51 protein-coding genes, 1 tRNA gene and 3 rRNA genes (2 of these 55 cut by a window edge) are annotated in these 57671 nt (G+C 64.3%); 36 read left to right on the top strand and 19 right to left on the bottom strand.

What is annotated here, in order from left to right; all coding sequences use genetic code 11:
* The 3 genes in view from ADBZ9O_RS16530 to ADBZ9O_RS16540 are tightly spaced (each overlapping or abutting the next) and all read left to right on the top strand, a layout consistent with a single transcriptional unit that may run on beyond the window.
* Positions 1 to 195, top strand: the end of a protein-coding gene (locus ADBZ9O_RS16530) for a hypothetical protein (RefSeq protein WP_526523660.1). The gene continues 423 nt to the left of window position 1, outside the view; 195 of the gene's 618 nt are visible here — the last part of the coding sequence; its start codon lies off the left edge, out of view; the stop codon is at positions 193 to 195.
* Positions 192 to 779, top strand: a complete 588-nt coding sequence (locus ADBZ9O_RS16535) for a hypothetical protein (protein WP_526523662.1) — start codon at positions 192 to 194, stop codon at positions 777 to 779. Before ADBZ9O_RS16530 ends, ADBZ9O_RS16535 begins: the two co-directional genes overlap by 4 nt.
* On the top strand, positions 776 to 1270 hold the full coding sequence (locus ADBZ9O_RS16540; RefSeq protein ID WP_526523664.1) for a hypothetical protein: 495 nt from the start codon (positions 776 to 778) through the stop codon (positions 1268 to 1270). The genes ADBZ9O_RS16535 and ADBZ9O_RS16540 overlap by 4 nt, the downstream gene beginning before the upstream one ends.
* Here ADBZ9O_RS16540 and ADBZ9O_RS16545 read toward each other — a convergent pair.
* Both ADBZ9O_RS16545 and ADBZ9O_RS16550 read right to left on the bottom strand, forming a co-directional pair.
* Positions 1248 to 2579 carry a hypothetical protein gene (locus ADBZ9O_RS16545; protein ID WP_526523666.1) on the bottom strand — a complete coding sequence of 444 codons (1332 nt, stop codon included), beginning with the start codon at positions 2577 to 2579 and terminating at the stop codon, positions 1248 to 1250. The genes ADBZ9O_RS16540 and ADBZ9O_RS16545 overlap by 23 nt on opposite strands.
* A gap of 16 nt (positions 2580 to 2595) precedes the next feature.
* Positions 2596 to 4365, bottom strand: a complete 1770-nt coding sequence (locus ADBZ9O_RS16550) for an ABC-F family ATP-binding cassette domain-containing protein (protein ID WP_526523668.1) — start codon at positions 4363 to 4365, stop codon at positions 2596 to 2598.
* A gap of 106 nt (positions 4366 to 4471) precedes the next feature.
* Between ADBZ9O_RS16550 and ADBZ9O_RS16555 the strand changes: the two genes are divergently transcribed.
* The 3 genes from ADBZ9O_RS16555 (at position 4472) to ADBZ9O_RS16565 (ending at position 8244) form a co-directional block, all read left to right on the top strand.
* Positions 4472 to 7441, top strand: coding sequence for an AMP-binding protein (locus ADBZ9O_RS16555; protein ID WP_526523670.1), 2970 nt, complete (start codon positions 4472 to 4474; stop codon positions 7439 to 7441).
* Between the two features lie 61 nt (positions 7442 to 7502).
* Positions 7503 to 8036 (top strand): hypothetical protein, encoded by a 534-nt coding sequence (locus tag ADBZ9O_RS16560; RefSeq protein ID WP_526523672.1) that lies wholly within the window; start codon positions 7503 to 7505, stop codon positions 8034 to 8036.
* Positions 8037 to 8046: 10 nt separating this feature from the next.
* Positions 8047 to 8244 carry a Trm112 family protein gene (locus ADBZ9O_RS16565; RefSeq protein ID WP_526523674.1) on the top strand — a complete coding sequence of 66 codons (198 nt, stop codon included), beginning with the start codon at positions 8047 to 8049 and terminating at the stop codon, positions 8242 to 8244.
* Here the strand turns inward: ADBZ9O_RS16565 and ADBZ9O_RS16570 are convergent.
* From ADBZ9O_RS16570 to ADBZ9O_RS16580, 3 genes are read right to left on the bottom strand one after another with little or no spacing between them, the layout of a single operon-like run.
* Positions 8241 to 8858 (bottom strand): TetR/AcrR family transcriptional regulator, encoded by a 618-nt coding sequence (locus ADBZ9O_RS16570; RefSeq protein ID WP_526523675.1) that lies wholly within the window; start codon positions 8856 to 8858, stop codon positions 8241 to 8243. The genes ADBZ9O_RS16565 and ADBZ9O_RS16570 overlap by 4 nt on opposite strands.
* Before the next feature lie 4 nt (positions 8859 to 8862).
* Positions 8863 to 9693: an ABC transporter permease gene (locus tag ADBZ9O_RS16575; protein WP_526523677.1), complete on the bottom strand. Its 831-nt coding sequence runs from the start codon at positions 9691 to 9693 to the stop codon at positions 8863 to 8865.
* Entirely contained in the window at positions 9627 to 10391 is a 765-nt protein-coding gene (locus ADBZ9O_RS16580; RefSeq protein ID WP_526533222.1) for an ABC transporter ATP-binding protein, read from the bottom strand. Before ADBZ9O_RS16580 ends, ADBZ9O_RS16575 begins: the two co-directional genes overlap by 67 nt.
* 67 nt (positions 10392 to 10458) lie before the next feature.
* On the opposite strand from ADBZ9O_RS16580, the gene ADBZ9O_RS16585 reads away from it, so the two are divergent.
* The 16 genes from ADBZ9O_RS16585 to xerD all read left to right on the top strand — a co-directional run bounded on the left by ADBZ9O_RS16585 (position 10459) and on the right by xerD (position 29566).
* Entirely contained in the window at positions 10459 to 11085 is a 627-nt protein-coding gene (locus ADBZ9O_RS16585; protein ID WP_526523679.1) for a DNA-3-methyladenine glycosylase, read from the top strand.
* A gap of 27 nt (positions 11086 to 11112) precedes the next feature.
* Positions 11113 to 12396: a tyrosine--tRNA ligase gene (gene tyrS / locus ADBZ9O_RS16590; protein ID WP_526523680.1), complete on the top strand. Its 1284-nt coding sequence runs from the start codon at positions 11113 to 11115 to the stop codon at positions 12394 to 12396.
* Between the two features lie 422 nt (positions 12397 to 12818).
* Positions 12819 to 14336: ribosomal RNA gene (locus ADBZ9O_RS16595) — 16S ribosomal RNA — on the top strand.
* A gap of 417 nt (positions 14337 to 14753) precedes the next feature.
* A 23S ribosomal RNA gene (locus ADBZ9O_RS16600) occupies positions 14754 to 17875 on the top strand.
* Positions 17876 to 18067: 192 nt separating this feature from the next.
* Positions 18068 to 18180: ribosomal RNA gene (rrf, locus tag ADBZ9O_RS16605) — 5S ribosomal RNA — on the top strand.
* Together the 16S, 23S and 5S rRNA genes form the textbook arrangement of a ribosomal RNA operon.
* A gap of 144 nt (positions 18181 to 18324) precedes the next feature.
* On the top strand, positions 18325 to 19176 hold the full coding sequence (locus ADBZ9O_RS16610) for a tetratricopeptide repeat protein (protein WP_526523682.1): 852 nt from the start codon (positions 18325 to 18327) through the stop codon (positions 19174 to 19176).
* 1 nt (position 19177) lies between these two features.
* Positions 19178 to 20194 carry an HAD-IIA family hydrolase gene (locus ADBZ9O_RS16615; protein ID WP_526523684.1) on the top strand — a complete coding sequence of 339 codons (1017 nt, stop codon included), beginning with the start codon at positions 19178 to 19180 and terminating at the stop codon, positions 20192 to 20194.
* 21 nt (positions 20195 to 20215) lie between these two features.
* The gene (locus ADBZ9O_RS16620) at positions 20216 to 20392 is read left to right on the top strand and encodes a hypothetical protein (protein ID WP_526523686.1); all 177 of its coding nucleotides are present in this window, start codon (positions 20216 to 20218) and stop codon (positions 20390 to 20392) included.
* Positions 20393 to 20399: 7 nt separating this feature from the next.
* Entirely contained in the window at positions 20400 to 21209 is an 810-nt protein-coding gene (locus ADBZ9O_RS16625; protein WP_526523688.1) for a TlyA family RNA methyltransferase, read from the top strand.
* Positions 21206 to 22132: an NAD kinase gene (locus ADBZ9O_RS16630; RefSeq protein WP_526523690.1), complete on the top strand. Its 927-nt coding sequence runs from the start codon at positions 21206 to 21208 to the stop codon at positions 22130 to 22132. Before ADBZ9O_RS16625 ends, ADBZ9O_RS16630 begins: the two co-directional genes overlap by 4 nt.
* A 2-nt stretch (positions 22133 to 22134) precedes the next feature.
* The gene (gene recN / locus ADBZ9O_RS16635; protein ID WP_526523692.1) at positions 22135 to 23898 is read left to right on the top strand and encodes a DNA repair protein RecN; all 1764 of its coding nucleotides are present in this window, start codon (positions 22135 to 22137) and stop codon (positions 23896 to 23898) included.
* Positions 23899 to 23998: 100 nt separating this feature from the next.
* Complete coding sequence (gene steA / locus ADBZ9O_RS16640; protein ID WP_526523694.1) at positions 23999 to 25183, top strand: putative cytokinetic ring protein SteA; 1185 nt, start codon at positions 23999 to 24001, stop codon at positions 25181 to 25183.
* Positions 25183 to 26124 (top strand): copper transporter, encoded by a 942-nt coding sequence (locus ADBZ9O_RS16645; protein WP_526523696.1) that lies wholly within the window; start codon positions 25183 to 25185, stop codon positions 26122 to 26124. The genes steA and ADBZ9O_RS16645 overlap by 1 nt, the downstream gene beginning before the upstream one ends.
* Before the next feature lie 124 nt (positions 26125 to 26248).
* Positions 26249 to 28006, top strand: a complete 1758-nt coding sequence (gene pyrG, locus ADBZ9O_RS16650) for a CTP synthase (RefSeq protein WP_526523698.1) — start codon at positions 26249 to 26251, stop codon at positions 28004 to 28006.
* On the top strand, positions 27999 to 28622 hold the full coding sequence (locus ADBZ9O_RS16655) for an NUDIX domain-containing protein (protein WP_526523700.1): 624 nt from the start codon (positions 27999 to 28001) through the stop codon (positions 28620 to 28622). The genes pyrG and ADBZ9O_RS16655 overlap by 8 nt, the downstream gene beginning before the upstream one ends.
* Complete coding sequence (xerD, locus tag ADBZ9O_RS16660) at positions 28619 to 29566, top strand: site-specific tyrosine recombinase XerD (protein WP_526523702.1); 948 nt, start codon at positions 28619 to 28621, stop codon at positions 29564 to 29566. Before ADBZ9O_RS16655 ends, xerD begins: the two co-directional genes overlap by 4 nt.
* Here the strand turns inward: xerD and ADBZ9O_RS16665 are convergent.
* The 7 genes from ADBZ9O_RS16665 to ADBZ9O_RS16695 form a co-directional block, all read right to left on the bottom strand.
* Positions 29563 to 30321 (bottom strand): O-methyltransferase, encoded by a 759-nt coding sequence (locus ADBZ9O_RS16665; protein ID WP_526523704.1) that lies wholly within the window; start codon positions 30319 to 30321, stop codon positions 29563 to 29565. The genes xerD and ADBZ9O_RS16665 overlap by 4 nt on opposite strands.
* Positions 30322 to 30329: 8 nt before the next feature.
* Positions 30330 to 31682, bottom strand: a complete 1353-nt coding sequence (locus ADBZ9O_RS16670) for a cytochrome P450 (RefSeq protein ID WP_526523706.1) — start codon at positions 31680 to 31682, stop codon at positions 30330 to 30332.
* Positions 31679 to 32719 carry a pyridoxal phosphate-dependent aminotransferase gene (locus ADBZ9O_RS16675; protein WP_526523708.1) on the bottom strand — a complete coding sequence of 347 codons (1041 nt, stop codon included), beginning with the start codon at positions 32717 to 32719 and terminating at the stop codon, positions 31679 to 31681. Before ADBZ9O_RS16675 ends, ADBZ9O_RS16670 begins: the two co-directional genes overlap by 4 nt.
* Entirely contained in the window at positions 32719 to 33744 is a 1026-nt protein-coding gene (locus ADBZ9O_RS16680) for a 3-oxoacyl-ACP synthase III family protein (protein WP_526523710.1), read from the bottom strand. The genes ADBZ9O_RS16675 and ADBZ9O_RS16680 overlap by 1 nt, the downstream gene beginning before the upstream one ends.
* A 2-nt stretch (positions 33745 to 33746) precedes the next feature.
* Entirely contained in the window at positions 33747 to 34412 is a 666-nt protein-coding gene (locus tag ADBZ9O_RS16685; RefSeq protein WP_526523712.1) for an SRPBCC family protein, read from the bottom strand.
* Positions 34393 to 36090, bottom strand: coding sequence for a thiamine pyrophosphate-binding protein (locus ADBZ9O_RS16690; protein WP_526523714.1), 1698 nt, complete (start codon positions 36088 to 36090; stop codon positions 34393 to 34395). The genes ADBZ9O_RS16685 and ADBZ9O_RS16690 overlap by 20 nt, the downstream gene beginning before the upstream one ends.
* A 444-nt stretch (positions 36091 to 36534) precedes the next feature.
* Entirely contained in the window at positions 36535 to 36990 is a 456-nt protein-coding gene (locus tag ADBZ9O_RS16695; protein WP_526533224.1) for a MarR family winged helix-turn-helix transcriptional regulator, read from the bottom strand.
* Positions 36991 to 37197: 207 nt separating this feature from the next.
* On the opposite strand from ADBZ9O_RS16695, the gene ADBZ9O_RS16700 reads away from it, so the two are divergent.
* From ADBZ9O_RS16700 to ADBZ9O_RS16740, 9 genes are all read left to right on the top strand, one after another.
* Positions 37198 to 38061, top strand: coding sequence for a ParA family protein (locus ADBZ9O_RS16700; protein ID WP_526523716.1), 864 nt, complete (start codon positions 37198 to 37200; stop codon positions 38059 to 38061).
* Entirely contained in the window at positions 38058 to 38867 is an 810-nt protein-coding gene (locus ADBZ9O_RS16705) for a segregation/condensation protein A (protein WP_526523718.1), read from the top strand. The genes ADBZ9O_RS16700 and ADBZ9O_RS16705 overlap by 4 nt, the downstream gene beginning before the upstream one ends.
* A complete protein-coding gene (scpB, locus tag ADBZ9O_RS16710; protein WP_526523720.1) occupies positions 38864 to 39568 on the top strand; it encodes an SMC-Scp complex subunit ScpB in 705 nt (234 codons plus the stop codon). Before ADBZ9O_RS16705 ends, scpB begins: the two co-directional genes overlap by 4 nt.
* A 1-nt stretch (position 39569) precedes the next feature.
* Complete coding sequence (locus ADBZ9O_RS16715; protein WP_526523722.1) at positions 39570 to 40319, top strand: pseudouridine synthase; 750 nt, start codon at positions 39570 to 39572, stop codon at positions 40317 to 40319.
* Between the two features lie 5 nt (positions 40320 to 40324).
* Positions 40325 to 41050, top strand: a complete 726-nt coding sequence (cmk, locus tag ADBZ9O_RS16720) for a (d)CMP kinase (protein ID WP_526523724.1) — start codon at positions 40325 to 40327, stop codon at positions 41048 to 41050.
* Positions 41047 to 42453 carry a ribosome biogenesis GTPase Der gene (gene der, locus ADBZ9O_RS16725; protein WP_526523726.1) on the top strand — a complete coding sequence of 469 codons (1407 nt, stop codon included), beginning with the start codon at positions 41047 to 41049 and terminating at the stop codon, positions 42451 to 42453. The genes cmk and der overlap by 4 nt, the downstream gene beginning before the upstream one ends.
* Before the next feature lie 48 nt (positions 42454 to 42501).
* Positions 42502 to 43269, top strand: coding sequence for a sulfite exporter TauE/SafE family protein (locus ADBZ9O_RS16730; protein WP_526533226.1), 768 nt, complete (start codon positions 42502 to 42504; stop codon positions 43267 to 43269).
* A gap of 213 nt (positions 43270 to 43482) precedes the next feature.
* Positions 43483 to 44415, top strand: coding sequence for a sulfite exporter TauE/SafE family protein (locus ADBZ9O_RS16735; RefSeq protein ID WP_526523728.1), 933 nt, complete (start codon positions 43483 to 43485; stop codon positions 44413 to 44415).
* 242 nt (positions 44416 to 44657) lie between these two features.
* Positions 44658 to 45965 (top strand): NtaA/DmoA family FMN-dependent monooxygenase, encoded by a 1308-nt coding sequence (locus tag ADBZ9O_RS16740; protein ID WP_526523729.1) that lies wholly within the window; start codon positions 44658 to 44660, stop codon positions 45963 to 45965.
* Positions 45966 to 45980: 15 nt separating this feature from the next.
* On the opposite strand, the gene ADBZ9O_RS16745 is transcribed toward ADBZ9O_RS16740, so the two are convergent.
* Positions 45981 to 47474: a cryptochrome/photolyase family protein gene (locus ADBZ9O_RS16745; protein WP_526523731.1), complete on the bottom strand. Its 1494-nt coding sequence runs from the start codon at positions 47472 to 47474 to the stop codon at positions 45981 to 45983.
* Positions 47475 to 47647: 173 nt separating this feature from the next.
* Here ADBZ9O_RS16745 and ADBZ9O_RS16750 point away from each other — a divergent pair.
* Positions 47648 to 47721, top strand: a tRNA-Pro gene (locus ADBZ9O_RS16750).
* Between the two features lie 82 nt (positions 47722 to 47803).
* Here ADBZ9O_RS16750 and ADBZ9O_RS16755 read toward each other — a convergent pair.
* Entirely contained in the window at positions 47804 to 49291 is a 1488-nt protein-coding gene (locus ADBZ9O_RS16755; protein ID WP_526523733.1) for an FAD-binding oxidoreductase, read from the bottom strand.
* A gap of 124 nt (positions 49292 to 49415) precedes the next feature.
* On the opposite strand from ADBZ9O_RS16755, the gene ADBZ9O_RS16760 reads away from it, so the two are divergent.
* Positions 49416 to 50939 carry an MFS transporter gene (locus tag ADBZ9O_RS16760; protein ID WP_526523735.1) on the top strand — a complete coding sequence of 508 codons (1524 nt, stop codon included), beginning with the start codon at positions 49416 to 49418 and terminating at the stop codon, positions 50937 to 50939.
* A 187-nt stretch (positions 50940 to 51126) separates the two neighbouring features.
* Here the strand turns inward: ADBZ9O_RS16760 and ADBZ9O_RS16765 are convergent, their stop codons facing one another.
* The 5 genes from ADBZ9O_RS16765 to ADBZ9O_RS16785 all read right to left on the bottom strand — a co-directional run bounded on the left by ADBZ9O_RS16765 (position 51127) and on the right by ADBZ9O_RS16785 (position 56260).
* Positions 51127 to 51558: a hypothetical protein gene (locus ADBZ9O_RS16765; RefSeq protein WP_526523737.1), complete on the bottom strand. Its 432-nt coding sequence runs from the start codon at positions 51556 to 51558 to the stop codon at positions 51127 to 51129.
* Between the two features lie 28 nt (positions 51559 to 51586).
* Entirely contained in the window at positions 51587 to 52933 is a 1347-nt protein-coding gene (locus tag ADBZ9O_RS16770; RefSeq protein WP_526523739.1) for a DUF2254 family protein, read from the bottom strand.
* 76 nt (positions 52934 to 53009) lie between these two features.
* The gene (locus tag ADBZ9O_RS16775) at positions 53010 to 53489 is read right to left on the bottom strand and encodes a nitroreductase family deazaflavin-dependent oxidoreductase (protein WP_526523741.1); all 480 of its coding nucleotides are present in this window, start codon (positions 53487 to 53489) and stop codon (positions 53010 to 53012) included.
* Positions 53490 to 53492: 3 nt separating this feature from the next.
* Entirely contained in the window at positions 53493 to 54467 is a 975-nt protein-coding gene (locus ADBZ9O_RS16780) for a cytochrome c oxidase assembly protein (protein WP_526533228.1), read from the bottom strand.
* A gap of 2 nt (positions 54468 to 54469) precedes the next feature.
* The gene (locus ADBZ9O_RS16785) at positions 54470 to 56260 is read right to left on the bottom strand and encodes a chloride channel protein (protein WP_526523743.1); all 1791 of its coding nucleotides are present in this window, start codon (positions 56258 to 56260) and stop codon (positions 54470 to 54472) included.
* Between the two features lie 63 nt (positions 56261 to 56323).
* Between ADBZ9O_RS16785 and ADBZ9O_RS16790 the strand changes: the two genes are divergently transcribed.
* The 3 genes from ADBZ9O_RS16790 to ADBZ9O_RS16800 form a co-directional block, all read left to right on the top strand.
* A complete protein-coding gene (locus ADBZ9O_RS16790; RefSeq protein ID WP_526523745.1) occupies positions 56324 to 56815 on the top strand; it encodes a MarR family winged helix-turn-helix transcriptional regulator in 492 nt (163 codons plus the stop codon).
* 50 nt (positions 56816 to 56865) lie between these two features.
* Complete coding sequence (locus ADBZ9O_RS16795) at positions 56866 to 57543, top strand: haloacid dehalogenase type II (RefSeq protein WP_526523747.1); 678 nt, start codon at positions 56866 to 56868, stop codon at positions 57541 to 57543.
* Positions 57544 to 57635: 92 nt separating this feature from the next.
* Positions 57636 to 57671, top strand: partial view of a hypothetical protein gene (locus ADBZ9O_RS16800; RefSeq protein WP_526523749.1) — the 5' portion only. Its footprint extends 300 nt past the window's final position; the window shows 36 of its 336 coding nt (coding positions 1–36); its start codon is at positions 57636 to 57638; its stop codon lies beyond the right edge, outside the window.

Consider the following 57671-nt stretch of genomic DNA (forward strand, 5'->3'; position numbering starts at 1 on the left):
CTTGGCCCCGGGTTGTCCGATCAGGTGGCGTTCTTCTGGGAGGTACCCGAAGGTGCTGTCAAAGATGGTGATTCGGTGACGCTGCGGATCTGGGAGAAGACATTCACCGAACTGCTCGTCACCTACGGCAAGGCCTGGATCGACAGCGAATCCAAATACGGGCAGATCACGGTGCCGGTCAAGGTCACGCCATGACACTGACCACGCCTAGGCGGCTGGGCCAGTTCGTCGCCCCGCTGACCGCGGTGATCGCCATCGTGGCGTCCGCCTTGGTCTGGCACAACCTGCCCGTCAACACCGATATCTACGCCCCCTTCCCGGTCCGCGGGGAGTCCGGATCGCCGGTACAGGGACGGGCCATCGCCACCACGGTCACCGGTCTGCGGATCGCGCCGCGCGTGACACCGGATCCCGGTCGACCGGTCAACGCCATCGGGGTGTGGGTGATCGTGGATGCGACCGTCGCGGCCACCGAGACCTCCGGCCTGCCACGTGCGGAGTTGTTGATCGGTCCCAACAGTTATCTTCCGACCGATCGCCTGCTACCCGGCACCACCTTGGGTGCTCTGCTCGACCCCGGTATCGCCGAGCAGGGTGCCTGGGTGTTCGACGTGCCGAGCAGCCTGTTGGACACCGTGGACTCGGTGGTGCTGCGGACCTGGCTCGGATTGGATCCGCGGCTGGATTCGCAGCTCGTGGTGAACATTCCGCTGCACGACTCCGGTGTCAGCAGGCTTGACGCGGTGAAGCTGGCTCGCCCCGTCGGTGTGGCGTCATGACCTTGTGGAAGCGCAACGTGATCGGCGCAGTGGTGGCTGTGGTCGCGCTCGTCGTCTTCACGTGGATCGAGGTGCGGCCGAACTGGTTGGCCTACCGGCAGACGGAGATACCTCCGCTGGTGGTGGCGGCCGACCAGAGCGGGACTGTCGGTGGCCAGACCTGGCGGGTGGCCTCGGTCCGGCATCTGGGTAGCAATCCGGCACCAAGCGGGGAACCGCTGCCGAAGAACACGGTGCTGCAGGTGGTGTCGATCGAGCGGTCCGGCACCGCTCCCGACGGTCTCTGCGTCGGCTTCATCACCGACGGGCAGCACCGCTGGCGGGCTCAGAGCATCGGCGCCTTCGCCGTCACCCCGCCGGACGGGGCGACGGGTAACTGCACTAAATCCGGCCCAGTGCAGTTCTCCTTTCTGCTGCCGCACGACGTGGTGCCCACTGCGGTGGACGTCACCGATTTCAACACCAAGATCATGGTGCGGTTGACGCTGTAGCCGGCGCGGGAGCGGTGTTCTCCTCTGTCAAGGCATGCTGAAGGCAGTAGGCAAACGTGCTGGCGATCAAGCAGATTCGCAGAGGCTCGATAATCAGATGTGAGATCAGGCTCAGCGGCGTGGTGTAGGCCGACCAGAATTCCGACGGCTGCGGGCCGAGCACCCAGGCCATGCCACGAAACAGGTAGCCGTCTCCGAACTGCGGCCGGTAGAAACTGCCCGACATGTCCAGCCAGGCCAGCACCAGATAGGCCAGCACGTAAAGCGATAGCGTCACCACCCCGCCATGCAGCACCAATCGCGCGGAATCGACGATCGGCCGGAACTTGCCGACGCGCTCCAGGGCATGGTCACGGGTCTTCTCCCGCCAGGACTCCGGCACCGCACGCAGGCGCTTCTGCAACCGCCTACCCGCTGGCGTCACCCGGGTGTACAGCTTTTGCACCCGGTCACCACCCACCCGTCGGGCCGCACGGTGCCAATCCGCCGTAGCCAGCGACACCCCGTAGACGATGCCTGCGATGGCCAGCCACAGCAGCGGTACCGTCGCGCCGCCGAACGCGGTCCGCAGCGCCCACATCAGCGCAGCCCACGCCTGTTCCAGCGGGGCAAAATGGGAAAACAAGTCAGCACGGGTAGTGCTGAACCACACCACAATTCGACGTTCAGCGATCCAGCCGGCAGGGTCGAGCAGTAGCGTCAGGCCCCGGTTGGCCGAGAAGCTCAGCACCAGGAACACCCATAATGCGTCGACGTACACCCTGATTGGCAGCAGCCACCCCGGTAGCCGATCCTTGAGCCAGCTCAACGCGTAGCGGCTGGCCAGCGCGACGGCGATCAGTACCCAGGTGCTCGTTCCGACCGGGAGGGTGTCGGGATGCAACTGGGTCGGTGCGCCGCCGGCAGCCACCGATGTCATGGACTCGCCGATCCGATAGTTCAGCGCGGCCACCTCGAATGCCAGCCAGTCCTCGGCAAACATTTTCCAGCCCAGGTAGATCGCGAAGAACGGCACAATGACGTTCGCAAAGAGGTCCAGCCGTTGCGCGGACTTCCTGGGATAGCGCGCCAACACCGGAATCGATTGGCGCAGTACCAGGAACATCGCCACATAGGAGCCGAGCCGCGCCAGCCCGGCCAGCGGCATGATCAGCGATGCCCACCAGTCGTTATCGTGGCCGGCCCAGGCCGCCAGTTCGATAGCGCCGGTGCGGCCGAGGAGCCCCAGGAGATAGCAGGCGGCTAGCTGTGGCCAGCACTGCACCCATAGGACAAGGGGCCGTCCCGCAGCGCCCAGCACATTGCGCACCGCCTCATCTTAGGAGTCACTCGGTCGCGTCTGACAGTTCCAGCCAGCGATCTTCGAGTTCGGCGTTTTCCGCTTCCAACGCACGCAGTCGGCTCGTCAGGTCGGCCAGGCCGGCGTAATCGCTGGTGTCATGGGCGGCCATCGTGGCGTGCAGTGCGGAGATCTGCTTGCCGATTTTGGCGATCTTGCGTTCGGCCGCCGCGATCTCCTTTTTGGCCGTGTACAGATCCGCACCCGTCGACCCACCACCCGATGAGGACGGGTTCGACGCCGTACCCGCAGGCGCTGCCTTCGCCAACCGCAGATACTCGTCGACACCGCCGGGCAGATGACGCAAGCGACCGTCGAGGATGGCGTACTGCTGATCGGTCACGCGCTCCAGCAGGTAGCGGTCGTGCGAGACGACGATCAGCGTGCCCGGCCAGGAGTCCAGCAGATCCTCGGTGGCCGCCAACATATCGGTATCGACATCGTTGGTGGGCTCGTCGAGGATCAGCACGTTCGGCTCGGACAAGATGGTGAGCAGCAACTGCAGCCTGCGCCGTTGGCCGCCGGAGAGTTCCTGCACCCGCGCCGACAGGTGCTCGCGGCGGAATCCGAGCCGTTCCAGCAGCGCGGTCGGTGTGATGTCCTTGCCGTCGACCTGGAAGTCGGTCTGCAGCTGGCCCAGTACCTCGCGGACCATCTCGGTCTCGTGGGCGGCCAGGATGCCGGCCTGCTGGTCGAGCATCGCCAACTTCACCGTCTTGCCGCGTTTGACCCGACCGCTGTTGGGGGTGACGGTGCCCGCAATCAGGCCCAGCAGCGTCGACTTGCCCGCACCGTTGGCGCCGAGGATGCCGGTGCGTTCGCCGGGGGCGATGCGCCATTCGACATCGCGCAGCACCTGCCGGTCGTCGAATGAGACCGACACATCGAGCAGGTCCACGACCTCCTTGCCGAGGCGCGCAGTCGCCAGCTTGGCCAGCTCGATCGGGTTGCGCAGCGGCGGCACATCCTCGATCAGCTCATTGGCCGCCTCGATGCGGAACTTCGGCTTCGACGTCCGCGCCGGCGCTCCGCGCCGCAGCCAGGCCAGCTCCTTCTTCATCAGGTTCTGGCGTTTGGCCTCGATGGTCGCGGCTTGGCGGTCCCGCTCGACCCGCTGCAGGATGTACGCCGCGTAGCCGCCGTCGAAGGGCTCGACGATCCCGTCGTGCACCTCCCACGTGTTCAGCGCGACCTCGTCGAGGAACCACCGGTCGTGCGTCACCACCAGCAGCCCGCCGCCGGTGCGGGCCCAACGGGTTTTGAGGTGCCCTGCCAGCCAGGTGATGCCCTCGACGTCGAGGTGGTTGGTGGGTTCGTCGAGGGCGATGACGTCCCAGTCGCCCATCAGCAGCTGCGCCAACTGGACGCGGCGGCGCTGGCCACCGGACAGGGTCGACACCAGGGCGTCCCAGCCGATATCCGCTACCAGACCACCGACGACGTCACGAACTTTGGGGTCACCGGCCCACTCGTGATCGGCCAGGTCACCGACCAGAACGTGTCCGACCGTGCTGGTGCCGTCGAGGATGTCGGACTGGTCGAGGAAGCCGACCCGGACGCCGGAGCGACGGGTAACGCGGCCCGAATTGGGGGAGAGTTGGCCGGTCAACATGCTCAGCAGGCTTGATTTGCCGTCGCCGTTGCGCCCGACGATGCCGATCCGGTCGCCTTCGTTGACCCCGACCGTCAAGGAGTCGAAGACCACCTGTGTCGGGAACTCCAGGTGCAGGGCTTCGGCCCCAAGCAGGTGTGCCACTGCACAAACCTTAGCGGTGCCAAAGCTCAGGGCCGAACTGTGGGGATATGCCATGATGTGCAAGCTGTCGGGCTGGTGAGCAGGACGTTCCCTAGGGGATCAACAGGTGGATGTGAATCTTTCGGCGGTGACGAGGCCGGTTGAGCGGTTGCTCGCCACGGCGCAGAACGGACTCGAGGTGCTTCGCCTCGGCGGCCTGGAGACCGGGTCGTTACCGTCACCGTTCCAGATCGTCGAGAGCGTCCCGATGTACAAGCTCCGGCGGTATTTCCCGCCGGACGTCCGACCCGGCAAGCGACCACCTGGACCGCCGGTGCTGCTGGTGCATCCGATGATGATGTCGGCCAACATGTTCGACGTCACGCGTGACGACGGCGCCGTCGGAATACTGCACGCCGCCGGGCTCGATGCGTGGGTCATCGATTTCGGCGAGCCGGACAAGATCGAGGGCGGTATGCGCCGCACGCTGGCCGATCATGTCGTCGCGCTCAGTGAGGCCATCGACACCGTCAAAGCGACCACCGGCCACGACGTGCACCTCGCCGGGTACTCCCAGGGCGGGATGTTCGCCTATCAGACCGCGGCCTACCGTCGCTCCAAGGACCTGGCCAGCATCATCACCTTCGGTGCGCCGGTCGACACCTTGGCCGCGCTACCGATGGGCATTCCGCCCAATCTCGGTGTGGTCGCCGCCGATTTCATGGCAGACCACGTGTTCAACCGCCTCGATATTCCAGGGTGGTTGGCGCGCACCGGTTTTCAAATGCTAGATCCGCTGAAGACAGCCAAGGCCCGCGTCGATTTCGTGCGGCAGTTGCATGACCGCGAGGCGTTGCTCCCGCGGGAACAGCAGCGCAGATTCCTCGACTCCGAAGGATGGATCGCCTGGTCGGGACCCGCGGTATCCGAACTGCTCAAACAGTTCATCGCGCACAACCGGATGATGTCCGGTGGTTTCGCGATCAACGGCCAACTGGTGACGCTGACCGATATCACCTGCCCTGTCCTGGCTTTCGTCGGCGAGGTCGACGATATCGGCCAGCCTGCCTCGGTTCGCGGGATCCGCAGGGCCGCACCCGATGCCGACATCTACCAAACCATGATCAGGACAGGGCATTTCGGGCTCGTCGTCGGCTCAAAGGCGGCGACCGCGACGTGGCCGACGGTTGCCGATTGGGTGCTGTGGCAGTCCGGGCATGGTTCACGGCCGGCCAATGTGGCACCGATGGACACACAGCCCGACGAAGACATCGAGGGCGGCGTCGCGCTCGCATCGCGAATGGTGCACAGCGTCGGAGAGGTCTCCGAGGTGGCGATCGCCCTGGCCAGGGGAGCGGCCGGAGCGGTGGTGGCCGCCAACAAGTCGATGCGCACACTCGCTGTCGAGACCGCACGAACCCTGCCGCGGTTGACCCGGCTCGGCCAGATTAACGATCACACCAGGATTTCGCTGGGCCGCATCATGGCCGAGCAGGCCCGCGGCGCGCCGACCGGCGAGTTCCTGTTGTTTGACGGTCGGGTGCACACCTATGAGGCCGTCGACCGTCGGGTCAACAACGTGGTGCGCGGCCTGATCGCCGTCGGGATACGCCAAGGCGACCGCGTCGGGGTGCTGATGGAGACCCGGCCCAGTGCGTTGGTGGCCATCGCTGCGTTGTCACGCCTCGGTGCGGTCGCTGTCCTGATGCCGACCGACGGCGACCTCGCGGCCGCGGCCCGACTGGGCGGAGTCGCCGAAGTCCTGACCGATCCAGTCAACCTCGAGGCTGCCCGCAAGCTGTCGCTGCAGGTCCTCGTCCTCGGCGGTGGCGAATCCCGCGATCTGCAACTCACCGATGACGACGGCGCTGTCATCGACATGGAGAAGATCGACCCGGACGCGGTCGAACTACCCGGTTGGTATCGGCCCAACCCCGGTTTCGCGCGCGATCTGGCCTTCATCGCGTTCAGCTCCGTCAGCGGCCAACTGGTCGCCAAACAGATCACCAATTACCGCTGGGCGTTATCGGCGTTCGGTACCGCCTCGACCGCGGCGCTGGGTCGCAGTGACACCGTTTACTGCCTGACCCCGTTGCACCATCAGTCGGGACTGCTGGTGGCGTTGGGCGGTGCGGTCGTCGGCGGGGCCAGGATCGCGTTGTCGCGTGGGTTGCGTCCGGACCGGTTCGTATCGGAGATCCGGCAGTACGGCGTCACCGTCGTCACTTACACCTGGGCGATGTTGCGCGACGTCATCGACGATCCGTCGTTTGCGCTGCATGGGAATCATCCGGTGCGGCTGTTCATCGGGTCCGGTATGCCGACGGGGCTGTGGCGACAGGTCACCGAGGCGTTCGCCCCGGCCAATATCGTCGAATTCTTCGCCACGACCGATGGTCAGGCGATCCTGGCCAATGTGTCTGGGGCGAAGGTCGGCAGCAAGGGCCGACCGTTGCCCGGCGGCGGTCAGGTCGAACTCGCCGCCTACGACGCCGACTCGGACCTGATTTTGGAGGACGACCGCGGCTTCGTCCGGGTGGCGGGTGCCGACGAGGTCGGGGTGCTGTTGGCCCGGCCGCGCGGTCCGATCGATCCGACCGCATCGGTCAAGCGAGGCGTCTTTGCTCCCGCGGATACCTGGGTGTCCACCGAGTACCTGTTCCGCCGCGACGTCGACGGCGACTACTGGCTGGTCGGCAACCGCGGGGCGCTCATTGCCACGGCCCGTGGGCTGATCTATCCCGAGCCGATCACCGACGCGGTCAGCAAGATCAGTTCGGTGGATCTGGCGGTGACCTACGGCGTCGCTGTTGGCGGTAAGGAAGTGGCCGTCACCGCGTTGACGCTGCTGCCCGGCGCCACCATCACTGCGGCCGACCTCGCCGACGCGGTGACCGCGCTGCCGGTCGGCGCCCCGCCGGACATCATTCACGTCGTCAACGACCTGCCGCTCTCGGCGACCTACCGGCCGTCGGCCGGAGCGCTGGCCAAGGCTGGTCTACCCAAGCCGAGCCGGCTGGCGTGGTACCTGGACCAGGACACCGGGCAGTTCAAGCGGTTGACCGCGGCCGTGCGGTCGCAGTTGGCCGGCGCGTAACAGATGCTGCCCGGCATCCGATGCGCTGTTAGGCTCGCCGGAGATGTTCGAAGGGAATCGCATGACTTACCTCGCGACACACAGTGCCACGGGAAATCGGCTCGGCCGCATCCTGGGAGGCGCCGTCCTCAGCAGTGGTGTGGCAATCGCGTTCACGTTGGGGATCGCTTCCGGCACCGCGCAGGCTGACACCACCACCGAGGCGGCTGCACCCGCCGACGCCGCACCACCGCAGAGCGCCGATCAGCTGCTGTCCGCCATTGCGGCCGAGTACGACACCGGAGCGGGTGGCGGCCAGGTCTCCAATCTGGTGCATGCCGTGTTGCAGTTGCGCGCTCAGGGCGTCAAACCATCCGAGGCCAACAGGGCCCAGCTGCAGGATTCGCTCAAGTACCGGCCCAACCAGGTTCCGCTGGTCAACGCACTGAAGTCGACGCTGGCCTACCAGCAGAAGACATTGGCGCTGATGACCCCGCCGTCTTCCGGTGGCGGTTACACGGTCGGTATCAACCAGTACGACCCGTCAAACCCCGGCGTTCTCGGTGGATTCGGGGTGTCGGGCCCGAACGGCGGAATCGGCATCGGCGGCGGATAGTCTCATCGCCGTGCTCGACCAGAAACTTCTCAGCATCATCGTCTGCCCGGCCGACCGGGGGCCTCTGGTGTATGCCGAAAACCAGCTGTACAACCCGCGTCTTCGTCGCGCCTACCGCATCGACGACGGCATCCCGGTGTTGTTGATCGACGAGGCGACGGAGGTCGGCGAGGACGAGCACGCCCGGCTGATGGCCGCGGGCGGCTAACTCTCGAAACCCGGTAGCTCCCCGGTGAGATACCGCTGCAGATTGGGCGCGATGGTGTCGACGATCTGCGCAACCGGCAGCGACGCGAACGGTTCCAGTTCGAAAACGTGCCTGGCCATCGCGACACCGAGAATCTGCGTGGCGACGAATTCGGCGCGGATGACGCCGGACCCGGTGGGGTTGTCCACCCTGGCGGCCAGTTCGGTGACCACGACATCGCGCAGGAACGACCGGAAAATATTGATCTGGTCGCCGGCCAACGCCGACCGCAGTGTCGCGATCAGGCCGGCGCCGATATCGGAATCCCATAGCGGCAGGATCAGCGAAGGCAGCGTGCGCCCCAGCTCGTCGACCGGCGCGGTACGCAGCGGGCCGAGTATCTCGGCGGGATCGAACGGAACGTCGATCGCCGCGGCGAACAGCCGTTCCTTGGTACCGAAATAGTGATGGACCAGGGCAGAGTCGACGCCGGCTTCGGCCGCGATGGCTCGGATCGACGTCTTACCGATGCCGTTGCGGGCGAATAATTCGCGGGCGCTGACCAGGATTCGCAGCCGGGTATCCGAGCTGCCCGATGGGCGTCCCGGTCGGCGTCGTCGATCATCGACAGTCAAGGCGCTACGGGGTCCGTCGCCGCAGGGTGGCGGCGGCCAGGCACAACGCCACCACCGCGAAACCGATGACGATCGCGATATCCCGTACCGCCGTCGATGTCAGATCGGGGTGTTTGCCCACTTCTTGTAGTGCCTCCAAGGCATAACTGGCGGGCAAGGCATTGCTTATCCACTGCAGCCAGTCCGGCAACATGTCGCGCGGCGCGATGATGCCGCACAGCAGTAGTTGGGGGACAACCACCACCGGCATGAATTGCACCGCTTGGAACTCAGTCCGGGCGAACGCGCTGCACAGCAGTCCGAGGCCGACGCCGAGAATCGCGTTGATGATCGCGATCAGGAAGACCCACAACGGGCTGCCCGCGGTAGCAAAGCCGAGCACCCAGAAGGAGAGGATGCACGCGATCGTCGCCTGCGCGGCCGCTGCCACCGAAAACGCGGTGCCGTAGGCGGCGAGCAGATCCAGGCGCCGCAGCGGCGTCGTCAGAATGCGTTCCAACGTTCCGGATACGCGTTCGCGCTGCATCGATATCGACGTGATCAGAAACATCACGATCAAGGGCAGCAGCCCGAGCAGGATCAGGCACGCGTTCTGAAACGGCGCGACGGCGCCCGGTCGCGTCGGGACGTCCTGGAACATGAAATACATCAAGGTGATGACCGCGCTCGGGACCACCAGGATCATCGCGACGCTGCGATGATCCGACGCCAGCTGCCGCAGGATCCGAGTAGTCGTCGCGACGTACGGGCCAAGGATCGACAGGGGCGTCAGCCTGTCGCGGCTGCGGTGTTGTGCCGAATGACCGACAGAAACGCGTCCTCCAGCGAGCTGCATCGGGTGTCCTCTCGTAGTCGATCCGGGGTGGTGTGGGCCAGCAGGTGCCCGTCGCGCATCAGCAAAAGGTCAGCGCAGTGATCGGCTTCATCCATCACGTGACTGGACACCAGCAGCGTCGTGCCCGACCGGGCCAGGGCGTTGAACCGGTCCCACAGGTCGACCCGGAGCAGGGGGTCGAGTCCGACCGTCGGTTCGTCGAGCACCAGGAGGTCGGGTTCGCCGACCAGCGCGCAGGCCAGTGAGACGCGGCTGCGCTGGCCGCCGGAGAGATTGCCGCAGTAGTCGGTGCTGTGTTCGGTAAGACCGACGGCCTTGATCACCTCTAAGCTCTGCGATCGCGGTGCGCCGTAGAGGGCGGCGAAGTAGCGCACGTTGTCGATCACTCGCAGATCGTCATAGACCGTCGGGTTCTGCGTGACATAGCCCACCCGATGCCGCAGGGCGGGGGAGCCGGCCGGGTGTCCGAGCACATCGATCGACCCGGCCGCCACGATCTGCGTGCCGACGACACAGCGCATCAGCGTGGTTTTTCCACAGCCCGACGGGCCCAGCACGCCCGTGATCGTCCCGCGGGCGATCCTGACCGACAAGTCGTGGATGACTTCAGACTTTCCGCGCACCACGCGCAGCCCCGAGACGATGACAGCAGCGCCATCGTCGCTGCTCAATAATTCATCGTGCGATGAACTCATCATGTGATGAATATGCGCCGCAGCGCTCGGCATGTCAACAGTGTCGATACAACTCGGCACAATGGGCCCGGTGACCGCACGGCAATTGGCGACGGATCCGCTCTCCGCCGCCAAGCTCCTTCTCGGGGCGACGCTGACCGGGCGCGCAGTGAGCGCAACCGTCGTCGAAGTCGAGGCCTACGGCGGCATACCCGAGGGTCCGTGGCCGGATGCCGCATCGCACTCCTACCGCGGGGAAGGCGGGCGCAACACCCTGATGTTCGGCCCGGCCGGGCGGCTCTACACCTATCGCAGCCACGGCATTCATGTCTGCGCGAACGTGGTCTGCGGGCCGGATGGCACGGCGGCGGCGGTTCTGCTGCGGGCTGCGGTGGTCATCGAGGGCCTGGATGCCGCCCGTGCCCGCAGGGGTCCTGCGGTTGGCGACGTCGCGCTGGCCCGCGGTCCGGGGAACCTGTGTTCAGCGCTCGATATCGCCATGTCCGATAACGGTCTTGACCTCTTCGATCCGGCCAGCCCGGTGCGACTGACATTGCCCGATTCGCCGGCGGCCGATCCGCAGCCGATCCTCAGCGGCCCGCGGGTCGGCGTCAGCAAGGCCGCCGATCGGCCGTGGCGGTTCTGGGTCCCAGACCGACCAGAGGTTTCGGCCTTTCGGCGCAGTCCCCGGGCGCCAGTTCCCGGGGCAAGCGACTAGCGCTCGGCGATACGGGAAGATCAACGCATGGGTACGACGATTTTCGATGAACTCACTTGGCGCGGACTGATCGCGCAGTCCACTGATCTCGACGCGCTGGCGGCGGAGGCGGCGAAGGGTCCGCTGACGGTCTACGCGGGATTCGACCCGACCGCGCCCAGCTTGCACGCCGGGAACCTGGTGCCGCTTCTCACACTGCGCCGCTTCCAGCGTGCCGGTCACCGACCCATCGTGCTGGCCGGCGGCGCCACCGGGATGATCGGTGATCCGCGCGATACCGGTGAGCGCACGCTCAACACCGATGACACCGTGGCGGATTGGGCTGATCGGATCCGGGGCCAGCTCGAGCGTTTTGTTGACTTCGACACATCGCCGACGGGTGCGGTGATCGTCAACAACCTGGATTGGACCTCGCAGCTCTCCGCGATCGACTTCCTGCGGGACGTCGGGAAACACTTCTCCGTCAACGTGATGCTCGACCGCGACACCATCAAACGCCGACTCGACGGCGACGGGATCTCCTACACCGAATTCAGCTACATGCTGCTACAGGCCAACGACTACGTGGAGTTGCAGCGGCGTTATGGCTGCTCATTGCAGATCGGTGGTTCCGATCAGTGGGGCAACATCATCGCCGGCGTGCGGCTGGTCCGGCAGAAGTTGGGTGCGACAGTGCACGCCCTGACCGTGCCGTTGGTCACCGACTCTGACGGGGCGAAGTTCGGTAAGTCCACCGGCGGTGGGAGCGTCTGGCTCGATCCGGCGATGACCAGCCCGTATGCCTGGTACCAGTACTTCTTCAACACCGCTGACGCCGACGTCATCCGCTACCTGCGGTGGTTCACCTTCCTGAGCGCTGACGAGTTGGCCGAGCTGCAAGAGGCTACAGCGACCCGCCCCCATGAGCGGGCAGCGCAACGCCGACTTGCGCAGGAATTCACCACCTTGGTGCACGGAGCGGCGGCGACCGCCTCGGTGGAGCTCGCCAGCCAGGCGTTATTCGGCAGGGGAGAACTCTCCGGCCTGGACGAGCCGACGCTGGCCGCTGCCCTACGGGAGGTGAGCGGTTCGAACGCAGTGGCCGAGCTCAAGCCGGGCGAGCCGGACGGGATCGCCGATCTGCTGGTGGCCTCGGGGTTGGTCGCCAGCAAGGGGGCTGCCCGTCGTGCCATCGCCGAAGGAGGGGTCTCGGTCAACAACGTCCGGGTCACCGGCGACGACTGGGTGCCGTCCCAGACGGACTTTCTGTTCGGCACCTGGCTTGTGTTGCGACGGGGGAAACGCAACGTGGCCGGCGTCCAACGAATCTGAGCAGGTCAGGTTGATCTTGATCAGCCCAAAACCGCCATCTAGCAGGCGATTTGACTCTGAGTTTTCCGGCACGTAACTTAGTCCAGGTCAGAGCGACCCGGCCAAGCCGGAGAGCGCAAGACCTCCCCGGGAATTACCCTGGTAACCAGGGTGTCTCGAAACGTCCGCACTACGATTCAGCGGCTTAAATGCCGCAGAATTTGTGCGCGGTCGGTAGGGGATGCAGTACGGCGTGTTGTTTGAGAACTCAATAGTGTGTTTGGTGGTTTTTGTTTGTTGTTTTTTTGGCCATCCTTGTGGGGGGACTCCCCGTCTTCCTGTCTTGCTTGGGTGGTTGTTTTTTTGATGCCAGTTTTTGGTGTCTTTTTGTTAGGTTCAGATTTTTCTGATTCGAATTCACCTGTCTTTGGATGGGTTGTTTTTGTTTGGAGAGTTTGATTCTGGCTCAGGACGAACGCTGGCGGCGTGCTTAACACATGCAAGTCGAACGGTAAGGCCTTTCGGGGTACACGAGTGGCGAACGGGTGAGTAACACGTGGGTGATCTGCCCTGCACTTTGGGATAAGCCTGGGAAACTGGGTCTAATACCGAATATGATCATGGCCTTCATGGGTTGTGGTGGAAAGCTTTTGCGGTGTGGGATGGGCCCGCGGCCTATCAGCTTGTTGGTGGGGTAATGGCCTACCAAGGCGACGACGGGTAGCCGGCCTGAGAGGGTGACCGGCCACACTGGGACTGAGATACGGCCCAGACTCCTACGGGAGGCAGCAGTGGGGAATATTGCACAATGGGCGCAAGCCTGATGCAGCGACGCCGCGTGAGGGATGACGGCCTTCGGGTTGTAAACCTCTTTCAGTAGGGACGAAGCGCAAGTGACGGTACCTATAGAAGAAGGACCGGCCAACTACGTGCCAGCAGCCGCGGTAATACGTAGGGTCCGAGCGTTGTCCGGAATTACTGGGCGTAAAGAGCTCGTAGGTGGTTTGTCGCGTTGTTCGTGAAAACTCACAGCTCAACTGTGGGCGTGCGGGCGATACGGGCAGACTAGAGTACTGCAGGGGAGACTGGAATTCCTGGTGTAGCGGTGGAATGCGCAGATATCAGGAGGAACACCGGTGGCGAAGGCGGGTCTCTGGGCAGTAACTGACGCTGAGGAGCGAAAGCGTGGGGAGCGAACAGGATTAGATACCCTGGTAGTCCACGCCGTAAACGGTGGGTACTAGGTGTGGGTTTCCTTCCTTGGGATCCGTGCCGTAGCTAACGCATTAAGTACCCCGCCTGGGGAGTACGGCCGCAAGGCTAAAACTCAAAGAAATTGACGGGGGCCCGCACAAGCGGCGGAGCATGTGGATTAATTCGATGCAACGCGAAGAACCTTACCTGGGTTTGACATGCACAGGACGTGCCTAGAGATAGGTATTCCCTTGTGGTCTGTGTGCAGGTGGTGCATGGCTGTCGTCAGCTCGTGTCGTGAGATGTTGGGTTAAGTCCCGCAACGAGCGCAACCCTTGTCTCATGTTGCCAGCACGTAATGGTGGGGACTCGTGAGAGACTGCCGGGGTCAACTCGGAGGAAGGTGGGGATGACGTCAAGTCATCATGCCCCTTATGTCCAGGGCTTCACACATGCTACAATGGCCGGTACAAAGGGCTGCGATGCCGTGAGGTGGAGCGAATCCTTTAAAGCCGGTCTCAGTTCGGATCGGGGTCTGCAACTCGACCCCGTGAAGTCGGAGTCGCTAGTAATCGCAGATCAGCAACGCTGCGGTGAATACGTTCCCGGGCCTTGTACACACCGCCCGTCACGTCATGAAAGTCGGTAACACCCGAAGCCGGTGGCCTAACCCGTAAGGGAGGGAGCCGTCGAAGGTGGGATCGGCGATTGGGACGAAGTCGTAACAAGGTAGCCGTACCGGAAGGTGCGGCTGGATCACCTCCTTTCTAAGGAGCACCACGAGATCTGGGCCGGCCCGCATATCGCGGTTTACCGAGATTCAGACGATTCGTTGGATGGGCCTGGCCTGTAGTGGGTTTCAGGTTCTGGTGCGCAACAAACATTGTCGGTTTCTTGTCCTTCGGGGTGGGGGCCACCATCAGACACACTATTGGGCTTTGAGGCAACAGGCCCGCTCGTTCTTCGTCCCTTCGGGGAAACCGGAACGGTGCGTGCCATCCCCGATCTAGGGGGTGGTGGTGAGTTTGTTTCCGCTCCACTTGGTGGTGGGGTGTGGTGTTTGATTTGTGGATAGTGGTTGCGAGCATCTAGCGCACAGCAGGTTCGTGTCTTCCTTTGGGGGATGCGGGTGTTGGTGTGTGTAATCTGATGTGCAATTTTTACTCATTTTTTGGTTTTTTGTGTTGTAAGTGTTTAAGAGCGCATGGTGGATGCCTTGGCATTGAGAGCCGATGAAGGACGTAGGAGGCTGCGATAAGCCTCGGGGAGCTGTCAACCGAGCGTTGATCCGAGGATGTCCGAATGGGGAAACCCAGCACGAGTGATGTCGTGTTACCCGTACCTGAATACATAGGGTGCGGGGGGGAACGCGGGGAAGTGAAACATCTCAGTACCCGTAGGAAGAGAAAACAATTGTGATTCCGTGAGTAGTGGCGAGCGAAAGCGGAGGATGGCTAAACCGGACGCATGTGATACCCGGCAGGGGTTGTGTGTGCGGTGTTGTGGGGTTCGTCTTCTCAGATCTGCCGGTCTGGGCAACAGTGATAAAAGTTTGTGTTAGCCGAAGTGGCCTGGGATGGTCTGTCGTAGAGGGTGAGAGCCCCGTAGGCGAAAACATGTAACTCTGTTGTGACGGTGTCCCCGAGTAGCAGCGGGCCCGTGGAATCTGCTGTGAATCTGCCGGGACCACCCGGTAAGCCTGAATACTTCTCAATGACCGATAGCGGATTAGTACCGTGAGGGAATGGTGAAAAGTACCCCGGGAGGGGAGTGAAATAGTACCTGAAACCGTGCGCTTACAATCCGTCAGAGCCTTCGTGTTAAAGCGTGGGGTGATGGCGTGCCTTTTGAAGAATGAGCCTGCGAGTCAGGGACATGTCGCGAGGTTAACCCGTGTGGGGTAGCCGTAGCGAAAGCGAGTCTGAATAGGGCGTATCCCCGTAAGGGGTGTAGTGGCGTGTTCTGGACCCGAAGCGGAGTGATCTACCCATGGCCAGGGTGAAGCAGCAGTAAGATGTTGTGGAGGCCCGAACCCACTTAGGTTGAAGACTGAGGGGATGAGTTGTGGGTAGGGGTGAAAGGCCAATCAAACTCCGTGATAGCTGGTTCTCCCCGAAATGCATTTAGGTGCAGCGTTGCATGTTTCTTACTGGAGGTAGAGCTACTGGATGGCCAATGGGCCCTAAAAGGTTACTGACGTCAGCCAAACTCCGAATGCCGGTAAGTGAAAGTGTGGCAGTGAGACGGCGGGGGATAAGCTCCGTGCGTCGAGAGGGAAACAGCCCAGATCGCCGGCTAAGGCCCCTAAGCGTGTGCTAAGTGGAAAAGGATGTGTAGTCGCGAAGACAACCAGGAGGTTGGCTTAGAAGCAGCCACCCTTGAAAGAGTGCGTAATAGCTCACTGGTCAAGTGATTATGCGCCGATAATGTAGCGGGGCTCAAGCACACCGCCGAAGCCGCGGCAATCAAACTTTGTTTGGTTGGGTAGGGGAGCGTCCTGCATCCAGTGAAGCCGCGGAGTGATCCAGTGGTGGAGGGTGTGGGAGTGAGAATGCAGGCATGAGTAGCGATAAGGCAAGTGAGAACCTTGCCCGCCGAAAGACCAAGGGTTCCTGGGGCAGGCCAGTCCGCCCAGGGTGAGTCGGGACCTAAGGCGAGGCCGACAGGCGTAGTCGATGGACAACGGGTTGATATTCCCGTACCCGTGTGTGAGCGTCCCTGATGAATCAGAGGTACTAAGCGCCCAAAACTATGATCACCGGAGGCCTTCGGGTTGATGGGGTTGTAGGGCTGCGCGTGACCTTCTTTGGTAGTAGTCAAGCGACGGGGTGACGCAGGAAGGTAGCCGTACCAGTCAGTGGTAATACTGGGGTAAGCCTGTAGGGAGAGACCTAGGTAAATCCGGGTTTCACATATCCTGAGAGGTGATGCATAACCGAATGAGGTGAATTCGGTGATCCTATGCTGCCAAGAAAAACCTCTAGCGAGCACACACACGGCCCGTACCCCAAACCAACACAGGTGGTCAGGTAGAGAATACCAAGGCGTACGAGTGAACTATGGTTAAGGAACTCGGCAAAATACCTCCGTAACTTCGGGAGAAGGAGGACCCCCATATCGTCATGGCACTTGCTGCCGGCAGCGGGAGGGGGTGGCACAAACCAGTGAGAAGCGACTGTTTACTAAAAACACAGGTCCGTGCGAAGTCGCAAGACGATGTATACGGACTGACGCCTGCCCGGTGCTGGAAGGTTAAGAGGACCGGTTAACCCTTCGGGGTGAAGCTGAGAATTTAAGCCCCAGTAAACGGCGGTGGTAACTATAACCATCCTAAGGTAGCGAAATTCCTTGTCGGGTAAGTTCCGACCTGCACGAATGGCGTAACGACTTCTCAACTGTCTCAACCATAGACTCGGCGAAATTGCACTACGAGTAAAGATGCTCGTTACGCGCGGCAGGACGAAAAGACCCCGGGACCTTCACTACAACTTGGTATTGATGTTCGATTCGGTTTGTGTAGGATAGGTGGGAGACTGTGAAGCGGTCACGCTAGTGATTGTGGAGTCGTTGTTGAAATACCACTCTGATCGTATTGGACCTCTAACTTCGAACCGTATATCCGGTTCAGGGACAGTGCCTGGTGGGTAGTTTAACTGGGGCGGTTGCCTCCTAAAATGTAACGGAGGCGCCCAAAGGTTCCCTCAACCTGGACGGCAATCAGGTGTTGAGTGCAAGTGCACAAGGGAGCTTGACTGTGAGACGTACATGTCGAGCAGGGACGAAAGTCGGGACTAGTGATCCGGCACCCCCGAGTGGAAGGGGTGTCGCTCAACGGATAAAAGGTACCCCGGGGATAACAGGCTGATCTTCCCCAAGAGTCCATATCGACGGGATGGTTTGGCACCTCGATGTCGGCTCGTCGCATCCTGGGGCTGGAGCAGGTCCCAAGGGTTGGGCTGTTCGCCCATTAAAGCGGCACGCGAGCTGGGTTTAGAACGTCGTGAGACAGTTCGGTCTCTATCCGCCGCGCGCGTCAGAAGCTTGAGGAAATCTGTCCCTAGTACGAGAGGACCGGGACGGACGAACCTCTGGTCCACCAGTTGTCCCACCAGGGGCACGGCTGGATAGCTACGTTCGGACAGGATAACCGCTGAAAGCATCTAAGCGGGAAACCCCTTCCAAGACCAGGCTTCTCACCCATTCAGTGGGATAAGGCCCCCCGCAGACCACGGGATTGATAGACCAGACCTAGAAACCTCGTAAGAGGCGCAGGGAACTGGCACTAACCGGCCGAAAACTTACAACAACCACCATGGTGGTAAAAGCAAAACACCATTATCGTTGTGTAAAACATTGCATCGCCTCGCAACCACACATCCACAAACCATAACCACACCCCACCACCAAAACATTTTTGGTTACCGGCGGTCGTGCCAGGGAACCAACCCCCACCCGGGGTTGTCGAACCCACACCACGACCCGGCTAATTAAATAAAGTTACGGCGGCCATAGCGACAGGGAAACGCCCGGTCCCATCCCGAACCCGGAAGCTAAGCCTGTCAGCGCCGATGATACTACCCAAAAGGGTGGAAAAGTAGGACACCGCCGAACACACAAATAGAAACACCCCCCACACACATGGGGGGTGTTTCTATATGCACGCAAAGGCTTATCAATTCAAATCATAAATACCGAATTGTGGGCTAATCAGGGGTAGCCGTATCCTGGTCACAGGTTTCGGGGCGAAAGGTACCAGTGGTCGATAACAGGCTCGGCAATGGGTCAGGAAACAGAGGCGGCGGCGATGACCGTCGCCCGCCGCGTACCGGTCGCGATAGCGGCGGCCCCCATGCTGGACGACGGGGTGGCCCACCTGCTCGATCAGGAACCAACCGACCGCGCCCCCCGCAGTCCCAGCATTCGCGTGACGGCGAGCAGGGCGACCGCACGGCACCGTCCATCCCGCCCGATGTCGAAGCCAATCAGCTGGCGCCGGAAATCCGCCGTGAGCTCAGCACCCTCGACCGCACCACGGCCGATGTCATTGCCCGGCACCTCGTCGCCGCCGGCGATCTGATCGATGATGATCCCGAGGCGGCGCTGGCGCATGCCAAGGCGGCCAGGACGCGCTCCGGTCGCATCGCCGCAGTACGTGAAGCTGTCGGTATCGCCGCGTATCGCTGCGGCGACTGGGCGCAGGCGCTGGCCGAACTACGGGCTGCCCGACGCATGGGGAGTAAATCCGCGCTGCTGCCCCTGATCGCGGACTGCGAACGCGGTGTGGGACGTCCCGAGCGCGCGATTGAACTGGCCCGCAGTCCCGAGGCCGAGGCCCTCACCGGAGATGAGGCCGACGAACTGCGCATCGTCATCGCCGGGGCGAGGGCTGATATGGGGCAGATGGAACAGGCCTTGGCGGTGCTGGCTTCCCCTCAGCCGGACCCGAAGCGCACTGGCTCGACAGCTGCCAGGTTGTTCTACGCCTACGCCGAGACACTGCTGGCGCTGGGGCGCAACGATGATGCGTTGAAGTGGTTCCTGCACACGGCCCGCGCCGATATCGAAGGCAGCACCGATGCGGAAGACCGGATCGGCGAGCTTTCCTGATATGACTTCTTTTGTGCAGCAATATGATTGCCTGCTGCTCGATCTCGACGGCACGGTATTTCGCGGCCACCAGCCCACCGAGGGCGCCGTGGAATCGCTGGCGAACACGGGTATCCGCGCCTTATTCGTGACCAATAATGCCTCGCGTGGTGCAGACGAGGTCGCGGCCCATCTCAGTGAGCTCGGTTTTACCGCTGAGCAGGATGACGTCGTCACCAGCGCACAGAGCGCGGCGCGACTGCTGGCCACCCAGCTCCCGTCGGGAGCGCGGGTGCTGATCGTGGGGACAGATTCCCTGGCCCGCGAGATCAGCGCTGTCGGTCTCACTCCGGTCCGATTGTTCGACGATCAGCCGGTGGCCGTGGTCCAGGGCCATTCCACCAGCACGGGATGGGCGGATCTTGCCGAGGCTGCCTTGGCGATTCGGGCCGGCGCGCTCTGGGTGGCGGCCAATGTCGATAAGACACTGCCGTCGGAGCGTGGCCTGCTGCCCGGCAACGGGTCGATGGTGGCCGCGCTGCGCACCGCCACCGACACCGAGCCCACGGTGGCGGGTAAACCATCGCCCACCCTGATGGCAGATGCGTTGGCGCGCGGGCAATTTCATAATCCGCTGGTCGTCGGTGACCGGTTGGATACCGATATCGCGGGTGCCAGTGCTGCCAAGCTGCCGAGTCTGATGGTGCTCAGCGGTGTCAGCTCGGCCCGTGACGCGGTGTTCGCCGTCGCGGCCGAACGTCCGACTTTCATCGCGCACGATCTGCGGGCACTGCACAGTGACGCGGCCGCCACCGCTGTTGCCGAACATCCGGCCTGGCGCATCGACATCGACGGGTCGGTTATCACGGTGAGTGCGACCGGCGAGGATCCCGGTGATGACGGCCTGTCAGTGGTCCGGGCCACCGCCAGAGCGTTATGGGATGCCGATCTCGACGGCTCGGTCAGGATCACCGCCGGTGACGATACGGCGGAAAAGGCGCTACAGCAGTGGTCGCTGGTCACCGGCGATGGAGCCTGATCAGCTAGCCTGATTGGCGCTATGACATCCGATCCAGATCAGATTCGCGCGCATATCGATAGCCTGCTCGCCGAGCTGCCAGACACCTCGGTCGAAGGTGGTGGGCTGCACGGTATGGATATCGACGAGGTCGCCCGTCGTCTCGAGGAGGCGCACGACGTGTTGGTGCAGGCGCTGGAATCGGTGGAAAAGGGCTGAGCGCAGCGTGACACGGCGGGCACGTGTTGACGCCGAGCTGGTGCGGCGTGGGCTGGCACGGTCGCGCCAGCAGGCGGCCGAACTCATCAGTGCGGGCCGGGTCAGCATCGACGGGATGCCGGCCTCGAAACCTGCCACGTCGATCGCGGTGACGGCGGCGCTGAAAGTCCAGGACGACGGTGAACGGTCCTGGGTTTCGCGCGGAGCGCACAAACTGATCGGCGCCCTGGACACTTTCGGTCTCGATGTGACCGGCAGGCGCTGCCTTGATGCCGGTGCCTCGACCGGGGGCTTCACCGAGGTGCTCCTTGACCGTGGTGCCGCACAGGTGGTCGCCGTCGACGTTGGATACGGGCAGCTTGCCTGGTCGTTGCGTTCTGATGATCGCGTCGTGGTGATCGAGCGCACCAACGTCCGCGACATGACCCCGGATGTCATCGGTGGTCCAGTTGACGCCGTGGTTGCGGACCTGTCGTTCATCTCGCTGGCCACCGTCCTACCGGCACTGACCGCGTGTGCGTCACTGGACGCCGATATCGTTCCTATGGTGAAACCGCAGTTTGAGGTCGGCAGGGGGCAGGTCGGTGCAGGCGGGGTGGTCTCGGACCCCGAACTGCGGGCCGCCGCCGTGCTGTCGGTGGCCGCGCGGGCTGCCGCACTGAACTGGCAGACCGCAGGTGTGACAGCCAGTCCACTGCCCGGCCCATCGGGCAATGTCGAGTACTTCCTGTGGCTGCGCGCCAAGACCGACAATGCACTGCGCGGGGAACTTCTCGACGCTGCCGTGCGACGAGCCGTGACCGAGGGCCCACAGTGACCGAAGAACGCACCATCCTGCTGGTCGTGCACACAGGCCGCGAGGAAGCTACCGAGGTGGCGCGCCGGGTCGAAAAAGTGTTGAGCGACAACGGTATCTCGCTGCGCGTGCTCTCGGCTGAAGCGGTCGATCGAGGTTCGCTGCACCTGGCGCCCGACGATATGCGCGCGCTCGGCGTCGAGATCGAGGTGGTGGACGCCGACGAGAATGCCGCAGAGGGGTGTGAGCTCGTCATCGTGCTCGGCGGTGACGGCACGTTCCTGCGCGCCGCCGAACTGGCCCGCAACGCCGGTATTCCGGTGCTCGGGGTGAACCTCGGCCGGATCGGGTTCCTCGCCGAGGCCGAGGCCGACGCCATCGACTCGGTCCTTGAGCACGTCGTCAAGGGCAATTACCGTGTCGAGACGCGGATGACGCTCGACGTCCTGGTCCGCACCAACGACGGTCAAATCACCGCTCGTGGTTGGGCATTGAACGAGGCCAGCTTGGAGAAGGGGCCGCGGCTGGGCGTGCTCGGGGTGGTGCTCGAGATCGACGGCAGGCCGGTGTCGGAGTTCGGCTGCGACGGTGTGTTGGTCTCCACCCCGACGGGGTCGACGGCGTGGGCGTTCTCTGCGGGCGGTCCGGTGTTGTGGCCTGATCTGGAGGCCATCCTGGTTGTGCCCAATAACGCGCACGCGCTGTTCGCCCGCCCCATGGTCACCAGCCCCGGTGCCACCATCGCCATCGAGATCGAGCGCAATGGCCACGATGCATTGGTGTTCTGTGACGGCCGCCGCGAAATGGTGGTGCCGGCGGGTGGACGTGTCGAGGTCACCCGCTGCGGCACCCCGGTGAAATGGGTGCGCCTGGACAGTGCCCCGTTCACCGACCGACTGGTGCGCAAATTCCGGTTACCGGTCACCGGCTGGCGCGGGCAGTAACGGTGCTCGCCGAAATCCGGATCGAGTCCCTCGGTGCGATCAGCGCGGCCAACGCCGAGTTCGATCGCGGTCTGACTGTCCTGACCGGCGAGACCGGCACCGGTAAGACCATGGTCGTCACCGGCCTGCACCTGCTCGGCGGTGCGCGCGCCGACGCCAACCGGGTGCGCTCGGGTGCCGACCGCGCCGTTGTCGAAGGTCGTTTCACCACAAGCGAACTCGACGATGTCGCGCCGATCGATGAGATTCTCGACTCCTCCGGCGCCGACCGCGATGACGATGGCAGCGTCATCGCGCTGCGATCGGTCAGCAAGGACGGGCCGTCGCGGGCCTATCTTGGCGGTCGCAGCGTGCCGGCGAAACTGCTCAGCACCTTCACCAACCAACTGTTGACGCTGCACGGCCAGAACGACCAGCTCCGATTGATGCGCCCTGATGAACAACGGGCCGCACTCGACCGCTTCGCCACCGTCGAGGATCGGCACGCGCGGTACCGGGCGTTGCGTACGGACTGGCAGACTGCGCGTCGGGACCTGATCGACCGCACCAACCGCGCGCGTGAACTCGCCCAAGAAGCCGACCGGCTGAAGTTCGCGCTCGGTGAGATCGACACCGTCGACCCGCGGCCAGGAGAGGACGACGCGTTGGTCGCCGATATCCGCAGGCTCTCCGAATTGGACGCACTGCGCGAGGCGGCGTCGACGGCCCGCACCGCGCTGTCCGGCGCTCTCGATGACGCCGACGGGGGGACCGAACCGGTATCGGCCTCCGATGCCATCGGGCACGCTAAGGCGGCCCTGGATGCCACGGACGATGCCGTGCTGCTGGACCTGGGCCGGCAGCTGACCGACGCCATGACATTGGTCGACGACGTGTCCCGCGAGATCGGCAGTTTTCTGTCCGATCTGCCCAGCGATGCCAGCACATTGGAAACCAAGTTGGCCCGCCAAGGTGAACTGCGCTCCCTGACCCGCAAGTACGCCGCAGATATCAGCGGGGTGCTGCAGTGGGCGGCGCAGTCCCGTGACCAGTTGTCCCAGCTGGACGTCTCCGAGGAGGCGCTGGGCGGGTTGGCCCGCCGGGTCGAGGATCTCGCTGGGCGACTCGGCGCCGCCGCCGTCGACCTGACCAAGGCCAGGACCAAGGCGGCCAAGAGCTTGGCCAAAGCGGTCACCGCGGAATTGGCCGGCCTGGCGATGGCCGACGCCGAGTTCACCATCACCGTCAGTGGCACGGTGGCCCAAGCCGACGACTCCGCCCCGCTGACGTTGCCGTCGGGTCAGCTGGTGCACGCCGGACCCGACGGGGTCGACCAGGTTGAGTTCGGTTTCACCGCCCATCGCGGAGTGGCGGTGTTGCCGTTGATCAAAAGCGCGTCCGGCGGCGAACTGTCGCGGGTGATGCTGGCCCTGGAGGTGGTGCTGGCGGCCTCGGTGCAGGGCACGACGATGGTGTTCGACGAGGTCGACGCTGGCGTCGGTGGCCGCGCCGCAGTGCAGATCGGCCGACGGCTGGCCCGGCTGGCCCGCACCCACCAGGTCATCGTCGTCACCCATTTACCGCAGGTCGCGGCCTACGCCGACACCCATCTGGTGGTCGACGCGGTCGGTCGCAGCGGCGCCAGCGGAGTGCGCAGGCTCGACGATGACAGCCGCGTCGCCGAACTCGCGCGCATGTTGGCCGGGCTGGGTGAATCAGATACCGGCCGGGCGCACGCGAAAGAGTTGTTGGCCGCCGCACAGGACGAACGGATGTCGACGGCGTGACCTCATTTTTGACGCGAACGTGTTGCAGTTGTGACTAATGAGGCTGCTGTTACGGCGCGCCTCCACGGTGTGCTAGGTATTCAGCACCAGAATCGGCGCCATGAGGATGGCAGCGCTTCTCTCCCGTAACAGCAGCTCCAAGCCCGGTGTCGTTGGCACCGCCCGCGTCGATCGCGATATCGACCGGCTTATGCGCAGAGTGGAGCCCGGCGATATCGTCGTGCTCGACATCCTCGACCTCGACCGGGTCACGGCCGACGCCCTCGTCGACGCCAATATCGCCGGGGTGGTCAATGCCTCGCCGTCGATCTCGGGCCGCTATCCCAACCTCGGACCCGAGGTGCTGGTGGGCAACGGCATCACGTTGATCGACGAAGCCGGCCCCGAGATCTTCAAGAAGCTCAAGGACGGCGCCCGACTGCGACTGCACAACGGTGGCGTCTACGCGGGCGACCGCAGGCTGGCGATGGGCATCGAACGCAGCGAGCATGAAATCACCGAGATGATGCAGGACGCCAAGACGGGTCTGGTGGCACACCTGGAGGCGTTCGCAGGCAACACCATCGAGTTCATCCGCAGTGAAAGCCCGCTGCTGATCGACGGGATCGGCATTCCTGATGTGGATGTCGATATGTATCGTCGCCACGTCGTGGTCGTCGCCGAAGAGGCTGACGCCGAGGCCGATCTCAAAGCGCTCAAACCGTTCATCAAGGAGTATCAGCCGGTGCTGATCGGCGTCGGAACGGGTGCCGATGTGCTGCGCAAAGCGGGATACAAGCCGCAGCTCATCGTTGGTGACCCCGAGAAGATGACCGCTGACGTTCTCAAATGTGGCGCGCAGGTCGTGCTGCCCGCCGATGCCGACGGTCACGCCCCCGGCCTGGAGCGCATCCAGGACCTCGGGGTCGGCGCGATGACATTCCCGGCGGCCGGCTCAGCGGCCGATCTGGCGTTGCTGCTCGCCGATCACCACGGAGCGTCACTGATCGTCACCGTGGGGCACTCCGCCAATATCGAAGAGTTCTTCGACCGTCAGCGTCAACACACCAATCCCTCGACCTTCCTGACCCGGCTGAAGGTGGGGGAGAAGCTGGTGGACTCCAAAGCGGTGGCCACCCTGTACCGCAGCCGTATCTCCGGCGGTTCGATCGCGCTGCTGGTGATCGCCATGCTGATCGCGATCATCGTGGCGCTGTGGGTATCTCGTACCGACACCATCGTCATCGACTGGATCGTCCAGTACTGGAATCGCTTCACGCTGCTGATCCAGGGTTGGGTTACGTAGTGATATCCCTTCGCCAGCATGCTATTTCGCTGACCGCGGTATTTCTCGCCCTCGCGATCGGCGTGGTGCTCGGTTCGGGTCTGCTGTCCGATACCCTGCTGTCCGGGCTGCGCGACGAGAAGCGCGATATGCAGAATCAGATCAACGCGTTGACCGACGACAAGAACGGCCTCAATGAAAAGCTGAGTGCCGCAGATGATTTCGATGCACAAATCGCCGGCCGGGTGGTCAACAATGTGTTGGCCGAAAAGTCGGTGGTGCTGTTTCGGACACCGGATGCAAGCGATGACGATGTCGATGCCGTCACCAGGATCGTCGGTCAGGCCGGGGGCACCGTCACCGGCACCTTGGCACTGACCCAAGAGTTCGTCGACGCCAACTCCGCGGAGAAGCTGCGCTCGGTGGTCAACTCGGCGATCGTGCCCGCAGGCACCCAGTTGAGCACCACGCTGGTCGACCAGGGTTCGCAAGCCGGCGATCTGCTCGGCATCGCACTACTGGCGAACCGGGATCCGGCCATCCCGGCGGTCGACGAGACTCAACGCCAGACGGTGCTCGCCGCACTGCGCGATACCGGGTTTCTGAGCTATCAGAAGGACACCCTCCCACCGGCCAACACGGCGATCATCGTGACCGGTGGCGGACTGGGTGACGGAGCAGGCAACCAGGGCGCCACTGTGGCGCGGTTCGCAGCCGCGCTGGCACCGCACGGCTCGGGAACACTGGTCGGTGGGCGCGACGGCTCGGCCACCGGTACCGCCGCGATCGCGGTCATCCGCTCCGATGCCAGCCTGTCGACAGCGGTGACCACTGTCGATGACATCGGCGCCGAGTCCGGCCGGATCACCGCCGCGCTCGGTTTGCAGGAGCTGATCAAGGGCGGCCGAGCCGGACAGTACGGCGTGGGGCAGGGCGCCACGGCGGTCACCGTTGCGCAGTAGCGTCGGCGCGGCAGCGACAGCTTGTCGGCGTCGGTGTTAGGGTGAATTTCCGTGGGTCAGCAGGCCCCGAGCTCGTTTCCAAGCCTGGAAAATAAGTCCTGCTCCTGTTCCACGGAGGTTGTTCTTGGCATCGTTACGGAAGCATCCGCAGACCGCGACGAAACACATTTTTGTCAGCGGCGGTGTCGTTTCCTCCCTCGGTAAGGGTCTGACTGCCAGCAGTCTCGGCCAGCTACTCACCGCTCGCGGTCTGGCCGTGACGATGCAGAAGCTCGACCCGTATCTCAACGTCGACCCCGGCACCATGAATCCGTTCCAGCACGGTGAGGTCTTCGTCACCGAGGATGGTGCCGAAACCGACCTCGACGTCGGGCACTACGAGCGCTTCCTGGATCGCAATCTGTCGGGTTCGGCCAACGTCACCACCGGTCAGGTCTATTCGACCGTGATCGCCAAGGAACGGCGTGGCGAGTACCTCGGTGACACGGTGCAGGTCATCCCGCATATCACCGACGAGATCAAGCGCCGGATCCTGGAGATGTCCGAACCGGATGCCAAAGGTAAGCGGCCCGATGTCGTCATCACCGAGATCGGCGGGACGGTCGGCGATATCGAATCGCTGCCCTTCCTGGAAGCCGCCAGGCAGGTCCGCCACGAGGTCGGGCGGGAGAACTGTTTCTTCCTCCACGTCTCGCTGGTGCCGTATCTCAAGCCGTCGGGTGAACTGAAGACCAAGCCCACTCAGCACTCGGTCGCCGCTCTGCGCAGCATCGGTATCAGCCCGGACGCGCTGATCCTGCGCTGCGACCGCGACGTACCAGAGCCGATGAAGAACAAGATCGCGCTGATGTGCGATGTCGATATCGATGGCGTCATCTCCACCCCGGATGCGCCGTCGATCTACGACATCCCCAAGGTGCTGCACCGCGAGGAACTCGATGCCTATGTGGTGCGACGGCTCAACCTGCCGTTCCGTGATGTCGATTGGACGCAGTGGAACGATCTCCTGTCGCGGGTGCACGAGCCGCAGGAGACCGTCAGGATCGCGCTGGTCGGTAAGTACATCGATCTGTCCGACGCTTACCTCTCGGTGGCCGAGGCATTGCGTGCCGGCGGTTTCAAACACCGGACCAAGGTCGAGATGCGCTGGGTGGCGTCCGATGACTGCGAAACCGATTCGAGCGCTGCCGCCGAACTCAACGATGTGCACGGCGTACTGATCCCGGGCGGGTTCGGAATCCGCGGTATCGAAGGCAAGATCGGCGCCATCCGCTTCGCCCGCAATCGCGGGGTGCCCGTGCTCGGATTGTGCCTGGGCCTGCAGTGCATCGTGATCGAGGCGGCCCGCTCGGTCGGGCTGGCCGAAGCCAACTCCGCGGAGTTCGAGCCCGAGACGCCGGATCCGGTGATCTCGACGATGGCCGATCAGGAAGAGATCGTCGCCGGTGAGGCCGATCTCGGCGGCACCATGCGGCTCGGTGCCTACCCGGCCGTGTTGGAAGCGAATTCGCTTGTGGCTCAAGCCTATGGGGCCACCGAAGTGTCCGAGCGGCATCGGCACCGCTACGAGGTGAACAACGACTACCGCGAGCGGATCGCCGAGAGCGGCCTGAAGTTTTCCGGCACCTCCCCGGACGGGCACCTGGTGGAGTTCGTCGAATATCCGGCCGAGACCCACCCGTTCTTGGTCGGCACCCAGGCCCATCCCGAGCTCAAGAGTCGCCCCACCAGGCCGCATCCGCTGTTCGCGGCCTTCATCGGCGCAGCCATCCAGTACAAGGCCGGTGAGCGGTTGCCTTTGGAGACCAACGAAGCGACGTCCAACGGCTCTGAGCACAAGGCCGCCGAACAATCGGTCCCGGAGCCTGCGCCTCGTGGCTGAGCACACCTTCGAGACGCTCGAAAGCGAACTGATCTACACCGGCAAGATCTTCGCGTTGCGCGCGGACGAGGTGGCGATGCCCGGTGGCCGCACCGCGCGTCGTGAGGTCGTCGAACACTTCGGCGCGGTGGCCATCGTGGCGCTCGACGATGACGACAACGTCGTGCTCGTCTACCAGTACCGGCATCCGTTGGGCCGCCGGTTGTGGGAGCTGCCCGCCGGCCTGCTCGATATCGACGGCGAAGCGCCGCATCTGACCGCGGCCAGGGAACTCGAAGAGGAAGTCGGTCTGTCGGCGCGCGACTGGCAGGTGCTGGTCGATACCGATTCCACCCCGGGGTTCAGCGATGAGAGCGTCCGGGTGTACCTCGCGACGGGTCTGACCGACATCGACAGGCCCGAGGCGCACGATGAAGAGGCCGATATGACGACCCGGCGGGTGCCGCTGACCGAGGCTGTCCGGATGGTGTTCTCCGGTGAGATCGTCAATGCCCTTGCCGTGGCGGGCATTCTGGCTGCCTATGCGGTCGGTCAGGGTGTTGGGAAGACCCGCCCGGTGGAGACGCCGTGGCAAGACAAGCCAACCCGGTTCGCCGCCCGCAAAGCCACCCAGTGACCACATTCCGGCCGGCGCTCGACGGGCAGCTGCAGGGGTATCTCGATCATCTGACGATCGAGCGGGGGGTGGCCGCCAATACGTTGAGCTCCTACCGGCGTGATCTGCGGCGGTATTCCGAGCACCTGATGCTGCGCGGTGTCGACGACCTGACCAAGGTCACCGAGACCGATGTCAGCGAGTTCCTGGTGGCGCTGCGCCGGGGCGATCCTGATACCGGCGCCACCCCGCTGTCGGCGGTATCGGCGGCGCGCGCGGTGATCGCCGTGCGCGGGCTGCACCGATTCGCCGCGGCCGAAGGAATCACCGACGTCGACGTGGCCAGTGCCGTCAAACCGCCGACGCCCAGCAGGCGGCTGCCCAAAAGCCTGACGCTCGACGAGGTGGTGGCGCTGCTCGATGCCGCAGGCGGGGACAGCCCCACCGACGGTCCGCTGACGCTGCGCAACCGCGCACTTCTTGAGCTGCTGTATTCGACCGGGGCCCGGATCTCGGAGGCAGTTGGCCTCGACGTCGACGATATCGACAGCCAGGCCCGGTCGGTGCTGCTGCGGGGTAAGGGCGGTAAGCAGCGGTTGGTGCCGATCGGGCGTCCCGCCGTCTCGGCCCTCGAGGCGTTCTTGGTGCGTGGCCGGCCCGACTTGGCCACCCGCGGGCGGGGCACTGCGGCGGTTTTCCTCAATGCGCGCGGCGGTCGGTTGTCTCGCCAAAGTGCCTGGCAGGTGCTGCATGACGCCGCCGAAAGCGCGGGTATCACCCGTGACGTGTCGCCACATACCCTGCGGCACTCGTTTGCCACCCACCTGCTCGAGGGCGGCGCCGATGTCCGCGTCGTTCAGGAACTCCTCGGGCACGCATCGGTGACGACGACGCAGATCTACACCCTGGTGACCGTCACGGCGCTGCGTGAGGTGTGGGCCGGGGCGCACCCGCGGGCGCGTTAGTTCCGCCCGAGGAATTCCGACTCCAGGACGAGGTCGGGGAACACCGAGCCGTATTCGCCGTGAGTTCTGTGCTCGACTGTCTGCCACTGCGTGCCTTGGTGTTCGCGCATGAAAGCCCGGTACTTCGGCGAGCCAGGGATCTTGACGTTGTCGGCGACCACGATCGTCCCCGGGTGCAGCCATCCTCGATCCAGCAGACTCTCCAGATCGGGCAGGTAGGCATTCTTGTCGTGGTCGAGGAAGACGAAGTCGACATCGCCGGGACCGAAGCCGTGCTCATCGGAGAGGGTCTGCAGGGTGCCTCCGCCGTCGCCGACAGTTCCGACGACACAGGTGATTCGGTCTGCCACGCCGGCGTGGGCCCAAATCCGGCGGGAGTTCACCGCATTGGCATCTGCCAGTTCGATGGAGAACACCCGGGCCGACGGAGCGGCCCTGGCGATGCGCAATGCGCTGTAACCGCAATAAGTGCCGAGCTCGAGAACGGTCCGCGGGTCTGCGCGTCGCACGGCGGCGTCCAGCAGTTCGCCCTTCTCATCGCCGACGTTGATCAAGAAAGACTTGTCGTAGGCGAAGCGGTCGATGGCGTCGAGCACGCTGTCGATGTCACCAGCACGTGCATGGGTCAGGACGTAGTCGACGACGGCTTCTTCACGGCCGTCGCCGATCTGGCCGGTCTTGGTGATCTTGCCGCTGGCCGCGGCCATCCGCCAGAACGACCAGCGGAACAACGGCACCCGTTGTTTGAGGGTCATGTCTTCACCTAACTCTGTGTTGTTGTTGGCTGGACCGTGCGGACCACCTCGAGGGCAATCGGACGGTTCGGGACGGCGGCGACGCCACGGGGGATTGATCGGGGTGCCTTGCGCGCTCGGTTGCGCTGGGGCGGTCGAAGTTCGACGGTGGTGAGGATGATGCCCAGCACAATAGACAGCTCCAGGGAGGCGAATGCCGCTCCGGGGCAACGCCGGTGGCCGTAACCGAACGGTGAATACTCGGCGACCGACGGTTTGCGTGTCAGGAAGCGTTCCGGGTCGAACCGGTCGGGATCCGGCCAGACTTCGGGGTCGGTGTGCAGTGCGGCCAAGGCAACGCCGATCACATCGCCGCTGGCGCGTTCGATCTGCCACGCCTGCATGGGGTGGGTCAGCTGGCGCACGATAATCGACACTGTCGGGTGCATGCGCAGAGTCTCGGAGATGACCGCGGCCAAATAAGGCAGCTTGGTCATTTCGGCGGGTGCCGGATGGTCGGCAAGTTCGGCCAGCAGTCTGGTCCGAACGGTGTCGTCGGCGTGAATATGGAACAGCGCCCACGCCAGGGTGGTTGCCGACGTCTCGTGTCCCGACACCAATAGCGTTCGCAACTGCTGTTGGACCTCGTCGTCGGTGCGTTCGCCGCTCTGATCCGCCGACATCAGCACGCTCAGCACATCGTCGAAGCCGGCATTGCCGATCCGGTGGCGCAGGGCGATCTGCTCGGCGAGCAGTGTATCGAGTTCGACGCGGCAGTCGGAGAATCTCTTCCACGGGCCCAGCCCGAACGGTGCGCGGCGCAGCGCGGGGAAGAACATGAACGGCGCCACGTAGTTACGCATCATCGTCTTGACGACACGCACATAGTCGCCACGGCGAGCCGTGTCGTCGATCCCGAAGACGGCCTGCACGATGATCTGCAACGTGATGGATTGGGCCGCGTCCCGTGCGTCGATGGTGCTGCCCAACGGCCAGTTGGCGATCTCGTCGCGCGCCGCCGTGGCCATCAATTCGGCGTAGCGACGGATCCGGTCGCCGTGCAGGGCGGGGAGGAATCGGGCGCGCTCCCGCCGGTGGGGTCCGCCGGCGAGCAGGATGATCGAGCCGTCACCGACCACCGGTTCGATCGGGTTGGGCATAGGCGGGGTGAACGCCGACGTGGGCACTCGCAGGAATTCACGAACTTGTGCGGACCGGCCCGCGAACAGCACGTCGCCGAAACCGGGGATCGGCATGGCGAACGCGCCGCTCTTGCGGGCCCGTCGGCGAAAGTAGGCCTCTGCGTCATACCAGGCCGAGATTTTGTGACTGAGCCGAAAGCGGGGTTTGACCTTGGCGGTGGGACTTTCGGGGCCGCTCATCGTCTGCCGCCGGTGGCAGCGCTGATCGCGGCGATGACGGCGCGAGTTGATGGGCGCGCGCCGACGGTGATCCGGACGCCGCCGTCACCGTAGAAGCGGACCTTGGGACCGGTGCCGTCGAACACATCACGCCACGGCTGTCCGGTCGGCGGCAGATATACGAAGTTGGCGTGGGAGTCGGTGCTCCGCACCCCGATGGCGTGCAGCCGCATCCGCAGATAGCGCCGTTCGGCAACGATCATCTGGATGCGTTGGCGCAGTTGGTTTTCGGCCTCATAGCAGGCGGTGACCGCAGCCAGGCTGGTGATGCCCATGCTGAACGGCACCTGCCTGGTCCAGACCGCGCGGGTCAGCTCAGAGGTGCCGAAGCCGTAGCCGATACGCAGGCCCGCCAGGCCGTATGCCTTCGAAAACGTCCGCAACACAATCACATTGGGGAATCGCCGGATCAGATCGGGGCCGTCGAACTGCTGATCGGCCGCGAGAAACTCGATATAGGCTTCGTCGAGTAAGACGATGGTATCCGCGGGCACGCGCCGAAGAAACCGCTCGACGTCGGCGATCGGTTCGACCACCCCGGTCGGGTTGTGCGGACGGCAGAGCACCACCACCCTGGCCTCGGCGGCCGCGTCCGCCATCGCCTCCAGATCATGGTGGCCCTGGTCATCCAGCGGCACCGGCACCGAGGTGAGCCTGGCCAGCTGGGCGAAGATCGGGTAGCCGTCGAACGTCGGTGTCGCCATCACGATTCGGTCGCCGGGTTCGGCGATCGTGTGCAGGATCTGCATCGCCACTCCGGTGGCGCCTGCACCGACGACGACTTGCTCCTGTGCCACCCCGACATTCGCCGCTATCAACCGCCGCAGGCTCTCGGGGAGGAATTCGGGGTAACGGTTGGCGGCGGCGCCGGCGGCGTTGATCACCGCACGCACCGCCGGCAATGGTGAGAACGGGTTCTCGTTCAGCGACAGTGCCAGCGGATTGGCTGAGTCGGCGAACAGTGTTGCGCCGTCGGTGAACTGGTCAAGGGATCCCACTACGGCCTGCCGCCCCAGCGGATCGCCGCGGCACCGGCGAAGTCACCGGCGTGCGCGAACCCGGCCATCATCACGATGTCACCCGCGCTGACGTGACCCGCATCGATGGCGGCCTCGAAATTCACCGGGATACCCACGGCGAACAGGTTGCCGCACCGGTGGAAAGTTTCACTGTGCCGTTCCCGTGGAAGCTCAAGGGCCTCTTGCCAGTTGCGCAGGAACACCCGGTTGGGCTGATTGGTCACCAGCAGGTCGAGGTCCCTGGACTTCATGCCGATGCGGTCGCAGACGGCGTGCGCGACTTCGGGGACCAGGCGATTGCCTCGTGCCAGCACCTTGGTGATCTTGGCTTCGTTGAAGCTGATGTACCCCTCGCCGGGGCCTGCCTCCCACCATTGACGCGGTGGGTCGATGGCCAGGGTCATATCGCCGGCGTATTCGCCGTAATAGCGGCACTCAATATCCAGGATCGGCGAATCACCGCCCACCGTCAGCAATCCGACCGCGGCACCATCACCGGGAACCGATGACTGGGCCTTGGTGCGGACCTGCTCCTGGTCGAAAATTTTCCCCGCCGCGGTCTGCGATACCGCAATCAGGGCGGTCCGTCCGGCACCGGAGGCCAGCATCTGCCGGGCCATCTTCATCATCAGGACGAAAGCCGCGCAGCCACCGTTGTGCACGTCGAGAATCCACTCGGGGTTCATGCCGAGCCGGTGGGCGATCTCGCCGCCACTGCCCATCATCGGCAGGTCAGGCAACTGGGCGTGGGTCAGCAACACGTCGACATCGGCGAGCACGTCGGCTCCGTGGCGCGCGATCAGCCCGGTGACCGCCTTCTCGATCATGTCGACATTGGTGGTGGTCTTGTCGGCGTGATGGCGAAACTCCGGGGCGCGGAACATCAAGTTGTCCCGCAGGTTGTCGGTTTCGGCGAAACCGGCGTAGTACTCGGCGGGCACCCGGTTCTCGGGCAGGTAGGTGGAAACGTCGATCAGACTGACGGGATTGTGGGTGAATGTCATTGTCAGCGCATCCAATCCGGGGTGATCGGGAGACCGTGGTGATGGCGGTATTCGGCGATCGCCTTGAGGTTCTGTAGCTCCAGGTAGTGCCCTGGGCCGAACATGTCCCAGAAGTCACCTACCCACACCGGTCGCTCCGGTGGGGCCGTCTGCGGGTAGGGATTGTCGTCATAGAACGGGTGACGGCAGTTGGTCCACAGCACCACCGAGCCGGGTTTATTCAGCACGGTCTGCGCATCGACGACGCGCATCAGGTAGATCATCCAGAGGTGTTTCCCCTGGTCCCACGCGCAGTGGTAGTCGACGGTGCGGGCCGCGGCGTTGGCGACAGTGCGGGTGTAGATCTCGGTCTCGGAGCCGAGTCGGTCAAAGGCGACCCACAGGCCGGGTTCGGCGGTGGGGGTGAAGCCGCGCAGGCTGTAGGACCATTCTTCGAGGCTGCGGGTGTCCGACAGGTATGCGAAGAGCTCGTCGGGTGGGCAGTCGATGTAGTCGTTGACGGTGCAGTACTGACCGAACACCTGGTCGTGCGGGTAGACCGACCGCATCATCTCCATGATGACCGGGGTGGCCTGTTCCCGCGGGCTGGTCTCGATGCGGATGACCCCGTCGATGGGATCGGAGGTGCCGGTGTGGGTGACGATATCGTCAAGTGCGGACAGTGACATCTATTAAGTTCTCCCTGGGTGAGTGTGAAATATCTTCGGTCGCATCAGATTTGGTGGACATCGGAGTGAGAAATGGGGCAAACGGCGGGATCTCGTCGGCAGAGCATTCCACGCTGACCACTGACGGCCCGTTGACGCTCAAGGACGCGGCGAGCGCGTCGGGCAACTCGTCGATCGTGGCGACATCGACCGACGGCAGGCCCGGGAACATGGCAGCCAGTCCGGCGCCGAGGCGGCTCGGAGAGAATCGGTTGTAGCTGTAGTCGCCGCCGTAGAACAGCCCCTCGCGCGTCACACACATGCCGTGGGCGTTGTTGTTGAACAGGACGAATGTCACCGGCAGCTGATACTCCAGCGCGGTGTGGATCTCCATGCCGTGCATGAAGAACGCGCCGTCGCCAGCGATCACCACGGTGCGTCGGCCCCGCCCGAAGGCGATACCGATGCCCGCGCCGAAGCTGTAGCCCATACCGCCCATGCCCAGGGCGACGACGAACCGGCCGTCGTGCCGAACCGGTAGGTGGTGGATCGCGGCCGCGCCGGTGTTACCTGCGTCGACGACGATGTCGACGTCGGCGGGCAGGACGCCGTCGAGCGCTCGCATCGCCTGGCGGTAGCGGATCCCGGGACCCGAGTGCGGGGGTGGGGTCAGTTCGGCAGGTGCGATGGACGCCCTTGGGGCGGGTGCGTCGCGTGGGTACAGCTGGCGGGCCAGCTCTGCCAGCGACTCGCGGAGATCGTCACTGTCTACATGGCTGCATGGCAGATATGGCGCGGCGGAGCCAATCGACACGGTGCGAACCGTGGCGAGGGCGGTCTCGAGTCCGGCGCCAGAGGTGACCGGCAGCCGCGTCCCGACCAGCAGGCAGACCGCACCGCTCGCGATCGCTTCCGCCACTGCGGGATGACCCATCACTCCGGTGACTCCGAGTGACCACGGTCCATCCTGGCTGGTGTCTTTGGCATCGGGCACGGTGGCGATCTGTGCACCCAGTGCCGAGCGCAGATGCTCTAGTTCATCGCGGGCATCATCGCGGGCAACCTGTTCACCGGCGATGATCGTAATCGGGCCGGTTCCGAGAATGCGGGCAAGATAGTTGATATCGCAAGTATCGTCCAGCTCGATCGGGTCCTTCGTATCGAACGTCACATCAAGATCAGCCTGTTGGATGTCCTTCGGCAGGAGCAGCACCGCGGGTCCACCGGTCCGCGCGGCGGCTAGCGCCTCGGGTAGGGCCGTCGCGAGGTCGGCAGGTTTGTCGATGCGTCGGACGAATACCGACACCGCGTCGAACAGGTCTGCTGCGTTGAGTGAGCCGTTGCGTCCGCTGGTGTCCTGAAAGCTCCCCGCCCCGTCCATTGTGCTCGGGGGTTGCCCGACCAGTGCCAGCACTGGAACCCGACTGGTGAATGATTCACCCAGTGCTGCAATCAGATTCAATGCTCCTCCGCCAGACGTCGCGGCGACCACACCCAGTCCGGCGCCAGCTCTGCTATAGCCATCGGCCATTGCCGCTGCGGAGAATTCGTGTTTGGCCAGGACTGCGGTGATGTCGGGGCATGCGTGCGCGGCGTCGTACAGATCCTCGATGTTGGCTCCACCCACGCCGAACAGGTGACCGACGCCCGACTCCGCAAGGTACCTGACGATCACGTCGACAACCCGAGGTGTTCTCACGAATCCCCTTGGTGTGCAGGATATATGCACGCATGAGCAGGTGATGATGGCATCAATCTCTCCTGGCTGGACGGTGTCGATGTCGGTTGCAGCCGGTGGCCGCCCGTTCGGCCGCGTTGCCGATTGTTACCGTTATAGACGCTGGGTTAACGAATTCATAGGCTGGGAGCCATATTTCGTCGCACCATCTTTTTAACAGCGCGCCCTGGGTGTGTGCTGTGGTTCGGATGGCACGACGCTATGTGGGCCCGGCGATGGGGGCGGGCGTCAGGCTCACCACCCGTCGCCACGGTGTCCACGATGGCGTCGGCCACCCGATCGGATCCATAAATCGATAATTGCTTCGGCTTAACCATTAAGCAAGTTAATGACCTGGGCTAACGGTTTATGTCAGAAAGACGTCACATGCCAGGCGCACACGAGGCCGCGCTGGCGAACGGGCGGTTATTCGCTGGTAGCGGAGGTGATGTCGGCGTGAAATGAATTCATTGACTCGGCCAGGGCGGTGAAAACCCGATGGGCCGTCGCCAGGTCCGCATCGGAGATGTGGGCCATCGCGGCGTGGTGGCGCTTACCGAGAGGTCCGAAGAACTCACCGGCCACCTCCTGGCCGTGCTCGGAGTAGCGCAGGATGACCTTGCGGCGGTCCGTCGGGTGTGATTCCCGTCGGATGTGACCCGAGTCGACCATTCGGTCGACGAGATAGGTCGCTGCGGCCGCGGTGAATCCCAGGCGATCGCTGAGCTCGCCCGATGTCAGAGGCCGCCCCGCCGAATCTGCCACGATGATGTGCAGTAAAGCGTCCAGGTCGTTGTTGCTCAGCTGGTGCCGGCTCGCGAACATTCGGTTGATGCGGTCCGATTCGGCGCTGAGCGCACGGACGTCGCGGGAAATGGCCATCTCGAGTTGGGCGCGATCCGCTGACTGCCGCGGCGCATCCGACTCGATCACGTGTCGGATGGTAGCGCCGGACCGTCCGCAGGTATGACCTCTCCGGCCGTCGACGGCCGTGTTGCCTGCGGGTCTGGCAGTTTTAGCCTGATCATCACGTTAAACTCCTGGCAATGTTCGCCATGGTGGGGTGTCGCGTACGGGAGGAACCCGATCGTGGCTGACGACGCCGAGGACGGCGTGGAACTCGGACTCACCGGCCGTCCGCCGCGGCATATCCCCGAACCCAAACCGCTGGAGCGTCACGGCCCGGCGAAGGTCATCGCGATGTGCAACCAGAAGGGTGGCGTCGGCAAGACCACGTCGACCATCAACCTGGGTGCGGCGCTGGCTGAGTACGGGCGCCGGGTGCTGCTCGTCGATCTCGACCCGCAAGGTGCACTGTCGGCCGGCCTGGGTGTCCCGCATTACGAGCTGGAACACACCGTGCACAATCTGCTGGTCGAGCCGCGGGTGTCGATCGAGCAGGTGCTGATGAAGACCCGGGTCAACAACCTGGACCTGGTGCCCAGCAATATCGATCTCTCTGCCGCCGAGATCCAGCTGGTCAACGAGGTGGGCCGGGAGCAGTCCCTCAACCGCGCGCTGTATCCGGTGCTGGACCGCTATGACTACGTCCTGATTGACTGCCAGCCGTCGCTGGGTCTGCTGACAGTCAACGGGTTGGCCTGCGCCGACGGCGTCATCATTCCGACCGAATGCGAGTACTTCTCGTTGCGCGGGCTGGCCTTGCTGACCGATACGGTCGACAAGGTCCGCGATCGGCTCAACCCGCGGTTGTCTATCAGCGGCATCCTGATCACCCGGTTCGACACCCGCACGGTCAATGCCCGCGAAGTGATGGCCCGTGTCCTTGAGCGTTTCGGCGACCTGGTCTTCGATACCGTCATCACCCGCACCGTTCGATTCCCCGAGACCAGCGTCGCCGGTGAACCCATCACCACCTGGGCGCCTAAGTCCGGTGGTGCCCAGGCATACCGCTCGCTGGCCCGTGAGGTCATCGACCGCTTCGGCACGTGAGCGAGCCGGAGTCCCCGCAGACCGGCTTTCAGGTCCGGCTGAGTAATTTCGAGGGTCCGTTCGACCTGCTTCTCCAGCTGATCTTCGCCCACCGCCTCGATGTCACCGAGGTGGCACTGCACCAGGTCACCGATGATTTCATCGCCTACACCAAGGTGATCGGTCGCAAGCTCGAACTCGACGAAACCACGACCTTCCTCGTCGTGGCCGCCACCCTGCTTGATCTCAAAGCGGCGCGTTTGCTTCCTGCGGGTGTCGTGGAAGACGACGAAGACCTGGCCTTGCTGGAAGTGCGGGACCTGCTCTTCGCTCGGCTGTTGCAGTACCGGGCGTTCAAGCACGTCGCGATGATGTTCGCCGAGCTGGAGGCGGCCGCGCTGCGCAGTTACCCGCGCACGGCCTCATTGGAGGACCGATTCTCCGAGCTGCTGCCCGAGGTGATGCTGGGCGTCGGCGCCGATGAGTTCGCCCAGATCGCGGCCGCGGCATTCACCCCGCGGCCGGTGCCGACCGTGGGCACCGATCATCTGCACAAGTCGATGGTGTCGGTGCCCGAGCAGGCCAAGCACCTGTTGGCGATCCTCGAACAGCGCGGTATCGGGCACTGGTCGTCATTCACCGACCTGGTCGCGGACTGTGCGGTGCCGATCGAAATAGTGGGCCGCTTCCTGGCGCTATTAGAGCTCTACCGCACCAGGGCGGTAGCATTCGACCAATCAGAGCCGCTTGGTGTGCTCCAGGTTTCGTGGACCGGAGACAGTCCGGACAACGAACAACTGGTGGAAGCAGAGCGTGATCAACCATGACTGAGCAGGGCCCAACCGTCGATGTGGACGAAGGTCTCGACCTGGGGATCGACCTGGCCCCACCTGAGCTTGACGCCGATGAACTGGGCCGGGTCCTCGAAGCGTTGCTGCTGGTGGTGGACACCCCGGTGACCGCCGACGCGCTCGCCACGGCAACCGAGCAGCCGGTGGAGCGGATCACCGCGCAACTTCGGCTGATGGCCGACGAGCTCACCATTCGCGGCAGCGGTATCGACATCAGGGAGGCCGGCGGCGGCTGGCGGATGTATACCCGGTCCCAGTTCGCGCCGTATGTCGAGCGGCTGCTGCTCGACGGGTCCCGGTCCAAGCTGACGCGGGCGGCTCTGGAGACGCTGGCGGTGGTCGCGTACCGGCAGCCGGTAACCCGCGCCCGGGTCAGCGCGGTTCGCGGCGTCAACGTCGACGCTGTCATGCGCACCCTGTTGGCCCGCGGACTGCTCACCGAGGCGGGCACCGACTCCGATACCGGTGCGGCGACCTTCGCCACCACCGAGCTGTTCCTGGAGCGGCTCGGGTTGACGTCGTTGGCTGATCTGCCCGATATCGCACCGTTGCTGCCCGATGTCGACTCCATCGACGATCTGTCGGAAACCTTGGACTCGGAGCCGCGTTTTATGAAGCTCAACTCTGGCGCTGCCGCACCGGCCGCCCAGCCCTCCTTCGATGTAGACCAGGACTGATATGACGGACGCAAACTCAGAAGGGGTCCGGCTGCAGAAGATCTTGTCGCAGGCCGGAATTGCGTCGCGCCGCGTCGCCGAAAAAATGATCCTCGACGGTCGGGTGGAGGTCGACGGCCAGATCGTCATCGAGCTGGGCCGGCGCGTCGATCCGGACAAATCGGAGATCCGCGTCGACGGCGCGCGGGTGCGCCTTGACGACACGCTGGTGTATCTGGCGTTGAACAAGCCGCTCGGCATGTACTCGACGATGTCGGATGAGAAGGGCCGCCCGTGTATCGGTGACCTGGTCGAGCATCGAGTTCGCGGTAACAAGAAGCTGTTTCACGTCGGGCGCCTCGACGTCGACACCGAGGGCCTGATCCTGTTGACCAACGACGGTGAGTTGGCACACCGGTTGATGCACCCGTCCTACGAGGTGCCCAAGACCTATCAGGCCACCCTGCTGGGACACGTGCCACGGGGGCTGGGCAAGACCCTCAAGGCCGGTATCGAATTGGAAGACGGCATCGTCCATGTCGACGACTTCGCCGTGATTGACACCATCCCGGGCCGGACGTTGGTGCGGGTGACGCTGCACGAGGGCCGCAACCGGATCGTGCGCCGACTGTTCGCCCAGGTGGGTTTTCCGGTGGAAGCCTTGGTGCGCACCGATATCGGCGAAGTATCGCTGGGAGAGCAACGGCCGTACAGCTTGCGTGGGTTGACGCGTAAGGAGATCGGGGATTTGTACAAGGCGGTGGGCATGTGAGCGGAATGAGCGGATGGAGCGTAGCGACTGACGGGAGTGACGCGAGCACTTCCGGCCGGGGCACGGTGGTAGCCATTGACGGTCCGGCAGGTACCGGAAAGTCCTCGGTATCGCGCGGACTGGCCCGGGTGATGGAGGCGCGATATCTCGATACCGGTGCGATGTACCGGATCGAGACGCTGGCGGTTTTGCGCGCCGGGATCAATCTGGATGACGCCGCGGCGATAGCCGCGGTGGATGCGCAGGTATCGGTGGGACATGATCCCGACCAGGACCGCGCTTACCTTGCCGGCGAAGATGTTTCGGCCGAAATCCGTGGTGATGCGGTGACCAAGGCGGTGTCTGCGGTATCTGCGGTGCCCGCCGTCCGCACCCGGCTCGTGCAACTGCAGCGCGAATTGGCTTCCGGGGGAGGCCATGTGGTGGTCGAAGGTCGAGATATCGGCACCGTGGTCCTCCCAGACGCCGATGTGAAAATCTTCCTGACCGCCTCAGCGGAGACCCGTGCGCGACGGCGGAATGACCAAAATGTGGCGGCGGGGTTGCCCGACGACTTTCAGGGGGTGCTCGCCGACGTACGCCGGCGTGATCACCTGGATTCCACCCGTGCGGTATCCCCGCTGCGGGCGGCCGACGATGCGCTGGTGGTCGACACCAGCGAGATGACCGAGGCAGAAGTGATTGACCACCTGCTGGACCTGGTCCGGCAACAGACCGGGGCCGTGCGATGAGCGACGGCACCTGGGAAGACGAAAGCGAGTGGGAGGTAGGCGATCCCGACTCCAGCGATGATGCAGAGGAAGTTGGCGGTCCACCCCCCGTGGTCGCCGTCGTTGGCCGACCCAATGTGGGTAAGTCGACTCTGGTGAACCGGATCCTCGGCCGCCGTGAGGCGGTCGTGCAGGATCTCCCCGGGGTGACCCGGGACCGGGTGTCCTATGACGCGCTGTGGACCGGACGCCGGTTCATGGTGCAGGACACCGGTGGCTGGGAACCCGACGCCAAGGGTCTGCAGGGTCTGGTTGCCGAGCAGGCGTCGGTGGCGATGCGCACGGCCGACGCGATCATCCTGGTGGTCGACTCGGTTGTCGGTGCGACGGCCGCCGATGAGGCTGCCGCCAAGGTACTGCAACGCTCCGGTAAGCCAGTGTTCTTGGCCGCCAACAAGGTTGACGGTGAAAAGGGTGAGTCCGATGCGGCCGCCCTGTGGTCGCTCGGGCTGGGGGAGCCTTACCCGATCAGCGCCATCCACGGCCGCGGCGTCGCCGATCTGCTGGACCGGGTGATCGCGGATCTACCGACGCTCTCCGAGGTGACTGGCGGCGGTTCAGGTGGCCCCCGGCGCGTCGCGCTGGTCGGTAAACCGAATGTCGGCAAGAGCTCACTGCTGAACCGACTCGCCGACGAAGAGCGTTCCGTCGTGCACGATGTGGCGGGCACCACCGTCGATCCCGTCGACTCGATGATCGAATTGGACGGCAAGATCTGGCGTTTCGTCGATACGGCCGGGTTGCGCCGCAAGGTCGGTCAGGCCAGCGGGCATGAGTTCTACGCCTCGGTGCGCACCCATGGTGCGATCGACGCTGCCGAAGTGGTGCTCGTGCTGATCGACGCGTCGGTCCCGCTGACCGAACAGGACCAGCGGGTGCTGTCGATGGTGATCGAAGCCGGTCGGGCCCTGGTGCTGGTCTTCAACAAGTGGGACCTGGTCGAAGAGGACCGCCGCCACGAGTTGGAACGCGAGATCGACCGGGAACTGGCGCAGATCCAGTGGGCGTCGCGGGTGAACATCTCGGCCAAGACCGGACGGGCGGTGCAGAAGTTGGTGCCCGCGCTGGAAGGTGCGCTGGAATCCTGGGACAAGCGGATCTCGACGGGTCAGCTCAATACGTTCCTCAAGGAGGTCGTCGCCGCGACGCCGCCGCCGGTGCGTGGCGGCAAGCAGCCACGCATCCTGTTCGCCACCCAGGCCACCAATCGGCCGCCGACCTTCGTACTGTTCACCACCGGCTTCCTGGAGGCCGGTTACCGACGGTTCATCGAGCGTCGGCTGCGTGAGACGTTCGGCTTCGAAGGAAGCCCGATCCGCATCAACGTCCGGGTCCGGGAGAAGCGCAGCACGCAACGCCGATAAGCCTGCGTTTTCGGCGCGGGTAGGGTGCCCCGGGTGTCTGTTGCGCACATGATTCTGATCGCGCTGGCCGGTGTCGGTGCCGGGGCGATCAATGCAGTTGTCGGGTCCGGCACGCTGATCACCTTCCCGACGCTGGTCGCGCTCGGCTATCCGCCGGTGGTCTCGACGATGTCCAATGCGGTCGGTCTGGTGGCCGGCGGGGTCTCCGGCACTTGGGGCTACCGCCAGGAGCTACGCGGCCAGTGGCATCGGTTGCGCTGGCAGATCCCGGCCTCATTGGTCGGCGCCGGTGTCGGGGCCTGGCTGCTGCTGCACCTGCCGGAGAAGGTGTTCACCCAGGTAGTGCCGGTGCTGCTGGTCCTGGCCTTGATCCTGGTGCTGATCGGCCCACGGATTCAGGCCTGGGCGCGCAAGCGGGCCGAGGACGCCGGCCGCTCCGCCGAACACGTCACGCCCGCCCGGATGGCCGCCTTGGTGTTCGGCACGTTCGCCGTTGGCATTTACGGTGGCTACTTCACTGCCGCGCAAGGCATTCTGTTGATCGGCATGATGGGCGCGATGCTGCCCGAGTCGATGCAGCGGATGAATGCGGCCAAGAACCTGCTGTCGCTGGTGGTCAACGTGGTCGCCGCGTTGGCGTACACCTTTGTCGCGTTCGACCGGATCAGCTGGGCCGCGGCGGGGCTGATCGCCGTCGGATCGTTGATCGGGGGTTGGTTGGGGTCGCGGTATGGTCGGCGACTATCGCCAGGCGTGCTGCGGATCGCGATCGTGGTCGTGGGATTAATTGGTTTGTACCGGTTGTTGGCTGTGTAAGCTTTGGAGAGTTTCTGCGACGACTGAGGGAGTGATGGTGGCTGAGCGTTCTGTCAGCACAGCGCCGTCTTTCCTGTCCGCTTTGGAGTTTTTCTGGCCGTCTCGCCGGTTCATGGCTTTCGACGAGTGGTGTCGCGCGCGCATCTGATTACGCGCCCGCCATTCCTACCGGTCACCCTGCGGTGATCGCCATGATCGAAAGCAGTCGAACCCATGCGTTCGCTTCTCATCTTCACGCTCGTCGGCATCGGTGCCCAACTGGTTGACGGCGCCCTTGGCATGGCCTTCGGCGTGACGGCGTCGACGCTGCTGGTGCTCAGCGGCGTCGGAGCGGCCCAGGCCAGCGCGGCGGTACACCTGGCTGAGGTGGGCACCACCCTGGCGTCCGGAGTCTCGCACTGGCGGTTCAAGAACATCGACTGGCCGATGGTCGCGAAGCTGGGCATACCCGGCGCGGTAGGGGCTTTCCTGGGTGCGACGTTATTGTCCGCGCTGTCGACCGAAAGCGCCGCGCCCGTGATGGCGGGAATCCTGCTGGCCATCGGAGTCTATGTGCTGCTGCGCTTTTCGCTGCGCAAGCCGCCCGTCTTCAGCTCGTTGAGTTCCAATCACAGCGCGAAGTTCCTTGCCCCACTGGGTCTGTTCGGCGGTTTCATCGACGCGTCCGGTGGCGGCGGTTGGGGGCCGGTGACCACGAGCACGTTGTTGTCACGCGGAAAGACGGCGCCGCGGACGGTGATTGGGTCGGTGAGCGCCTCGGAGTTCCTGGTGTCGGTCTCGGCGTCGTTGGGCTTCCTGATCGGGCTGCGCGAGCAGTTCCTCAACAACCTGCCGATCGTGCTCGGCCTGGCCGTTGGTGGTGTCATCGCGGCCCCGTTCGCGGCGTGGTTGGTCAGCAGGGTGAGCCCGGCCCTGCTCGGGACCGCGGTCGGTGGGGTGATCGTGCTGACCAACGGACAGAAACTGGTCAAATACTTCGGCATCGACGCACCCTGGTCGACCGGCTTTTACGCGGTGGTGGTCGTGGCGTGGGCGGCGCTGGTCTACTACGCGTGGCGGACCTCAAAGAAGCCGGTAGAGGTCCCCGCGGACATCGTCGCCGAGCAGTCGGTTGGTGACGCCGCGGTTCCCCGTGTGACGGTGTAGCTCAGAACTGGTCGCGGGCGGCGTCCTGCTCCAGGACCGCGTCGAGATCCTGGAGTCGGTGCACCAATCTGGCGGTGGGGCAACAGCATTGAGTGTGTTGTTGTTGGCGTAGTCGCAGCCGAAGTGTTTTAAGTGACCCGCGATCCATCCGGCCTAATTGGAGCGAGACGCGGGGGAAACATGATGGACACGAAGCCGCGATTGGATTTCGCTGACAGTTCACCCTCGTTAAATGAGGACAGATGCCAGCAAAACCGTTCCACCTCGGATGGTTCCAGACTTTCCAGGCCAATGAGTGGAAGACTCCGTACACGCTGTCGGAGGGGGTTCCTTTCACAGGGGACTTCTACGTCGAGTTGGCCCAGGCGCTCGAGCGGGCCTGCTTCGACTTCCTGATGCTCGAAGACACCGTCGGGATCCCGCGCGGCCTGGAAGGCACCACGGCTCGCGCGCTGGAGAACGGAGACTCCTGTCCGAAACAGGATCCGGTGCCGCTGGCCGCGAAGGTCGGCGCGCTGACCCGCCAACTGGGCATCGTCGCGACGATGTCCACGACGTTCTACCACCCGTATGCGTTGGCGCGCCTGGCGTCCACTATGGACTCGCTCACGAGCGGGCGTTTCGGCTGGAACGTGGTCACCAGCGCCAAGGACGAAGCGGCCCAGAACTACGGTCTCGATGAGATGCCGGAACATGATTTGCGCTATGAGATCGCCGACGAGTTCGTGGAGCTGGTGAACGCCTTGTGCGACAGCTGGGAACCGGGCGCGATCGTGCGCGATCGCGAGAAGGGGATCTACATCGATCCCAGTAAGGTCCATGATGTCGACTTCGTCGGCAAGCACTTCAAGTCGCGGGGTCCCCTGACGTGCGTCCGCTCGCCGCAGGGGCGCCCCGTCTACCTGCAAGCCGGAGGGTCCCCCGCGGGGCGGGCCTTCGCCGCCAAGCATGCTGACGCGATCATCGCCTGGGCGACCGGAGTCGAGGGGATGAGGGAGTACCGAGCGGACATCCGCAAGCAGGCCACCGCCGCTGGGCGCGATCCTGATGACGTGAAGGTGATGTTCCTGTTCTCCCCGATCCTCGGCGAGACCGAGGCGGAGGCACGAGCCAAGATCAAGCCGATGGGCGACGACGAGATCCCGGCCCGTCTCAAGGCGTTGAGCTCGAACTTCTACGCGGACTTCACCACGATGGACCTTGACCAGCCGGTCCCTTACTTCGTCACGCGGGGCGAACAGGGATCACTTGCTGGGTTCGCCCAGTGGGGAACCGGCAAGACGCTGCGCCAGTGCATGGAGGCCCAATCGGGAGGCGGCGCCACCTCCTTCGAGGCCATCGGTACGCCGGACCAGGTCGCCGACATCATGGCGGCGGCGATGGAAGAGGTCGGCGGCGACGGTTTCCTGATCCCAGGGGATGGCGGCTCGCTGACGCGACACAGGATCATCGAGATCTGCGACGGGCTGGTGCCGGCGCTGCAGGCGAGGGGCCTGACCCGCACGAGCTACTCACATACCCTGTTGCGGGACAACCTGCGGGCGTTCTGAGCCCTGCTTCACTGGTCATTTGCCGAGGTCACGGGCGGCTTCCTGCTCCAGGACCGCGTCGAGATCCTTGAGTCGGTGCATCGACGACACGGCCCGTTGCGTGCGGTTGTTCTTGGCCAGCAGATCCTGGTGTCGGTGCACGAAGGCCCAATAACCGGCCGTGAACGGACACGCATCGTCGCCGAGGCGTTTCTTCGGGTCATACGCGCAGTCGCCGCAGTGGTCGCTCATCTTGTTGATGTAGGCGCCACCTGATGCGTACGGCTTGGTGGCGAGCTTTCCGCCATCGGCATGCTGACTCATCCCGATGACGTTGGTCGGCATCACCCAGCGGAAACCGTCCACGTACGCGGTGGCAAACCATTCGGTGAGTTCGGCAGGCTGGTAGCCGCGCTGCAGGGCGAAGTTGCCGAGCACCATGAGGCGTTGGATGTGGTGGTTCCAGCCGCGGTCGCGGACCCCTGCCAGTGCGTGACGCAGGCATTCCGCAGTGACCGTGTCCGAGTCCAGGTTCTTCCACCAATCGGGAAGCGGCACAACAGCAGTGAGCGTGTTGTTCTTGGCGTAGTCGCGGCCGAAGTGCCAGTAAAGATGCCACATGTATTCGCGCCAGCCCAGGATCTGGCGGATGAAGCCTTCGACGGCGGCCAGCGGTGCGGCGTTATCGCGGTAGGCCTGTTCTGCGGCGTGCACCGCGTCGAGCGGATGCAGCACGCCGAGGTTCAGCGGCACCGACAGCAGCGAGTGGGCCATCGCCCAGTCGTGGCCCATGATGGCGTCCTCGTATTGTCCGAACAGCGGTAGCCGCTGTTCAAGGAAGCGGTCCAGCGCCCGATTCGCCTCGGCGGGGGTGACGGCGAATAACCGTGGTCCGTCGTTACCGACGGTGTCGATGTCCATTCGGTCGAGGTCGGCGCGGACCTGCGCGTCGATATCGTCCTCGGAGGGGTGGTACGGCTCGGCGATTCCGAGGGTCGCCTGCTTCTTCGGTGGCGAATCGCGGTTCTCGGCGTCGTAGTTCCATCGGCCACCGACCGGCTCCGATCCGTCCATCAGGATGCCGAAGCGGCGGCGTTGCTCGCGGTAGAAGTCCTCCATCCGGAAGCGGGTGCGCTCCCCGGCCCACTCGGTGAACTCGGCGCGGGGCAGCGCGAACGTCGGAGTCGGCAGGACGTCGGCGACGAGTCCCTTCTTCTGCATGCGGTGCACGAAGTCTTCCGCGGCGAACGAGGTCGGCTGATGCACCAGGACCGGCCGGCCGAAGCGCTCAAGTGCGTCGGTGTAGGTGTCGGTGGACAGCAGAGTGGCGCGGTCACCGAGATCGTCGTTGGCGTGTCGCAGCGCCGAGAGAACGAGGTGGAGTTTTTGGCGATGATAGCGACGTCGGGTCAGTGCCGAGGTGGCCTCAACCAGGAGCACCTCACGATGGGCGTGCTCGCCGCTGTGGGCCGCGGGGCCGAGTTGATCGGCGAAAAGCCACAGCGGGGTGTCGTCGGGCGCCTTGGTCACCGTTCAGTGTTACCCACCGGCCGCGCATGGCCAGGCGGCTGGGAGTTCTCGTTCTGAACTCGTCATCAATTGATGACGACTCCCGATCGAACACGTCCCGGAGCGGCGGGTTGGGATCTGGGCGGGGCGCTGATGTAGGCTTTCGACCGCTGCTGGCGATCCCAGCAGCGTCGCGGGCTGTGGCGCAGCTTGGTAGCGTACCTGACTGGGGGTCAGGTGGTCGCAGGTTCAAATCCTGTCAGCCCGACGCAGGTCAGAGGCACTTTCCGGAGATCCGGAAGGTGCCTTTTTCCGTCCTGCGGATACCGGGCGGGCTGCCGTAACCACGATCAACGCGGCGGCGGTATGCACTGGGCGTGAGTGAACACGCCCCCCGGGTCCCACTTCGACTTGATGTCCTTGAGCCGCCCCAGATTTTCGCCGTAGTACCGGTGTGCCCAGTCCGAAAGGCCTGGATCTGGAAAGTTCTGGTATGAGCGGCCAGTGGTGTGCGGCAGCAGCACCGCCCACAATTCCTCCATCCAATCGCGCATATCGGAAGGCACGGGGGAGAACGGCTCAGCAGGGTGCGGCGGGGTACGCCACCCGCAGGACATTTCGATCAGCATGCGGGCCCGTCGATGGACATATGCGGTGGCATCCCCGGCGAGGTCGCTCACTGCGCCGCCGACCCAGCCGAACAGTCCCACCGAGCCTTCGCGTTCAGAGTCACCATCATTCGGTAGGCGACGCAGTACCTCCAGCGCCGCGCCCAGTGCATCGTCAGACAGATAATCGTCGGCGTAGAGCGAGCGGTCCCAGAACGAGTACGCCGGAGAAGGATTCACGACGTACCACCGGTAGCAGTCCCACCACGGACGCTCGGTGATCTCGGCCTGCACCCCGGGAATGGCAAGGAGAGGGGCGAGAAGGTCACGGGCCTCGGACTCGCTCGCCAGTATTTGCACACGCAGCTTCGCAGAGCCGGGGCGGGCGCCCCAGGTCCCGGCGGCGGCCCGTTCAGCTTGCGCGCGTACCTGTTGGAACGCCAAGCCGGACGCGAGAACGGCATCCTCGCCTTCGAACATCAAGGTGCCGGTCGTCGCGCGGGTGACGGGAACCTCGACGAGGTCGAACTCAAGATTTGTGACCACGCCGAAATTGCCGCCTGCGCCGCCGCGCAACCCCCAGAACAGGTCCGGATTCTCGGTGGCACTCGCGGTGACCACACTGCCGTCGGCGGTGACCATCGTGACGCTGCGCAGGCGGTCGGTGGTCAGCCCGGCCCACGGGGCGTTGGGTCCGATACCGCCGCCAAGGGTCAAGCCCGCCACGCCCACCGCCGGGCAATTGCCACCGGGCAGCAGCAGCTTGCCTGTGCCACCCTGGGGCAGCAGCTTCGCCAGGTCGGCGTTGAGTACACCAGACTCGACGCGCAGCCGGGTCCCGTCAATGGTCGCGGAGTTCATGCGGCGCGTGCTGATGATGACGCCGCGCGAGCTCGAGGCGTCGGCGTAGTTGTGGCCGCCGCCCCGAATGGCGAATGGGGTGCCAGTTTTTCTCGCCCAACTCACGGTCGCGGCGACATCGTCGGGATCGGCGCACAACACCACCGCTTCGGGCATGGTTGCCGCGAAGCGCAGGTTTCGTGGGGTGGCCAACATGTCGAAGTCAGGTTCGTCGGGCAGCACCACCGAGCCGCGCAGTTGCCGTTTGAGATCGACCAAGGCCGTCGCTGAGGAGCGGGTGGCGGTCGGCGTCGCCGTGCAGGAGACGGCTAGGCCCGCGGTGGCCAGGCCCGCCGCGGCAAGCAACCCGCGCCGGGTCAGCGTTGGCATGCCGACAGTGAACCATCGTCTGAGATACCGTGCTGTGGCTTCCGATGCACTGGCATGGGCACAGGCCTCAGAGGCTTTCCTGTCAGTGGCCCGGCCGCGGGGGGAGCGGGTCTAGCATCGCCTGGTGCGCCAGGACGAGCAGGTCACCGGATTGGCGGCCATCATGACCACGGTGGCCATGAGCCTTGGCAGTGCCGTCGCCGTTGGCGATCTGAGAATCCTCGCGGGCAATATCTCCCTTGTCCGCAATGGTTTGCAATTCTCGCCCGGCACGACCATTTTCGTCTCGTCCCTGGCGACCCTGACGTTGGCCGCCTCGGTGCTGGGTGCCGGCGTCTTGGGCGATAAGTACGGGATGAGGCGGATGTTCATCGCCGGTGCTGCTGGCGCCGTCGTATTCGGGTTCATCGGGGCGGCCGCCCCCAACGTCGTTGTCCTGATGATCGCCAGAGCCTGCATCGGGGTGGCGTTCGCGTTCCTGAGTGGTCTGTCGCTGGCCATCATGAACGCAGTCTTTCCTCCTGGCCGCCGGGCGAGCGCGATCGCGCAGTATCTCGCGGCGGTCTACGCCTTCGGCGTGCTACCGGCAACGGTCGGTGGAATGCTGGCCGAGCGTTTCGGTTGGCGCAGCGGGCTTCTCGTCACCCCCGTGCTGGCGATCCTGGTCGTGGCGATCACGCTGCGGTATGTCCCGGAGACGCAAAGCACGCACCGCAAGACCGATGTCCCCGGCCTGCTGCTGGTGGCCACCGCGCTGATCGGGGTCACCTACGGCATCTCGATGCTGCAGGGCGGAGTGAGCCTCGCCGCCATGGCACCGATCCTGACAGGGGTCCTCGCCGGGGCGGCATTCGTGTGGTGGGAGTTGCGCTGCGAGGATCCGGCCCTGGATTTGCGAATCTTCCGGTCGCCCCGCTTCAACGCCGTGGTGACCGTCGGCGCCGCCAACAATCTGGTGCAAGGCGGATCCATGATCATGGTCACCTTCTATCTTGTCGTCATCCGCGGCCTATCGACGTGGGCCTTCGCGTTGCTTCTCATCCCGGCCACGCTGTTGTCCGCGCTGGCGGCCCTCGGTGCCGGCCGGGCGGCGGCCCGCTTTGGCAACTGCGCCGTGATCGTCGCGGGTCTGTCGGTGTTGGCGGTGAGTCTGGTGGTGCGGGTCTGGTTCGGGATCGACACTCCGATCATCGCCGTCGGTGCTGTGATTGCCTTGACCACCGTTGGCGGCGCGATCGTGCAGACGCCGCAGGCGACCGTCATGATGTCCAGCGCCCCAACCAATCTCGGCGGTGTGGTCTCGGCGGTCAAGGCCTCGGTGGGCGGAACCTTCTACGGCCTGGGTTCGGCGCTTTTCTCCATGTTCGGCATCCTCTTCTTCATCCGCGACGCGGACCCCAAGCTGGCCGGTACGGGCATCAGCGCCCGTCAGGCCGGCGATTTACTAGCCGCCACCACCGGCGCGCCTGGCGGTGTCGTGTTTGATCCAGAGCGCACTACGTGGGTGATCTCGGAGGCGACCTCGAGCATGCTCGACGCGGCGGGTGCACTCAATGCGATCATGACAGTCATTCCGGTGGCAGCGATCATCATCGTGCTGATGCTGTTTCGCCGCGGACGCGTCCACCCATCATGTTCAGCATCTTGACTCCGCAGGCACGGCCTTCCATCGAACCCGCCGGCCCCTTGTCGGCCTGATCGAATGCCCGTTGAATGAGGTTCTGGCGTAGCGTGATTCGAAGAATGAGCACCGAGTTCGATCACCAAGTTGGTCGAGGCGATCTCGAAAGCCAGTGCCGCGGGGGTATAGGAACCTGACGATGATGCCGACCATCTCAGCCGGTTGGCGGCACTTCAACCGGCGCTTGGCTCTTCGAACGCCGACGGCGCCGCCATCGACCGAAAGCCGATTCCCGCACCGGAGCGGTCGGCGCTTCGTCATTTTCCAGCCGGCGCTCTAAAAGTCGGTCGCGGTCGCGGTTGACCAGGTCGGCCCCCTGCTGCGTGCGTTTGAGTTCAATTCGCGCTGCTCGTCCGCGAGCTGCAGCGCGGGTGGCGCCCGCGAGAACGAGGCTCAGGCCAGCCATTCCTATTGTGCCAATGAGGATTCCGTAGAGAAGAACGGTTCCCGTAGACCCGGTCACGTGATAGTTGAACACGGCAAAATCGTCGGTCAGGAGGTGCTCCGAGCCCGCATTGCTCACCACCCCTGCGGCACCTACGACCATGGCGACAATAAGCACAAGCAATCCGGCAAATATAAGCATGTGAACCCAGCTCCTAAGATTTGCCCACCTACCCCGGAAGCGCCGTTGCGAAACGTCGGCTGCGCTGCATGATGGCGCTTTCGACGCGCTTCGCCGCGGAGTCCAGCTGACTGATTTCGGTGGCATCGAAGTCTGAGCCTGCCACCGTTTTTCGCAGTCGCTCCAATTGTTCGGATACCGGCGTTGTGTCGACGACGTGCCAGGCGAGTTCCTCTAAAAGCCGGAACAACCGTTGCATCACCTGCGGGTCTGACGATCCGTAGCGGCGTGGCTGAGTAATGGCGATGTCCACCACCTCCGCGAAGCTCGGCCGCCGCAGGACAACGCGGACGTTCTCCTCATCGTCGCGCAGCACAACAAACCGCAGATCGCGGCTGGCAAGTTGGCAGAGGATCGCCGAAATATGTCCTAGTGCATGGACTGCCGTCGTCGGGTCGTTGATCCCCGGTGACAGCGCCTTGTTTGCGACGTCGGTGAGCTGCCGCAGCCCATAGCCCACGTCCTGGGCGGCGGTGCGTTCGTAACCGACCTTGATCGCCTTGCACGCTGCGCTTTGCAGTCGTTCGATGACATCCTCCGTCAAGTCCCCGGATTCTGACCAGGCGGCTCCGATCGGGACTCCTTCGACGATCGAACTGCCCGGATGACAATCGATGATCAGGTAACTGTCGGTCTCTGTTGCCGCAGAGAGCAATTGGGCTTCGTCAATGCTGGTCAAGAAGCCCGATGAGGGAGCGGTGATGTTCAGCGGATGCTCAGGCGGCGCCGGCAGCGTCGGTTGTGGTGGGGCATCCTTCAGGGGGTTCGTCGCGCTGCGCACCGTCGCGCTGGCGTCATCATGAACATCGCGCAGCATTGTCTCGACGCGGATCTGTCGGGCTAGATGGGCCAGAAACAGCACCAGGCCCAGGACGCTGACGATGCCGAGTACGAAGGCTACGGTGACCGATATCCTCGGGACGAATGCTCCGCCCTCCTCGCCGCTGCGAACGGCGCGCAGGACGGTCAGCGAGTAGGTGAACGTCGACAGAAAGATGGCCAGGGTCGACTGGACGAAGATGTCGCTGGTGAACGTGCGCAGCAGGCGTGGCGAGAACTGGCTGCTCGCCAACTGCAATGTGACGACGGTCAATGAGAATGTCAGCGATGTCACCGTGATCAACGAGCTGGCGATGGCATCGAGCAAGGTCCGCGCGGCGCCCGCGTCCCCGCCGAACAGGAGCGATGTCAGCCATGTCGGCAGTCCCGCGTCCACGAGAGCGTCCACGTGCGGAAACGCGACCCCCGCGCCCACCGCAATCACGATGCCCAGCACCGGCAGCGGCCACAGCTGGGTACGCACCGTGTCCCGTGCGGAAACGAAGACCGGACTCATCTGCTCGATACCCGGACATCAGCTCGGACCACCCCGGATGCCAACATCGGCTGCGCATACCCGGCGCGGGTGTAGTTCAATCTGCGCATCGTGGCACTACCCGTACCGTGAACATGGGCAACCGGAGCTGCGTGGTGTTCGATGTCTCTTCCAGTGCACGTAGCAGGTGTTTCCAGGCCCGGGGATGTCGTTCGGCGTAGCGATCGAGCACCGTCTGCGCCGCGTCGTCGGAAAGCAACTCGGCGACGGCGGGCGACGTGCGGCGCCACCCGACGGTGACCCGCACCCGCGGGTCCGCGAGGACGTTACGACACCACTGGGATTTCTCCCCGAACCCCGACACGATGACATAGGTGTCGACGGAGGGCCGGTCAACCACCTCCAGGACCACGTACCGGAGCTCCCCGCTACGTCGTCCGCGGTGTTCCAGCAGCAGCAAGCGATTGCCCAACAAAAAGCCCAAACCCTTGCCGTACAGCCAGATCGGTGCGCGGACCACCCAACGGACCCGCAGCAGTCTGCCCACGACTACCGATAGCCAATCCGCTTCGGCCATGGTTCAGTCCCTGGGGCCGTTGGTATTTCGGCCGTACAGTGCGGCCAGTCGGACGTTGTACGCGGTGAGCGCTGCTTCGTCGTCGTCGAGGTCGATCGACGAGTCGGCATCGACCCCCAGCGTTGTTTGGCGGCGGATGCGGTCCAGCCACGGACCCAGGCTGTTGCCCACACCGTTCCGGCCGGCGATCCAGCGACCCCCGATGATCACCATCAGAACCATCATCAAGCCGTCGCCGGCGAACCACATGATTGCCCCGGCCACAGACTGATCGGCCAGCGCGGACGGTCCCCAATCCCGAGACGCGGCGTAAGCAGGCGCGATCACCGATCCGCTCATCATCAACACCACCCCGACCAGCGTGTCGGGGCCCATGCAGAGCGCCACGACGACGAAGGACAGGAAGGGCGCCAGCGGTGGATCGGTGGTCAATTCGTCGCCTACCAGCGGGAGCAGCAGTAGATAACCGGTGACCAGATAGAGGACCAGTTCGCTGTTGTGAATCCACATGTGCTGGCTCATCGCCTGTTGGAACCCGGTCAGGTGCGTCAGGACGAGCACCGCGGCATACAGGGGGACTGTCAGGCGCGGTGTGATCAGCCAATGAAACGGTCGGCCGCCCCGAAAAATGTCGACACGGCAGCGAACTGTGGCCCCACCGGCGTTGTGCAGCAAGCGAATTGGCTGTGCCCAGACCAGCAACGCGGGCACCACGGTGATCAGCAGCAAGTGCACGATCATATGCACCCAGAACAGGTGATGGCTGTACATCGCCAGCGGGCTGTTGACGACGAGCACCAAAATTCCGGCCGCGGCCAGCATGGACACCGTGCGTGCCGGTGGCCATGGCCGGCCGGTCCGACGGAGCCGGATGAGCAGCGCCACGTAACAGATCAACGCCAGCGCGATGAGCAGGTCGGCGACGGGGGAGGGCGTCCAGGCGGTCAGCAGGTCGGCGCCGGTGGTCGGCGCGTCCATGGTCACGGATCCTGCTTGGGCGCAACAGGAGTGGCAGGGCGAAGCGTAGCCAGCACCGACTCGTAGGTGATCCATCCGGTCAGTTCGGTGTGATCCGGGTTGAGCACCGGGAGTCCGGTGCCTCCACGACCGCTGAGTTTGGCCAGTATCTCGTCGGCCGCGGCATCTGCGGCGACAGCGGTGGGTAGCCCGACGAGCGTCTTCACCCCGGGTGGCGGGTCACAATCCTCGAGCGCTTCTGCGACATCCTGGGCTGACACGCAGCCGATATAGCGTCCGTCGGTGCCGGTCACCGGCAGCATGCCGAACGGTGAGGTCGCCAGCGCCGCGGCGGCGTCATCGAGCGTAGCGTGTTCGGCCAGCGGTTCGGGGGCGGGCAGGGCGATATCAGCGGCGGTGAAATCCCGGTGTTCCGACGGTGGCGCATCGAGGTCGACACCGCGTCGCCACAGCTTGGCGGTGTAGATCGTGTTCTTGGACAACAGATGTCCTGTCCCGGCGGCCATCACGACCGCGGCCATCAACGGGAGGATGATCGAGTATTCACCGGTGAGTTCGAAGAGGATGATCACTGCGGTGATGGGCGCACCGGTGGCCCCGCCGAGCGCGGCGCCCATGCCTATCAGTCCGTAGGCACCGGCCGATTCGGTCACACCGGGGAACAGCCCGTGAGCGACCAAGCCGAATGCGGTTCCGGCCATGGCACCGATGAACAACGTTGGGGCGAACACTCCGCCCGAGCCGCCGATGCCGATGGTCAGGCTGGTCGCCAGCATCTTGCCGACCATCAGGACCAGCAGCATCCCGATCACGTATTTGCCCTCGACCGCGTTCTCCAGGACTGGATATCCGACACCGTACATCTGGGGTAAGCCGATGAGCAGGCCGCCGAGCAGGACACCGCCGACCGCTGGCCGGGCCCATTCCGGGCCTCGCCACACCCAGTCGCAGGCATCCTCTACCAGATAGAGGACTTTCGAGAAGGCCACTCCGACGACGCCGACAGCGACTCCGAGTGCGATATAGAGCAGGTATTCAGCGGGGCTTCGGACGGCGAATGCGGGCAGGGTCAAGAACGGGTGGTCGCCGAGCATGGTCCGCCCGACGACGTCGGCGGTGACGCTGGCCAGCACCACTGCGCCGAAGGACTCCGCCGTGAAACTCCGCAGGATCAGCTCCATGGCAAAGAACGGCCCCGCCAGTGGCGCGTTGAACGTGGCCGAGATCCCGGCCGCTGCGCCGCAGGCGACCAGCAACCGCATTCGTGGGGTATCCAGGCGCAGCAACTGAGCGACCGTTGAACCGGCAGCCGACCCGATCTGCACGATGGGCCCCTCGCGGCCAACCGAGCCGCCGCCGCCGATACACAGCGCCGACGCCAGGGCTTTGACCAGGCTTACCTGCGGGGCGATCCGGCCGCCTCGATGGCTGACCGCGTACATCACTTCGGGCACGCCGTGGCCGCGGGCCTCCGGCGCGAACCGATGCACCAGTGGCCCGTAGATCGCGCCCGCCACCACCGGTGCCAGCAAGAGGAACCAGAAGCCCAACCAGGGCCAGTGGGTGCTGGCCACCCGTCCGAGACCGGAGTAGTCGTCGTAGCCGGTGAACATGCGGGTGAACGCCGTGATGAGCCATCGGAAGCCGACCGCTCCCAGCCCGGTGACCGCACCGACTGCAACAGCCAGAGGCACCAAAGCCGACGGGCTTTCCCGGAGCCAACGTCCCCACGCCACCCGTTGAGGCACCCAGATGCGGCGCGGTGCGATAGCGCTGGATCGTCCCGTCATCATTGCAGTATGCAATAGTTGCAGTGAGCTTTGGTACTTGGGACCAACTGTTGCGGAGAGGACGCCATGCCCGGCCAGAACGATCCATTCGCCGACGACTCGGTGGATGCCATCACCGACGCGCTGTTGACCGCATCCCGGCTGTTGGTCGCAATCTCGGCGCAGTCGATTGCCAATGTCGATGAGACACTGACAATCCCGCAGTTCCGTACGCTGGTGATCTTGTCGACCCGCGGCCCAGTCAACCTGGCGACCCTCGCCGGATTGCTCGACGTCGCCCCCTCCACCACCGGCAGGATGGCCGACCGCCTGGTTGCCGCCGGCTTGATCGATCGCCAGCCCCATCCGGATTCTCGGCGGGAACTGGTCGTCGAACTGACGTCGCATGGGCTAGACGTCGTGGCTGCGGTGACCGGACATCGTCGCCGCCGAATTGCCGAGGTGGTCCACAACATGCCGCCTCGCGAGCGCCAAGGCTTGGTGCGGGCACTGTCCACGTTCACCGCCGCCGGTGGCGAACCTTCCGTGGCGTTGGAGATTGGTGGATTCCTCGCGTGAACAACGCAATTCATGGACGAGACGCACGACGGAACAGGTGGTGATCGCCGATGCGGGTGATCGTGTTCGACGTCAACGAAACGCTGCTCGATCTCGGTGGGCTTGATCCGCTGTTCGCCGACGTGCTCGGCGACGCAGCGCTGCGCCCGCAGTGGTTTGGCACGATGTTGCAGCTGTCTTTCGTTGGCGGTCTGACCGGCCAGTATGTGGACTTCAGCACCGCCCAGCGGGCTGCCCTGCAGATGACCGCCGAACGGGCGGGTCGCAGCATCTCCACCGCTGCAGCGGAGACGGTGGTCAACGCAATGCGGCACTTGGCGCCCCACCCCGATGTCGTTCCTGCCTTGATGCGTCTGCGCGACAACGGTTTTCGAGTTGCTGCCTTGACCAATTCGGTGCTCGACGTAGTGCAGGATCAGTTTTCGAACGCCGGTATTGCCGAGCTGTTCGAGGGGGTCTATTCCGCCGATGAGGTGCGTGCGCTCAAGCCTTTTGCGGCGCCTTATCTCATGGTCGCCGACCAATGCGGTGTGGATATCGGAGAGTTGTGCCTGGTCGCGGCGCACTCCTGGGATGTTTCTGGTGCGATGGCCGCAGGCGCACAAGCCGCATTCGTTGGTCGCGCAGGCGCGGTACCGAGTCCGTTGGGCGCCCAGCCGGCCGTGATCGGAGCTGATCTGGAGAAAGTGGCCGATGCTCTGATCGCGGGCAAGGGAAACGCGCGCTGATGGTGAGACGGTTCGGTTGGTTGTGCGTGGCCACTGGTTTGGCTCTGGCCGGTTGCTCGGGTGAGCCCCCTGCTGCTTCTGGGACGGTGGCAATGGGTGACTCGTCCGGATCGGCCGGCGCGACCCGC

This window comes from Mycobacterium sp. (genome assembly GCF_965229105.1).
In the GTDB taxonomy this organism is placed as follows: domain Bacteria; phylum Actinomycetota; class Actinomycetes; order Mycobacteriales; family Mycobacteriaceae; genus Mycobacterium.

Bases quoted from the DNA above. Each gene is read 5' to 3' on its own strand.
- ADBZ9O_RS16670 (WP_526523706.1), bottom strand. From the start codon at position 31,682: ATGAGCGGCCCCGAAAGTCCCACCGCCAAGGTCAAACCCCGCTTTCGG.
- ADBZ9O_RS16790 (WP_526523745.1), top strand. From the start codon at position 56,324: ATGCCCGGCCAGAACGATCCATTCGCCGACGACTCGGTGGATGCCATC.
- ADBZ9O_RS16615 (WP_526523684.1), top strand. From the start codon at position 19,178: ATGACTTCTTTTGTGCAGCAATATGATTGCCTGCTGCTCGATCTCGAC.
- ADBZ9O_RS16540 (WP_526523664.1), top strand. From the start codon at position 776: ATGACCTTGTGGAAGCGCAACGTGATCGGCGCAGTGGTGGCTGTGGTC.
- ADBZ9O_RS16665 (WP_526523704.1), bottom strand. From the start codon at position 30,321: ATGACCCTCAAACAACGGGTGCCGTTGTTCCGCTGGTCGTTCTGGCGG.
- ADBZ9O_RS16755 (WP_526523733.1), bottom strand. From the start codon at position 49,291: ATGCCAACGCTGACCCGGCGCGGGTTGCTTGCCGCGGCGGGCCTGGCC.
- ADBZ9O_RS16765 (WP_526523737.1), bottom strand. From the start codon at position 51,558: ATGCTTATATTTGCCGGATTGCTTGTGCTTATTGTCGCCATGGTCGTA.
- ADBZ9O_RS16580 (WP_526533222.1), bottom strand. From the start codon at position 10,391: ATGATGAGTTCATCGCACGATGAATTATTGAGCAGCGACGATGGCGCT.
- ADBZ9O_RS16680 (WP_526523710.1), bottom strand. From the start codon at position 33,744: ATGACATTCACCCACAATCCCGTCAGTCTGATCGACGTTTCCACCTAC.
- ADBZ9O_RS16730 (WP_526533226.1), top strand. From the start codon at position 42,502: ATGATTCTGATCGCGCTGGCCGGTGTCGGTGCCGGGGCGATCAATGCA.
- tyrS (WP_526523680.1), top strand. From the start codon at position 11,113: ATGGGTACGACGATTTTCGATGAACTCACTTGGCGCGGACTGATCGCG.
- ADBZ9O_RS16740 (WP_526523729.1), top strand. From the start codon at position 44,658: ATGCCAGCAAAACCGTTCCACCTCGGATGGTTCCAGACTTTCCAGGCC.
- ADBZ9O_RS16685 (WP_526523712.1), bottom strand. From the start codon at position 34,412: ATGTCACTGTCCGCACTTGACGATATCGTCACCCACACCGGCACCTCC.
- ADBZ9O_RS16620 (WP_526523686.1), top strand. From the start codon at position 20,216: ATGACATCCGATCCAGATCAGATTCGCGCGCATATCGATAGCCTGCTC.
- scpB (WP_526523720.1), top strand. From the start codon at position 38,864: ATGACTGAGCAGGGCCCAACCGTCGATGTGGACGAAGGTCTCGACCTG.
- ADBZ9O_RS16575 (WP_526523677.1), bottom strand. From the start codon at position 9,693: ATGCAGCTCGCTGGAGGACGCGTTTCTGTCGGTCATTCGGCACAACAC.
- ADBZ9O_RS16780 (WP_526533228.1), bottom strand. From the start codon at position 54,467: ATGGACGCGCCGACCACCGGCGCCGACCTGCTGACCGCCTGGACGCCC.
- ADBZ9O_RS16735 (WP_526523728.1), top strand. From the start codon at position 43,483: ATGCGTTCGCTTCTCATCTTCACGCTCGTCGGCATCGGTGCCCAACTG.
- der (WP_526523726.1), top strand. From the start codon at position 41,047: ATGAGCGACGGCACCTGGGAAGACGAAAGCGAGTGGGAGGTAGGCGAT.
- ADBZ9O_RS16770 (WP_526523739.1), bottom strand. From the start codon at position 52,933: ATGAGTCCGGTCTTCGTTTCCGCACGGGACACGGTGCGTACCCAGCTG.
- ADBZ9O_RS16775 (WP_526523741.1), bottom strand. From the start codon at position 53,489: ATGGCCGAAGCGGATTGGCTATCGGTAGTCGTGGGCAGACTGCTGCGG.
- ADBZ9O_RS16715 (WP_526523722.1), top strand. From the start codon at position 39,570: ATGACGGACGCAAACTCAGAAGGGGTCCGGCTGCAGAAGATCTTGTCG.
- ADBZ9O_RS16535 (WP_526523662.1), top strand. From the start codon at position 192: ATGACACTGACCACGCCTAGGCGGCTGGGCCAGTTCGTCGCCCCGCTG.
- steA (WP_526523694.1), top strand. From the start codon at position 23,999: ATGAGGATGGCAGCGCTTCTCTCCCGTAACAGCAGCTCCAAGCCCGGT.
- cmk (WP_526523724.1), top strand. From the start codon at position 40,325: ATGAGCGGATGGAGCGTAGCGACTGACGGGAGTGACGCGAGCACTTCC.
- ADBZ9O_RS16785 (WP_526523743.1), bottom strand. From the start codon at position 56,260: ATGATGACGGGACGATCCAGCGCTATCGCACCGCGCCGCATCTGGGTG.
- ADBZ9O_RS16695 (WP_526533224.1), bottom strand. From the start codon at position 36,990: ATGGCCATTTCCCGCGACGTCCGTGCGCTCAGCGCCGAATCGGACCGC.
- ADBZ9O_RS16560 (WP_526523672.1), top strand. From the start codon at position 7,503: ATGACTTACCTCGCGACACACAGTGCCACGGGAAATCGGCTCGGCCGC.
- ADBZ9O_RS16795 (WP_526523747.1), top strand. From the start codon at position 56,866: ATGCGGGTGATCGTGTTCGACGTCAACGAAACGCTGCTCGATCTCGGT.